Source organism: Anabaena sp. FACHB-1391 (assembly GCF_014696755.1).
GTDB lineage: Bacteria > Cyanobacteriota > Cyanobacteriia > Cyanobacteriales > Nostocaceae > Dolichospermum > Dolichospermum planctonicum.
In genome coordinates, this window is sequence record NZ_JACJQS010000004.1 from 1 (window position 1) to 57,671 (window position 57,671).

Annotated in this window: 51 protein-coding genes and 1 pseudogene (1 of these 52 running past the window's edge); 29 read left to right on the top strand and 23 right to left on the bottom strand. The window is 37.4% G+C overall.

Annotated features, from left to right (window positions below; translation table 11 throughout):
- The first annotated feature begins 106 nt into the window (after window positions 1–106).
- The 3 genes and pseudogenes from H6F62_RS02755 (at window position 107) to dnaG (ending at window position 3,120) form a co-directional block, all read left to right on the top strand.
- Window positions 107–361, top strand: a complete 255-nt coding sequence (locus tag H6F62_RS02755; RefSeq protein ID WP_190371282.1) for a type ISP restriction/modification enzyme — start codon at window positions 107–109, stop codon at window positions 359–361.
- A 68-nt stretch (window positions 362–429) separates the two neighbouring features.
- Window positions 430–1,080 (top strand): annotated as a pseudogene (locus tag H6F62_RS02760) (response regulator transcription factor).
- Between the two features lie 129 nt (window positions 1,081–1,209).
- Window positions 1,210–3,120, top strand: coding sequence for a DNA primase (gene dnaG / locus H6F62_RS02765; protein WP_190371283.1), 1,911 nt, complete (start codon window positions 1,210–1,212; stop codon window positions 3,118–3,120).
- Between the two features lie 135 nt (window positions 3,121–3,255).
- On the opposite strand, the gene H6F62_RS02770 is transcribed toward dnaG, so the two are convergent.
- The gene (locus H6F62_RS02770; RefSeq protein WP_190371284.1) at window positions 3,256–6,000 is read right to left on the bottom strand and encodes an efflux RND transporter permease subunit; all 2,745 of its coding nucleotides are present in this window, start codon (window positions 5,998–6,000) and stop codon (window positions 3,256–3,258) included.
- Window positions 6,001–6,077: 77 nt separating this feature from the next.
- Here H6F62_RS02770 and H6F62_RS02775 point away from each other — a divergent pair, with 77 nt between their 5' ends.
- On the top strand, window positions 6,078–6,746 hold the full coding sequence (locus H6F62_RS02775) for a phosphorylase (protein ID WP_190371285.1): 669 nt from the start codon (window positions 6,078–6,080) through the stop codon (window positions 6,744–6,746).
- Window positions 6,747–6,821: 75 nt separating this feature from the next.
- On the opposite strand, the gene H6F62_RS02780 is transcribed toward H6F62_RS02775, so the two are convergent.
- Together H6F62_RS02780 and H6F62_RS02785 are read right to left on the bottom strand one after the other, a co-directional pair.
- Window positions 6,822–9,686: a DUF4114 domain-containing protein gene (locus tag H6F62_RS02780; protein ID WP_190371286.1), complete on the bottom strand. Its 2,865-nt coding sequence runs from the start codon at window positions 9,684–9,686 to the stop codon at window positions 6,822–6,824.
- A 1,035-nt stretch (window positions 9,687–10,721) separates the two neighbouring features.
- Window positions 10,722–11,894 carry a glycosyltransferase gene (locus H6F62_RS02785; protein WP_137907064.1) on the bottom strand — a complete coding sequence of 391 codons (1,173 nt, stop codon included), beginning with the start codon at window positions 11,892–11,894 and terminating at the stop codon, window positions 10,722–10,724.
- A 136-nt stretch (window positions 11,895–12,030) separates the two neighbouring features.
- Between H6F62_RS02785 and shc the strand changes: the two genes are divergently transcribed.
- The 6 genes from shc to H6F62_RS02815 all read left to right on the top strand — a co-directional run bounded on the left by shc (window position 12,031) and on the right by H6F62_RS02815 (window position 17,645).
- The gene (gene shc, locus H6F62_RS02790) at window positions 12,031–13,938 is read left to right on the top strand and encodes a squalene--hopene cyclase (protein ID WP_190371287.1); all 1,908 of its coding nucleotides are present in this window, start codon (window positions 12,031–12,033) and stop codon (window positions 13,936–13,938) included.
- A gap of 422 nt (window positions 13,939–14,360) precedes the next feature.
- A complete protein-coding gene (locus tag H6F62_RS02795) occupies window positions 14,361–14,762 on the top strand; it encodes a DUF2267 domain-containing protein (RefSeq protein WP_137907062.1) in 402 nt (133 codons plus the stop codon).
- Between the two features lie 153 nt (window positions 14,763–14,915).
- Window positions 14,916–15,356: an urease accessory protein UreE gene (ureE, locus tag H6F62_RS02800; RefSeq protein ID WP_190371288.1), complete on the top strand. Its 441-nt coding sequence runs from the start codon at window positions 14,916–14,918 to the stop codon at window positions 15,354–15,356.
- Window positions 15,334–16,020: an urease accessory protein UreF gene (locus H6F62_RS02805; RefSeq protein WP_190371289.1), complete on the top strand. Its 687-nt coding sequence runs from the start codon at window positions 15,334–15,336 to the stop codon at window positions 16,018–16,020. Before ureE ends, H6F62_RS02805 begins: the two co-directional genes overlap by 23 nt.
- A gap of 5 nt (window positions 16,021–16,025) precedes the next feature.
- Entirely contained in the window at window positions 16,026–16,622 is a 597-nt protein-coding gene (gene ureG, locus H6F62_RS02810; protein WP_190371290.1) for an urease accessory protein UreG, read from the top strand.
- 459 nt (window positions 16,623–17,081) lie between these two features.
- Window positions 17,082–17,645 (top strand): sporulation/spore germination protein, encoded by a 564-nt coding sequence (locus H6F62_RS02815; protein WP_190371291.1) that lies wholly within the window; start codon window positions 17,082–17,084, stop codon window positions 17,643–17,645.
- A 299-nt stretch (window positions 17,646–17,944) separates the two neighbouring features.
- On the opposite strand, the gene H6F62_RS02820 is transcribed toward H6F62_RS02815, so the two are convergent.
- Together H6F62_RS02820 and H6F62_RS02825 are read right to left on the bottom strand one after the other, a co-directional pair.
- On the bottom strand, window positions 17,945–18,175 hold the full coding sequence (locus H6F62_RS02820) for a type II toxin-antitoxin system HicA family toxin (RefSeq protein WP_190371292.1): 231 nt from the start codon (window positions 18,173–18,175) through the stop codon (window positions 17,945–17,947).
- Window positions 18,172–18,411, bottom strand: coding sequence for a type II toxin-antitoxin system HicB family antitoxin (locus H6F62_RS02825; RefSeq protein ID WP_137907053.1), 240 nt, complete (start codon window positions 18,409–18,411; stop codon window positions 18,172–18,174). The genes H6F62_RS02820 and H6F62_RS02825 overlap by 4 nt, the downstream gene beginning before the upstream one ends.
- A gap of 108 nt (window positions 18,412–18,519) precedes the next feature.
- Between H6F62_RS02825 and H6F62_RS02830 the strand changes: the two genes are divergently transcribed.
- Both H6F62_RS02830 and H6F62_RS02835 read left to right on the top strand, forming a co-directional pair.
- The gene (locus H6F62_RS02830; RefSeq protein WP_190371293.1) at window positions 18,520–18,843 is read left to right on the top strand and encodes a DUF4351 domain-containing protein; all 324 of its coding nucleotides are present in this window, start codon (window positions 18,520–18,522) and stop codon (window positions 18,841–18,843) included.
- A 428-nt stretch (window positions 18,844–19,271) separates the two neighbouring features.
- On the top strand, window positions 19,272–20,930 hold the full coding sequence (locus H6F62_RS02835; protein ID WP_137907051.1) for an MBL fold metallo-hydrolase: 1,659 nt from the start codon (window positions 19,272–19,274) through the stop codon (window positions 20,928–20,930).
- 17 nt (window positions 20,931–20,947) lie between these two features.
- On the opposite strand, the gene H6F62_RS02840 is transcribed toward H6F62_RS02835, so the two are convergent.
- From H6F62_RS02840 to H6F62_RS02865, 6 genes are all read right to left on the bottom strand, one after another.
- The gene (locus H6F62_RS02840) at window positions 20,948–21,259 is read right to left on the bottom strand and encodes a DUF6679 family protein (RefSeq protein WP_028084636.1); all 312 of its coding nucleotides are present in this window, start codon (window positions 21,257–21,259) and stop codon (window positions 20,948–20,950) included.
- Between the two features lie 379 nt (window positions 21,260–21,638).
- Window positions 21,639–22,427, bottom strand: coding sequence for a Nif3-like dinuclear metal center hexameric protein (locus tag H6F62_RS02845; RefSeq protein WP_137907050.1), 789 nt, complete (start codon window positions 22,425–22,427; stop codon window positions 21,639–21,641).
- A 39-nt stretch (window positions 22,428–22,466) separates the two neighbouring features.
- Window positions 22,467–23,531 carry an ACR3 family arsenite efflux transporter gene (gene arsB / locus H6F62_RS02850; protein ID WP_347238693.1) on the bottom strand — a complete coding sequence of 355 codons (1,065 nt, stop codon included), beginning with the start codon at window positions 23,529–23,531 and terminating at the stop codon, window positions 22,467–22,469.
- A 238-nt stretch (window positions 23,532–23,769) separates the two neighbouring features.
- Window positions 23,770–25,032, bottom strand: coding sequence for an organoarsenical effux MFS transporter ArsJ (gene arsJ / locus H6F62_RS02855; protein ID WP_137907049.1), 1,263 nt, complete (start codon window positions 25,030–25,032; stop codon window positions 23,770–23,772).
- Window positions 25,033–25,128: 96 nt separating this feature from the next.
- Complete coding sequence (locus H6F62_RS02860) at window positions 25,129–26,139, bottom strand: ArsJ-associated glyceraldehyde-3-phosphate dehydrogenase (protein WP_190371294.1); 1,011 nt, start codon at window positions 26,137–26,139, stop codon at window positions 25,129–25,131.
- A gap of 15 nt (window positions 26,140–26,154) precedes the next feature.
- The gene (locus tag H6F62_RS02865; RefSeq protein WP_190371295.1) at window positions 26,155–27,198 is read right to left on the bottom strand and encodes a phosphate ABC transporter substrate-binding protein PstS family protein; all 1,044 of its coding nucleotides are present in this window, start codon (window positions 27,196–27,198) and stop codon (window positions 26,155–26,157) included.
- A gap of 272 nt (window positions 27,199–27,470) precedes the next feature.
- Between H6F62_RS02865 and H6F62_RS02870 the strand changes: the two genes are divergently transcribed.
- Window positions 27,471–28,901 carry a DUF697 domain-containing protein gene (locus H6F62_RS02870; RefSeq protein ID WP_347238692.1) on the top strand — a complete coding sequence of 477 codons (1,431 nt, stop codon included), beginning with the start codon at window positions 27,471–27,473 and terminating at the stop codon, window positions 28,899–28,901.
- 117 nt (window positions 28,902–29,018) lie between these two features.
- Window positions 29,019–30,536 carry a serine/threonine-protein kinase gene (locus H6F62_RS02875; RefSeq protein ID WP_137907046.1) on the top strand — a complete coding sequence of 506 codons (1,518 nt, stop codon included), beginning with the start codon at window positions 29,019–29,021 and terminating at the stop codon, window positions 30,534–30,536.
- 313 nt (window positions 30,537–30,849) lie between these two features.
- Here the strand turns inward: H6F62_RS02875 and H6F62_RS02880 are convergent, their stop codons facing one another.
- Window positions 30,850–31,485 (bottom strand): Uma2 family endonuclease, encoded by a 636-nt coding sequence (locus tag H6F62_RS02880; protein ID WP_190371345.1) that lies wholly within the window; start codon window positions 31,483–31,485, stop codon window positions 30,850–30,852.
- A gap of 143 nt (window positions 31,486–31,628) precedes the next feature.
- On the opposite strand from H6F62_RS02880, the gene H6F62_RS02885 reads away from it, so the two are divergent.
- From H6F62_RS02885 to H6F62_RS02915, 7 genes are all read left to right on the top strand, one after another.
- Window positions 31,629–32,996 (top strand): serine/threonine-protein kinase, encoded by a 1,368-nt coding sequence (locus H6F62_RS02885; protein WP_190371296.1) that lies wholly within the window; start codon window positions 31,629–31,631, stop codon window positions 32,994–32,996.
- A gap of 419 nt (window positions 32,997–33,415) precedes the next feature.
- A complete protein-coding gene (locus H6F62_RS02890; RefSeq protein ID WP_137907044.1) occupies window positions 33,416–33,832 on the top strand; it encodes a XisH family protein in 417 nt (138 codons plus the stop codon).
- Window positions 33,820–34,155 carry a XisI protein gene (locus H6F62_RS02895; RefSeq protein ID WP_137907043.1) on the top strand — a complete coding sequence of 112 codons (336 nt, stop codon included), beginning with the start codon at window positions 33,820–33,822 and terminating at the stop codon, window positions 34,153–34,155. The genes H6F62_RS02890 and H6F62_RS02895 overlap by 13 nt, the downstream gene beginning before the upstream one ends.
- Before the next feature lie 92 nt (window positions 34,156–34,247).
- Complete coding sequence (locus H6F62_RS02900; protein WP_190371297.1) at window positions 34,248–35,699, top strand: serine/threonine-protein kinase; 1,452 nt, start codon at window positions 34,248–34,250, stop codon at window positions 35,697–35,699.
- 636 nt (window positions 35,700–36,335) lie between these two features.
- The gene (locus H6F62_RS02905; RefSeq protein WP_028082181.1) at window positions 36,336–36,584 is read left to right on the top strand and encodes a DUF2281 domain-containing protein; all 249 of its coding nucleotides are present in this window, start codon (window positions 36,336–36,338) and stop codon (window positions 36,582–36,584) included.
- Between the two features lies 1 nt (window position 36,585).
- Window positions 36,586–36,978, top strand: a complete 393-nt coding sequence (locus H6F62_RS02910) for a type II toxin-antitoxin system VapC family toxin (RefSeq protein WP_137907040.1) — start codon at window positions 36,586–36,588, stop codon at window positions 36,976–36,978.
- Window positions 36,979–37,011: 33 nt separating this feature from the next.
- On the top strand, window positions 37,012–37,242 hold the full coding sequence (locus H6F62_RS02915) for a type II toxin-antitoxin system MqsA family antitoxin (RefSeq protein WP_190371298.1): 231 nt from the start codon (window positions 37,012–37,014) through the stop codon (window positions 37,240–37,242).
- 302 nt (window positions 37,243–37,544) lie between these two features.
- Here H6F62_RS02915 and priA read toward each other — a convergent pair whose 3' ends face one another.
- Window positions 37,545–40,013: a primosomal protein N' gene (gene priA / locus H6F62_RS02920; protein WP_190371299.1), complete on the bottom strand. Its 2,469-nt coding sequence runs from the start codon at window positions 40,011–40,013 to the stop codon at window positions 37,545–37,547.
- Between the two features lie 1,054 nt (window positions 40,014–41,067).
- Between priA and H6F62_RS02925 the strand changes: the two genes are divergently transcribed.
- The 5 genes from H6F62_RS02925 to H6F62_RS02945 all read left to right on the top strand — a co-directional run bounded on the left by H6F62_RS02925 (window position 41,068) and on the right by H6F62_RS02945 (window position 47,224).
- Window positions 41,068–42,237, top strand: coding sequence for an RpoD/SigA family RNA polymerase sigma factor (locus H6F62_RS02925; protein ID WP_137908575.1), 1,170 nt, complete (start codon window positions 41,068–41,070; stop codon window positions 42,235–42,237).
- Window positions 42,238–42,347: 110 nt separating this feature from the next.
- Window positions 42,348–42,842 carry a GNAT family N-acetyltransferase gene (locus H6F62_RS02930; protein ID WP_190371300.1) on the top strand — a complete coding sequence of 165 codons (495 nt, stop codon included), beginning with the start codon at window positions 42,348–42,350 and terminating at the stop codon, window positions 42,840–42,842.
- 205 nt (window positions 42,843–43,047) lie between these two features.
- Entirely contained in the window at window positions 43,048–43,386 is a 339-nt protein-coding gene (gene petJ / locus H6F62_RS02935) for a cytochrome c6 PetJ (protein ID WP_190371301.1), read from the top strand.
- A 241-nt stretch (window positions 43,387–43,627) separates the two neighbouring features.
- Window positions 43,628–44,902 (top strand): energy transducer TonB, encoded by a 1,275-nt coding sequence (locus tag H6F62_RS02940; protein ID WP_190371302.1) that lies wholly within the window; start codon window positions 43,628–43,630, stop codon window positions 44,900–44,902.
- A 231-nt stretch (window positions 44,903–45,133) separates the two neighbouring features.
- A complete protein-coding gene (locus H6F62_RS02945) occupies window positions 45,134–47,224 on the top strand; it encodes a TonB-dependent receptor (protein ID WP_190371303.1) in 2,091 nt (696 codons plus the stop codon).
- Between the two features lie 61 nt (window positions 47,225–47,285).
- Here H6F62_RS02945 and H6F62_RS02950 read toward each other — a convergent pair whose 3' ends face one another.
- The 5 genes from H6F62_RS02950 to H6F62_RS02970 form a co-directional block, all read right to left on the bottom strand.
- A complete protein-coding gene (locus H6F62_RS02950; RefSeq protein WP_190371304.1) occupies window positions 47,286–48,068 on the bottom strand; it encodes a Uma2 family endonuclease in 783 nt (260 codons plus the stop codon).
- 110 nt (window positions 48,069–48,178) lie between these two features.
- Window positions 48,179–48,445, bottom strand: a complete 267-nt coding sequence (locus tag H6F62_RS02955; RefSeq protein WP_190371305.1) for an NIL domain-containing protein — start codon at window positions 48,443–48,445, stop codon at window positions 48,179–48,181.
- A 70-nt stretch (window positions 48,446–48,515) separates the two neighbouring features.
- Window positions 48,516–49,355 (bottom strand): sulfate ABC transporter permease subunit CysW, encoded by an 840-nt coding sequence (gene cysW / locus H6F62_RS02960; RefSeq protein ID WP_190371306.1) that lies wholly within the window; start codon window positions 49,353–49,355, stop codon window positions 48,516–48,518.
- Window positions 49,342–50,205: a sulfate ABC transporter permease subunit CysT gene (gene cysT / locus H6F62_RS02965; RefSeq protein WP_137908583.1), complete on the bottom strand. Its 864-nt coding sequence runs from the start codon at window positions 50,203–50,205 to the stop codon at window positions 49,342–49,344. Before cysT ends, cysW begins: the two co-directional genes overlap by 14 nt.
- Before the next feature lie 10 nt (window positions 50,206–50,215).
- On the bottom strand, window positions 50,216–51,310 hold the full coding sequence (locus tag H6F62_RS02970) for a sulfate ABC transporter substrate-binding protein (RefSeq protein WP_190371307.1): 1,095 nt from the start codon (window positions 51,308–51,310) through the stop codon (window positions 50,216–50,218).
- Between the two features lie 508 nt (window positions 51,311–51,818).
- Here H6F62_RS02970 and H6F62_RS02975 point away from each other — a divergent pair.
- A complete protein-coding gene (locus H6F62_RS02975; protein ID WP_190371308.1) occupies window positions 51,819–52,883 on the top strand; it encodes a sulfate ABC transporter substrate-binding protein in 1,065 nt (354 codons plus the stop codon).
- Between the two features lie 141 nt (window positions 52,884–53,024).
- Here H6F62_RS02975 and H6F62_RS02980 read toward each other — a convergent pair whose 3' ends face one another.
- Genes H6F62_RS02980 through H6F62_RS02990 form a run of 3 tightly spaced genes read right to left on the bottom strand, consistent with a single transcriptional unit; the run spans window position 53,025 to window position 55,308 of the window.
- A complete protein-coding gene (locus H6F62_RS02980; protein ID WP_137908586.1) occupies window positions 53,025–53,798 on the bottom strand; it encodes a class II glutamine amidotransferase in 774 nt (257 codons plus the stop codon).
- Between the two features lie 53 nt (window positions 53,799–53,851).
- Window positions 53,852–55,033, bottom strand: coding sequence for an acyl-CoA dehydrogenase family protein (locus H6F62_RS02985; RefSeq protein ID WP_190371309.1), 1,182 nt, complete (start codon window positions 55,031–55,033; stop codon window positions 53,852–53,854).
- Window positions 55,034–55,062: 29 nt separating this feature from the next.
- Window positions 55,063–55,308, bottom strand: a complete 246-nt coding sequence (locus H6F62_RS02990) for a hypothetical protein (protein WP_028084617.1) — start codon at window positions 55,306–55,308, stop codon at window positions 55,063–55,065.
- 278 nt (window positions 55,309–55,586) lie between these two features.
- Between H6F62_RS02990 and msrB the strand changes: the two genes are divergently transcribed.
- Together msrB and H6F62_RS03000 are read left to right on the top strand one after the other, a co-directional pair.
- Window positions 55,587–56,081 carry a peptide-methionine (R)-S-oxide reductase MsrB gene (msrB, locus tag H6F62_RS02995; RefSeq protein ID WP_137908588.1) on the top strand — a complete coding sequence of 165 codons (495 nt, stop codon included), beginning with the start codon at window positions 55,587–55,589 and terminating at the stop codon, window positions 56,079–56,081.
- Window positions 56,082–56,212: 131 nt separating this feature from the next.
- On the top strand, window positions 56,213–56,551 hold the full coding sequence (locus tag H6F62_RS03000; protein ID WP_028084615.1) for a hypothetical protein: 339 nt from the start codon (window positions 56,213–56,215) through the stop codon (window positions 56,549–56,551).
- 147 nt (window positions 56,552–56,698) lie between these two features.
- Here the strand turns inward: H6F62_RS03000 and H6F62_RS03005 are convergent, their stop codons facing one another.
- Together H6F62_RS03005 and aroC are read right to left on the bottom strand one after the other, a co-directional pair.
- Complete coding sequence (locus tag H6F62_RS03005) at window positions 56,699–56,995, bottom strand: hypothetical protein (RefSeq protein ID WP_137908589.1); 297 nt, start codon at window positions 56,993–56,995, stop codon at window positions 56,699–56,701.
- Between the two features lie 214 nt (window positions 56,996–57,209).
- Window positions 57,210–57,671 carry the final stretch of a chorismate synthase gene (aroC, locus tag H6F62_RS03010; protein ID WP_137908590.1) on the bottom strand. The gene runs 627 nt beyond the window's last position, so only the last 462 of its 1,089 coding nucleotides appear in the window; its start codon lies off the right edge, out of view — the gene reads right to left on this strand; its stop codon occupies window positions 57,210–57,212.

Consider the following 57,671-nt stretch of genomic DNA (forward strand, 5'->3'; position numbering starts at 1 on the left):
TTTTAATGATATGTATTCTCATTAAGCTTATTTCTCTTTAATTGATCGTTAGTTATTATGTACTACTATCTCTGCTTTTTTGATCTGTGACAGTTCAGGGTGCGGAATGTGGGATACAAATAAACAGCAAATTTTGATTAATCAGAACTGTTATTTTTCGGGAGTTTCTCCAATAGTGTGGGAATTTAAAATTGGTGGTTATCAAGTATTAGATAAATGGTTAAAAGACCGAAAAAATGCTAACATAGATTTATCTGATGCGGAAATTACTCATTATCAACAAATCATTATTGTCGTCATAGAAACAATTAAATTAATGACAGAGATAGATGATATAATCCCTCAGTTTCCTATTATATAAATACCCCAAGATTCAGATTCCCGAATTATTAGAAAAGTCGGGAATCCAATTACCAATTACCAATTACCATGATCACAATTTTAATTGTAGATGACCAAGGTTTAATTCGTCAAGGTTTACGAGCGTTATTATAACTAGAATCAGATATAAAAATTGTCAAAGAAGTAGAAAATGGTCAAATTGCCATTAATTTAGTCAGAGAACTGCAACCAAATGTAATTTTAACGGATATCAGAATGCCCATTATAGATGGAGTTGCTGCGACTAAAGAAATTAATCATCAATTCCCTCATAGTAAAGTTTTAATTCTCACAGCTTTTGATGATGATGAATATGTAAAAGCAGGAATAAAAAATGGAGCAATGGGTTATTTACTCAAAGATACACCTTCAGAAGAGTTAGCAGTTGCCATTCGCGCGGTTAATAAGGGATATTCCCAATTATGACCAGGAATAGTCAAAAAAATTTTAACTCAATTTCCTGCAAATTCACCCCAAAACTTAACATCTGTACCAGCAAGTTTAGCAGAACTCACACCTAGAGAAAAAGAAGTTCTGCGATTAATTGCTATTGGTGATAATAATCGAGAAATTGCCGAAAAATTGTACCTTTCCGAAGGAACAGTCAAAAATCATATTACAAATATTTTAAATCGTCTAAATCTCAGAGACCGAACTCAAGCTGCTATTTTAGCTAATAGTTTTTTTACATATTTATAACAGGGTATTATAGTATGCTGTGTTTCAGGGTTTGGTGCGTTACACTGTCGCTAACACACCCTACTAGCCACTAACACAATTAAAATATATTATAGTATAATAAATCTAGATTACGATCGTTGATTCCTCATGCAAATTCCTCGCTTACATCCAGATACTATTGAAGAAGTTAAACTCCGCGCTGATATTGTTGATGTCATATCAGAGTATGTAGTTTTGCGAAAACGGGGTAAAGATTTTGTGGGTTTGTGTCCTTTTCATGATGAAAGAACTCCCAGCTTTACGGTTAGTCCTTATAAACAAATGTATTATTGTTTTGGCTGTCAAGCTGCGGGAAATGCAATTAAGTTTGTTATGGATTTGGGAAAACGTCAATTTGCGGAAGTGGTACTAGATTTAGCAAAACGTTATCAAGTCCCGGTTAAAACTTTAGAACCTGAACAAAGACAAGAATTACAACGTCAAATATCTTTACGTGACCAATTATATACTGTTCTCGCTTCCGCTGCTCAATTTTATCAACACACTTTAAGACAATCTCAAGGACAAAAAGCACGGGAATATTTAACAAAAATTCGTCAATTTAAAGAGGAAACTATTCAACAATTTGGTTTAGGTTATGCTCCTGCTGGTTGGGAAACTCTTTACCGTTATTTGGTGGAAAGTAAACATTATCCCCTACAATTGGTAGAACAAGCAGGATTAATTAAACCCCGAAAAGAAGGAGGAGGATATTATGATGTATTTCGTGATAGGTTAATGATTCCTATTCGTGATCTTCAAGGGAGAGTAATTGCTTTTGGAGGCAGAACTTTAACGGAAGAACAACCAAAATATCTCAATTCTCCGGAAACAGAATTATTTAGTAAAGGGAAAACTTTATTTGCTTTAGATGAAGCAAAAGACGCTATTTCTAAAGTTGATCAAGCGGTAGTTGTAGAGGGATATTTTGATGTGATTTCTCTCCATGCAGCCGGAATTAATAACGCTGTTGCTTCCTTGGGTACAGCATTAAGTATAGAACAAGTACGGCTATTATTACGTTATACAGAATCTAAGCAATTAACTCTCAATTTTGATGCAGATAAAGCTGGAATAAATGCTACGGAAAAAGCAATTGGTGAGATTGCTAATTTAGTTTATACAGGAGAAGTACAATTAAAAATTCTCAATTTACCTCATGGTAAAGATGCTGATGAATATTTACATGATCATACAGCATCCGATTATCAACAATTATTAACAAATGCGCCACTTTGGCTAGATTGGCAAATTCAAAATATTATTAAAAATCGAGATTTAAAACAAGCTACCGACTTTCAACAAGTTACCCAACAAATTATTAAATTATTGCAAAATATCGTTAATAGTGATACACTAAATTATTATGTCTCTTACTGTGCAGAAATTCTCAGTTTAGGAGATAGTAGACTTAAACCTTTAAGAGTTGAAAATCTCCTAACTCAGATTAAACCTAATAGTCTAAAATCTCTAAGTCCGCGTATAAATAAACCGCAACCTCAAAAACCAAAATTATCTTTAGTTAATACAGAACGCACTTTACTAGAACGGGCTGAGGCATTATTATTAATCATTTATCTTCATTCTTGCGAACAAAGACAAATAATTATTGAAGATTTAGAAACCCGCAACTTAGAATTTAGTCTTTCTCATCATCGTTTTTTATGGCAACAAATGTTAGAATTTTCATTAGATGAACTTGATTTAATTTCTAGTGTGCAAAATAGATATTTAGAATTATCAGAAGAATTAGACATAGTTTCCCATATATTTCATCTCAATGAAAAAAATAAAACAGAAATATTACGAACTCCTCACGTTATCCAAGCAGCATTAGCTTGCATGGAAAGAGTATTCCGAGAAAAACGCTATTATTACTTTAGGGAACAATGGGAAAAAATAGATCCTCAAACCGAACCAGAAAAATCTAAATATTATGCTGAAGCCATGTATATAGAAAAAATCCATTTACAAGACTTAGAGAAACAGCGACAATTTTCTATTAACGATTTAATTTAGGAAATTCTGTAGCTTGGGTTTAGTTCCTGACCCAACCTACATGGCTATAAGTCAATATTCAAAAAAAAAATTATCAACAACAAAATCCGCGACTTCTCTGAGAAGTCGCGGATCTAATTCTAGTTTATTAACTTATTAATTTACCTTCCTTCTGGGAAACCAATCATCTAAAATCGCGTAGAATACTGGCACAACAAATAAACTCAGAATAGTAGAACTGACCAAACCACCGGCAATAGATACAGCCATGGGAGACCGCAATTCTGAACCCGCACCCAAACCCAAAGCAATGGGAACCATCCCCAAAATAGTCGCTGCTGTAGTCATCATAATGGGGCGTAAACGTACAGGACCTGCTTTGAGAATTGCCTCAGTTTTTTCTATTCCAGAATCTCGTAATTGGTTAATGTAATCTACAATTAAAATCGCATTTTTGTTAGTGATTCCCAGCAAAAACACAAAACCAATCAGAGATATCATGCCAAAATCACTTTTGGTAAAAAGTAGCGCCAACAACGCTCCCACAATTGCTAAAGGTAAAGAAAGACCAATAACTATGGGGTCTACCCAACTTTTAAACAGCCAAATCAGCACCACAATAATACAAAGTGCTGATAATCCTAAAGTTGTGCCAAAACTGCCAAAAACCTGATTTTGACGGGCAGAATCCCCACCTAAATTTAAAGAAACACCCGCAGGTATGACAGCCTGAGCCTCAGATACCACAACATCCGTTGCATTACCTAAAGTTAGATTTTGTCCCAGGTTAGCGCCAATATAAACCACTCGCTGATGATTTAACCTTTCAATTTGCAAAATTGTATCTTGTTGATGAGATTCACCTGTAATAGTTACATCAGCAAAACCAGATATTTTCTCAATTCGTGCTTTCACCGCTTTAGCTGCTGTAGTCAAAGCCTGGAGGTCTTTACCTTGTAAAGCTACTTGTAGAGGTTTTTGTCCACCGGTGTCTACAAATTGAATATCTTCTACACTTGTGGTGACACCCGCCAATTTTGGCAAAGTAGCACGGAGTTGGTCTTGGACTTGAGCCGTTTTCACTTTTCGTTCTGCTTTTAGCTTAACGTACAGCGTCCCTTTGTTTGGTTCACCTTCACGAGAACCGACAGTAGTAAAAACCGTGGCCACTGCCGGGGAATTTCTCACCACTTTTTCCAGTTTCTTAGCAACATCCAAGGAATCGTTTAAAAGATTAGAAATGGAAATAGGAGATGGGTCAGCAGATAAATCCACAGCAACAGACAAAGACGAACTTCCTAATTTATCTTTTCGTCCCCTTTGTGTTTCCCGTCCTCCTGGTTGTCCTCCTCCTCCTGGCACCTCTTGTCCAAGAGCCGCAGGAAGACTAGGTACTAGGGAAGTATAGACAATATTAAATTCTCCCCGGTCAAGTTTGGGAATAAAGCCTTTGGGAATTAGGGGAATTAGGGCAATGCCAGCAATTAAACTAACTACAGCTAACCCCACAACTATCAAACGGTGCTGTAAAGACCAAGCTAACAAATTGCGGTAAGCTTGCTCAAATCCCAGCCAAATCCTACCTTGCTTCTGGGGAGAACTAGATGATTTAGGCTTGAGCCAGTAAATAGCTAAGACTGGTGATAAAGTCCGGGCTACTAATAAAGATGTCAGCATAGCCGCAGAAACAGTAATCCCAAAGGGTTTAAAAAACTGCCCAATGACTCCACCCATCAAACCGATAGGTAAAAATACCGCCACCGCTGTTAAAGTGGCTGCGGTGACAGTTAAACCGATTTCATTAGTAGCTATCAGGGCGGCTTCCCGTGGGGTTTTTCCGTTTTCAATATGCCGCATGATGTTTTCGACATCAACTATGGCATCATCCACTATTGAGCCAATTACCAAAGCTAATGCTAACAGGGTAATGGTTTCTAAATTAAAGCCATATATCGCCATGACGATAAATGTCCCTAACAAAGATATGGGAATAGCTAAAGCAGAAATCAGGGTAGCTTGCCAATTCCATAAAAAAGGAAAAATTACAACCACCGAGAGAATGATAGCTTCTATCAGGGCATCTATAGTAGAATGGGTAGCATTACGGATATATTCCGCTTGGGTAGCAGCTAAAGTCAAAGTGACATCTTTTAAAGTAGCCTTTAGTTGTTGTACTTCCTTTTCTACTCCACTGACCACTTCTAGGGTATTAGCATCACCTTTTTTAATCACCTGAAAAGCCAAAGCATCTTGACCATTAAACCTAACTAAAGTTCCAGTGGGTGGCTGGAGTCCATTGGTTACTGTAGTCAGTTGGGGTTTTAATGTTCCACCCCCTAACAGAGACACTTTCAGCACCCCTGGTAATTTAGCGATCGCCGGAACAATTTTATCTTTTGCCAGTTGTCGTAAATTATCAATATCCCGGACGGAACTTTCAACGGCATAGCTAACAGTCGCTGATTCGTTCAGATTCAAAGGGATGATTTTTTTATTTGTATCCTTGGGTAGATTTAACTGATTAACTATTTGGGAAATTTTGTTAGTCGCAGTTTCTAAACTTGTACCGACAACAAAAGAGGAAACCACCGCAGTTTGACCCGGATAAGTTGATGAACGAATATCCTCAAGTCCTACCAATGATTTTAGACCTTCCTCTATGGGTTTAGTCAGTTTTTCCTCTGTATCTAGGGTACTGCTTAGGGGCGCTTGGACAGTTACCACCACCACTGGAAAAGTGATATCTGGAAATAAAGCATATTTGAGAGAACTGAATGCCAGAACCCCAGCTACCGTTACACCTATCCAAAAACACACCGTCAACCAAGAAAACTTAATTGCTAATTTGGAAATATTAAAGCTTTCACGGGCGGATGTTTGGGTTGTTTTGGTCTGTACCATCTGATAAAATTATTATCTTAATCATTATTCATTAGTCATTCGCAATCGGGAATAGTTTTTACCCATTACCCCACAAAATGCCAACTCTGATTTTAGTCCCCCAGGGGGCAGAATATCAAGCCGTCTGTCGTGGATTAAGTTGTATCCCCAGTCCTCCACCCCAGGTATTAACCACCCCCATGGGAATCGCACAGATGCAGGAATATTTACAAAAATTAACCCACATCCGTGAAAATTCTATCTTGATGATGGGTTTATGTGGTAGCTTAAGCGGAAAATACCAGGTTGGAGATATTGTTTTATATCAAAACTGCCTTTATCAAGGAAATCTACAAGAATGTAATAATTATTTTACCACAGATATATATACCCGACTGGGTGATCATGTATCTTTAGTCAGGGGGTTCACAAGCGATCGCATTGTATGTACAGCCGCAGAAAAACACCACTTACATCAACAATACGGTGCTGATGTTGTGGATATGGAAGGATATCCCTGCCTAGAATTTTTCCGCCAATTCCCAGACAAACAAGTGGCTATATTGCGAGTAGTCAGCGATGATTCTCACCATGATATCCCCAATATCACATCCGCGATTAGTGAAAACGGTTCTTTGCGACCTTTCCCCTTAGCTTGGGAATTAATCCGTCAACCACAGTCAGCTAGGCGATTAATTACTGGTTCATTGAAAGGACTCAAGGCTTTAACAGCAGTGACTCAATTATTATTTACGCCAGATCCCTGAATTCTCTAAAAAGTCGGGGATCTGAATATCTCAGCCGAATTAAATTAAACAATTTCTGGGGCTGAGAAAATTCCTCTAAACTACGGGTGTCAAATTCACCTTAACAATTATATCATTAAAGTCCTTGTCACCACTATCACTCATATCTTCAAAACCAAAGGTATTATCACCTAACATCCGCACGTGGTCAACACCATCTGAATTAGCACCCAAGAAGGTGAAGTAAATATCTGGATCATTATTAGAATTACTATCAAGTAAGGCATCAGGTGTACCATTAACAATTAAAAATGGCACCACGATAGAACCACTGGGAATAGTTGCGCTAGAAGTGGCTGTACCACCGTTGGTCACGGATAAGTTAATATCGGAAATCCGTTTATTAATGGCTGCTTGAATATAACCAGCTTCTCCTGGTAGGATATCAGCCTGACCATCACCATTAGTGTCAATACCGCCATTCTCACCAGTGACTTGATAGAAACCAACGAAGTTGTTGTAATTTGCTTCTCGGTAAACCGTAAAATCAGCTTTTACGTCACCTCTGATATTCCGCAGATCTAATGATTCCCCTTGTGGTTGGCTTTGCAGATTTGTACCTAGAGCGATCGCTTGATTAGTTACTTGAATATTCACACGCAAATCCTCAAACCCAGTCGGATCACCAGAACCATCTTCCCACTCCAGGGAAAAACTATTAGATCCTAAGTCTGTAATTTTGAGGTTAGAAGAGTTGGCAATGAGAACATTTTCCATGGGAGTGGTTTTATTTAGTACAGAGTCCGTTGAACCATCTTTTACTAAATAAAATCTCAAATTGTCATTAGTGTTAAATAATAATAATCTTTTCAGGCTATTATCATCAAACCCAGAAGGAGAATTAGTCAGGGTAGAGAAAATTACCTGACCTCTGGCCAAGGCTTTTTCTGTATAACCCTGTTCCCCGGTCGCAATACCATCTATTTTACCACTAGCATCATCAACGGTAAATACTCCTATTTCATTGACACCATCAGAATTACTTCCCGTCAATGTGAATTCTAGTGTCGCATTACCATTACTATTATTATCTTCAATCTTAAAGACATCACCACTAATTAGTGTCAGGAAACTGTTTGAATCCGTTTCATTGATATCATTAATATTCACAGTCAAAGCTTTTTCATAAGTCAGCCCAGCCGCGTCTTGTGTCTTGACGCGAATCTTGTAACTGGACTTAGTTTCAAAGTCTGGAGATAAATTAATTTTAAGTTGATCTCCGTCAATAGTAAAAGCAGAATTATCATCATCACCTTCACCAGTAACTAGGCTATATGTAAAACTATCCTCCGTATCTGGATCTGTGGTTATCAATGAACCAACAACTGTATTGTCTGGGACATTTTCATTCACTCTGTCATTACTGAGACTTAAACCTGTAGGTGCTTCGTTCACAGGAGTTCCAAACACGACATAAGCTGCTCCAGCACCAGAATTAGCAAAGGGAGCGCTAATAATGAAATCGTTAACACCGTCACCGTTGACATCTCCTGCACCGCTAACTGAGTGACCTAAGTTACCATTTACAGCAATACCACTAATGATAAAGCCATTTGTACCGTCGAGATTGGAGAGTTCAAAGGTAGAACTAAAGCCGTCCCTATTACCATAGATGACATAGCTTTGTCCATAACTATTATTAGCATTATTCGCCCCAATAATGATGTCATCAATTCCATCATCGTTAATATCCCCTAAATTACTGACAGACCAGCCAGCGTTGTCAAAGGCAGCAATACCGTTGATAGTAAACCCATTACTGCCATTAAGATCGGAAAGGTTAAAATTGTCACTTATGTCGCCTTCTTTACAAAAGACTACATAGGCTCTGCCCGCAAATTCTTTATTGTTGGGATTTCCATCTCTTGCACCGATAATTAGGTCTGCAATCCCATCTCCGTTAATATCTCCGGCTTTACTAACAAAGAAGCCTGATTGATCTTTATCTTGCCCATTGATGGTAAAGCCAGTAAAATCATTATTACTATTATTATTACTATCAAGGAGGGAGACATTGATGGTATTGTCAGTAATCGGATTTTCCGTGTCAATCCTCCGTCCATAAATGACATAACTGCTGCCAGAATTATTACCATTGGGATCTGCATAAGGCGCACCAATAATTAGATCATCTATTCCATCCTTATTGATGTCTCCAGCATCACTGACAGAATAGCCCAGATTATTGAGGTCATCACTAATGATTTTCAAACCGTCATTTAGCCCAATATTAGACAAGTCTATGGTTGAACTGAAACCACCTTCCTTGCCAAAGATGACATAGCTTTCACCGTCAATGCCGTTTTCATTATCACTAGGATTGGTTGCACCAATTAATAAGTCCTTGGTACCATCACCATTAAAATCGCCGGCACTACTAACAGCCCAACCTGCATTATGACCCGAATTACTGCCTTTGATAGTCAGTCCTTTGCTACCAAGGTCGGAAAGTTCAATGGGATTACTAAAATAATCGGATTGTTTGCTACCAAAGATAATATAAGCAGCCCCGGAATTATCCCCATTGATACCAGAAAAAGGTGCGCCAATGGCTAAGTCATCAACACCATCACCGTTAATATCCCCAATGTTACTAACGGAACGGCCTGATTGATCACCGGCTTGAGCCCCGTTAATCACAAAGCCTTTAGTACCGAGAGTAGAAGGATTTAAGGTTAGATCAAATCCTTCTTTGCTACCAAAAAGTAGATAAGTAACCCCTGCATTACTTTTATCATCAGGATCACTCAAAGGTGAGCCAATAACTAGATCCCCAATACCATCACCGTTAATATCACCAGCATCGCTGACTGAATAACCTAAGTTATCGTCTCTTTCAGCTGAGATAATAAAGCCGTTCTTGCCGTCGAGTGTGGAGAGGTCAAAAAATTGCGCGCTCATAGTGGTATTGTTGGTTTTCTGAATGTTTGATAAATTTCGGTTAGGACTTAAGCAAAAACTTTCCTAAACCTTTATTTCTGTCTTCATTGCTATGGGTTACAGATGGCTAAAGTGACTCGTGTTTCGGTCCTATCGGTGACAGCAAAGCAGGTGTAATAGGTAGTCAATCGGGTGGTCAATCGGGTGAGCCACCCTAGTTACACAAATTCATGCGATAAATCTGCATTAACATAAGTCTCTAGGCTTCGGTAGCTAGAGTAAGTATTAATGCTTTAACGCTAATATTACCGAAGTTTTCTGAAACTTACGCATCAGTGTTCCCATAGCGTCTTGAAGAGAAGACTAAAATCCTGACTGTAATGTCAGGTATTATACCAGTTGCATGGGTCTTATTTCACATAAATGGGTTACATAAACGTGACAAGATAGCCTAAGCTGGAGTTAAGTAGCTTGAGTTACTTTTAATGGCAGTAGAGAAATAGTAGTTAATGCCCCGTCTTATGGAAACTTTTCTTGGACAGTTGAGTATCCAGATTTGGTATAGATACTTTTTAGGTTTTGATTCTAGGATTTTCTACCCACTTTCTTATGACCATAATTTTCACCTCTGATCATCAAATTCAGGACTATTTAAGATTTGGGGTTTTACGTAGGACATCCTAAAAAAACAAAGATGCTAAAATTGACGGCTGATTTGATTGAACGGCTTTCGATTTTTCACTAACAATAAAGTTTACTTGAATTGCCCAAAAACAATATATCCCACTTATGGCACTATTAATTATGAAGTTCATGAAGTCTTTGTAAACTTTAGGTAAAGATGAATAATATAGCATTTCCTAGTCCACTGAGGTACAGATTTATCCCTAATTTTGTGAAAATATAGCGGATTACCATAGCGGGCAAAATGCCCGCACCACAAGATTTTGATCATTAATATCCGTACCTCATAATATCGGAAACTGCTGTAATTCCTTTTTTGGTTATCAACCCTTAGACTAAAAATGGGAATTTTTGGCAAAAATATCTGATCTACTACTTTTTGTCCCAGGGGTAAACTCTACCTTTCCATTCACCCCCACGTCCTTGCCAATGACGCAATGCTGAATCTACTGTCATCAGAGTATATAAAAAAGCAATGATTGGTAAACTAAAAGCAAAAATTGCGGGACATTTATAAAAGCGAATAATTGGCAAATAAGCAAAAGTCATGAGTAGATATGCTGTGAAAGATACTAGGGTAATTTGCCAATTTCCTAATAACACTCCTAAAATAATTCCTATTGGTGGTAATAAATAAACTAAAGTCATTCCTAATAAACTACCCACTAGTAGTACAGGGGAATAATTAAGTTGTGTATAAGCACTTCTAGCTACCATATCCCAAATTGTTTTCAGGGAATCATAAGGGCGTAAACTGATTGTTGAAGTGCTTAGTCCTAACCAGATTTTGCCATGATTTGATTTGACGGCCTTTGCTAAGGAACAATCATCAATTAAGGCTTGACGAATTATTTGCAACCCACCAATTCTATTTAGGGCCTCTCTGTGAATTAAAATACAGCCTCCCGCTGCGGCTGCTGTGGTTTTTTTGGGGTTATTTACCCAGGAAAAGGGGTAGAGTTTTTGGAAGAAAAAGACGAAAGCGGGAATTAATAGTTTTTCCCAAAAGCTTTGACACCGCAAGCGCACCATGATAGATACCAGGTCTAAATTCTGGGACTCGGCTTTGGCTACTAAGCGCCGTAAGTTACTAATATCATGTTGTATATCCGCATCTGTTAGTAAAAAATAGTCTGGTGTCAATTCACTCGCTTTTTCTACTCCTTGTGCCATTGCCCACAGTTTACCCGTCCAACCTGTAGGTAATGATGCGCTGGAGACAATCTGCAATTTATCAGTTTTATCAAGGGCGTAAGCTACTCCCTGGGCAAAATTGGCTGTACCATCGCTACTTTGATCGTCTACTAAGAAGATGGTGAAATTACCAGTATAGTCTTGCAAGAGGAGCGATCGCAAACTAATAGGAATAACATTCGCTTCGTTACGTGCTGGTACTATTACACACACCGTCGGTAACGATTTTTCTATAACGCTTTTATTTGTTTCTAATTGGTGATTAACTCGCCAAAATTGTCCCCAAAATAAGAGTAAAAATAACCAAGTTATCAGGGATATAAAGGTTAAGGTTAATACAATTGTTATCATAATTTTCCCTTGACTGCAATTCAAAATTTAATTATTACTGATTTGGATAGAATACAATCTTTGCTGATTTTGGGGAAGAATTTTCTCTGATTTCGGTTATGTTATTAATTATTATTGGCTGTTGAAGAAGTATTTTATGCAAACACAAGATAGAATAAAAGTCAAGCAAGTAGTAGATGCGATTACAGCTAGTCAAAAATATCTGCTTTCGATGCAAAATAGAGATGGTTATTGGTGGGCTGAGTTAGAATCTAATGTTACCATTACTTCTGAGGCTGTTTTGCTGCATAAGATTTGGGGAACGGATAAAAATAGACCTTTAGATAAAGTTGAAAATTATCTCCGTTCTCAACAGCGAGAACATGGAGGTTGGGAATTGTTTTATGGAGATGGTGGGGATTTAAACACAACTGTAGAGGCTTATATGGCTTTGAGGTTGTTGGGTGTACCCGCTACAGACAACGCACTAATAAAAGCGAAATCCCTAATTTTGGCTAAAGGTGGTATTAGCAAAACTCGCATTTTTACCAAGTTACATCTAGCTTTAATTGGCTGTTATAATTGGCGCGGACTTCCTTCTTTACCACCTTGGGTGATGTTGCTACCCGATAATTTTCCTTTCAATATTTATGAACTTTCTAGTTGGGCGCGTTCTAGCACTGTACCATTATTAATTGTCTTTGATCGTAAACCCATCTTTAAAATTGATCAACCCATTAATTTAGATGAATTATATGCTGAAGGTGTAAATAATGTCCGATGGGAATTACCAAAAAATGGTGATTGGTCGGATATATTTAACATCCTCGATGATGGTTTCAAATTAGCAGAAAGTCTGAATTTTGTTCCTTTGAGAGATGAAGGTATTCAAGCCGCAGAAAAGTGGATTTTAGAACGTCAAGAAGTTACCGGAGATTGGGGGGGAATTATTCCCGCGATGTTAAATTCTCTGTTAGCTCTAAAATGTCTAGATTATGATGTGAATGACCCAATTATCCAGCGAGGTTTAAAAGCAGTTGATAATTTTGCTATGGAAACAGAAAATAGTTACTGTGTACAACCTTGTGTTTCTCCTGTATGGGATACAGCTTGGGCGATTCGGGCTTTAATTGATTCAGGTTTTCCCGCAGATCATCCCGCTATTGTTAAAGCAGGAGAATGGTTAATAGAGAAACAAATTCTCAATTATGGTGATTGGAATGTCAAAAATAAGCAAGGGAAACCCGGTGCTTGGGCGTTTGAATTTGACAATCGTTTTTATCCAGATGTGGATGATTCGGCTGTAGTTGTTATGGCTTTACATCAAGCTAAATTACCAAATAAAGAATTGAAAAAACAAGCTATTAATCGGGCTTTAAATTGGATTATAACTATGCAATGTAAACCAGGGGGTTGGGCGGCTTTTGATCTTGATAATGATCAAGAATGGCTTAATTCTATCCCCTATGGTGATTTGAAAGCTATGATTGATCCAAATACGGCTGATGTCACTGCTAGAGTCTTAGAAATGTTGGGGGCTTGTAATTTATCAATTCCAGCAAATAATTTAGAAAAGTCTTTAAATTATCTTTTGGAAGAACAAGAAATAGAGGGTTGTTGGTTTGGTCGTTGGGGTGTGAATTACATTTATGGAACTAGCGGCGTTTTATCGGCTTTAGCTTTAATAAATCCTCTAAAATATGGTGAAAATATCGCCAAAGGTACAGCTTGGTTGGTCAAAGTTCAAAATAATGATGGTGGTTGGGGAGAAACTTGTTTTAGTTACAATGATCCTAGTTTGAAAGGACAAGGAGAAAGCACTGCTTCCCAAACAGCATGGGCTTTAATTGGCTTGATTTCCGCCGGTGAAGCAACTGGTAAATTCGCTATTGATAGTATGGAAAAGGGGATTAATTACCTGTTAACAACACAGAAATTAGATGGTACTTGGGAAGAAAAATACTTCACTGGAACTGGTTTTCCTTGTCATTTTTATTTGAAGTATCACTTCTATCAACAGTATTTTCCTTTAATGGCTTTGGGACGATATCAAGCAATAAGTTAATCACAGAAAGTAGGGATAATTCATCAATTGTCCCTCACCCTAACCTAAAAATATACCCAATCTCTTTAATGAACTTTAATGAAATTTAGAAATATCGCTATAGATATACCTCTATCTACTTCTTTAGGATGAAGTTAAGTCAATAATTAAGATTTAGACTAAAGTGAGTTTACTATTCAATTCAAATTATGAGTTATATCAAATTAAGATGAGGCTACTGAGAATAAGATATCAAGAATAATTGACCGCAGATAAACGCAGATAAATGCAGATAAATTGAGACAAGTTTTTGAGTAGAGATGCAGCATAGTATTCATATCCCCAACTTCTAGCAAGAAATCATAATTTATTCACAGGATTAAATAAAATAAAGAAGTCGGGAATATTACTCAAAATATTGATGAAAATACTGGAGATAAAAAATGAAATATAATGAGTTTATAATCCATGTCCAAAGTCTAGCACAATCAGAATCTCTTGAGGAAGCTGAGGTCGCTACTCGTGCTACTTTGGAAATTATTAAACAAATTGTTCCTAGTGCTGAAAGAGAGGAATTAGCAACACAAATACCCCAGGAATTAGGGGAATATTTACGTGGAGGTGAAGCAGAACCTATTGAAGCTTTTAATTTACAGGAGTTTATTGAACGTATTAGTGAAAAAGAAAATGTGAAACCTACTATCTCAATTATTCATGTCCGCGCTGTTTTTGCTGTTTTACAAAGTGCTATCTCTCCAGATAAATTTCGCAAGTTTTATGACTATTTTTCCCGTGACTATGAGGAATTATTTAGCATTTTATTAATAAATCAAGCCTCCGCTTAATTAGCATTAATTAGCAGAAATTTCTCCGTCGAAAATTATAGTTAACCCTAACCTATTATATACCTGATTTCTTGGAGAAGTTGGGTATATTTTTGTTTATTTTGTCTATTTTGTTTATAATGGCTAAAGTTCAATATCAAGTTGATTTAAATTATGCTGACTTTTACCCAACGTCAACGACTTAATATTCCCACTACAGTTAGTATTACTCTTTCACTGACTGCGGAAGAACGGACTCGCAGCCGTTATAAATTTATATTAGCAGATGGTCAGGAGATTCTTTTGCGTTTACCTAGAGGGACAATATTAAATGATGGTGATATACTTATTGATGAAAACCACAGTATTTATATGAAAATTATTGCTAAACCTGAACCTGTTTTAACTGCTTATGCGGAAATTCCTTTATTATTAAGGGCTGCGTATCATTTAGGAAATCGTCATGTACCTGTGGAAATTACTCCCACTTATTTACGCTTATCTCCAGATCCAGTTTTACAGGCTATGTTGACCCAATTGGGTTTAGAAATTCAAGCGGAAATTGTCCCTTTTCAACCAGAATTAGGTGCTTATGGAAATCACTCTCACTCATAACAATTTTTTGGCGATTTTACAATTAGCTAGTCCCGCTTTACCTGTAGGTGCTTATGGTTATTCGGAAGGTTTGGAAATATTAGTAGAAAATGGTACTATTACTAATATAGAAAATCTCAAACATTGGCTCAAATCTGAGTTAATTTATGGTTCAATTCGTCTAGATGCTGGGGTAATTGTTAGGGCTTTTCAATCTGCAAAAAACGATGATCTAAAGGCTTTAAAACGCTGGAATTTATGGTTATCGGCCGCCAGAGATACGGAGGAATTACGGGCTGCTAATTGGCAAATGGGACGTTCTCTGATGCAATTATTAAGTAAGCTAGAACCGGAAATTTTACCTTTAGTCCATGCTGTGGGTTATCCTAGTAATTATGCGATCGCTTTTGCTATAGCTTGCGCTTATTGGGATATAAATATTCAGGCCTGTTTATTAGCTTATTTACACAGTTGGGCTAATAATTTAATTACGGCTGGGATCAAACTTATTCCTCTGGGACAAACTGCGGGACAAGAATTATTACTGGGTTTACAACCTTTATTAACCACTACTGTGGAGGAAATTTTGCTCATGGAAGATGATGATTTAGGATGTTGTAATTGGGGTTTATCTTTAGCAAGTATGCAGCACGAAATCCAGTATACTAGATTATTTAGGAGTTAAAAACTATGACTGCTTTGAGAATAGGGGTTGCAGGTCCAGTGGGTTCAGGAAAAACAGCTTTAGTAGATGCTTTATGTAAGAATTTACGGGAAAAATATCAGTTAGCAGTAGTGACAAATGATATCTATACTCAAGAAGATGCTCAATTTTTAGTTCGTTCTCAAGCTTTAGAAAGCGATCGCATTTTAGGAGTAGAAACGGGAGGTTGTCCCCATACTGCTATCCGTGAAGATGCTTCTATGAATTTAGCCGCAATTGAACAATTAGAAGAGAAATTTACCAATTTAGATTTAGTCTTTTTAGAAAGTGGTGGAGATAATTTAGCTGCTACTTTTAGTCCTGAATTAGTAGATTTAACCATTTATGTCATTGATGTGGCTGCTGGTGATAAAATCCCCCGTAAAGGTGGTCCAGGTATCACTAAATCTGATTTATTAGTAATTAATAAAACCGATCTTGCTCCCTATGTGGGTGCTGATTTGAATGTTATGGAACGAGATGCAAAAAAAATGCGCGGTGACAAACCTTTTGTTTTTACAAACCTGAAAACTCAAACTGGTTTAGGAGATGTAATTCAGTTTGTGAATGCAGCTATTTGTTAATTGTCAGAAATGGCTAACGCCACGCTTCGCTATCAGGATTTACAGGATTAAAGGATTTTCAGGATGTGATTGATTTGCTTTCAGAAACAAACATAGATTTATTATGATTCTAAATCATTGATTAATTCTTCTATAGCTTGGCTTTTTAGTTCTTTATTAGGGAGAAAATAAAACACTTTTTTAAAGTTTCTATATTTGCATTTTTAATGAACCATTCATCACTGGGATTGTCTATCAAGCTAAAATGAAGCTTTAAACGGTCATTTATAGCATCTTTATCTGCTCTTTCTAATTGTCCTTTTCGTTAGCGTTTAACATTACTTCAATCTTAATTAGTCAAGAAATTAAATAGTGTGACGTAAAATAGAATGGAAAGGTAGTTATAATTGGATATTAAGGTTTTTTCTTTCCCTGTTACCCCTGATAAATTTTCTTGTAAAAATCAACCTGAATGATTATATGTATAATTACAAACAAGCTATTTTATCATTATTTCTAGTAGTGTCCTGCACTATTATTAGCAGTTGTGATACTAATAATACCGCTAATAACCCAACTCCAGAAACCACACCCAATAGCAAAATTAACCCCATTCCTGAAAAAGAACCACAAAAGTCTCCTATTCCCGCAATTGAGCCATTTTCCACCAATTCCCATAGTAAAGCTATTTCCGGGAAAACTACCAACGTTACCTTATACATAAGTGATGATCAATGTCAAGAGCTAATTGCTAAAAAAGCCGAGGTTTCCGCAGCAGAACCCATGAATGAGTCCATAGGTAAAATATTCAAAGAACAAAATACAGCAGACTTTAGCGTATCTGGTTATCGTGTAAATGTGAAAAATGGTGTTGCTACTGTTGATATTCGAGTATCACCAGAATCAAAACGACAATTATCTTCCCTTTCGAGTTGTGAACAGTTTGCATTGTTTAGTAGTGTTCGCAAAACCCTAATGAGCAATTCTGAGTGGAAAATTAAAGATGTCCGCTTTACCGAACGTGGAGAAGATATTACCCTCTAAGGAACGTGAATTAAAGCTAAGTTTCTATCATTTATTGCATTTCGTTTAACTCAACTGGGAAGAGACTGCTTGGATCAACAAATACTCGAAGAGTATATATTAGAGTATATTGAAAATATGCTCTCTACTCACCCAGGGGGTTTTCATTCTCCAAAATTGCGATGTCTACGGCGAGCGAAGCTATCTCCATAACCTTTTGACCATCAATATTTGGGCTTGTTTTTCATATTAATTAATCAAAAATTAGGAATGATAGCCGATCAAGATTTGCTGTGAAATAAAATCTAAGAAGATATCTCTTATTTTCCTAACAAATTGAAGAATGTTTCTTTATCAATACCAACATCTTGAATCATTCCTATTAAAGTACCTTGTTTAATATCTTTTCCTGAATGAATAGGAATAACAACTCTACGCCCATCATTATGCTTGTAAATGGCGTGACTCCCTTTTTGGCGATCAAAATAAAAACCTAATTTTTCAACAACTTTAATAAAGTCTTTAGCTTTGACGCTGGGAAAAATACTCATACTAAAACACTTAATGGCTTAACAATATAATCTTCTTTAGGGATAGGTTGATGATCAGCCATTAGACTTTCAAGATATAATTCTACAGCTTCTGTTATATTGGCGATCGCTTCTTCAAAAGTATCTCCTTGGGAATGACAACCCTTAAGAAGAGGACAAAAAGCGTGATAACCTCCGTCTTCTTCCCTTTCGAGAATGACGGTGTAATTGTAAACTTTTTTATCGTTGTTATTCATATACCGTAAGTTTCTCACCAAAATCTATTTCATTATAAACTGTTTTGATAAATTCGCTAAAGGTTGCAGATTTTAGTGTATCTGGTTATCGTGTAAATGTAAAAAATAATGATGTATAGATTTGAAAAACTCAGTTTAACGGAGGTTCAAGCAATGCTAGGAATTTCATTAGAAAAAAGTCGCGCTTACCAGGAAATTAAACAAGAGGCACGGGAAGAAGGAAGACAAGAAGGAAGACAAGAAGGACTACAACAAGCAACTTTAAATTTAGTAATTCGACTGTTAACTAAACGGTTTGGAGAATTACCAGCAGATGCACATGATTCCATTTCTGTTTTACCATTACCTGTACTAGTAAGTCTCAGCGAGGCATTATTGGATTTTACCAGTCTCCATGATTTGCAGGTTTGGTTAGATCAGGTAAAGCAGTAAAGTATTTCTGATGGCAATTTTTCGGTTATGGTAGGGGTTTAGCAATGCTGAACCCTCATAAAAATGACCACAATCACAATATAGCACCCTGTGTATTTAGGTATCTTCAGAATAAACTCAGCATGGTAAAGATTTTCTGCTGATTTTACCCAAAAGCAAAAACACTCTATTAAGATATAAAGGTCTTGAGTCAACGGTCAAAAATCTATGGATGTCAAGCTGATTTTAGTGGTTTTAACTGTTATATTTACGGTTTCGTGCTTATTCTTTGGTACGAAAAATGGCTTCTATGATTCCAAAAACTATCACGGTAATGGTTCTGCACATTAACAGGAGTAATAATTTACGTTTCCAACTTTCACAACTCTACTGAAGAATATTGCTAACAGCCAATTTTCTCAGCTATTAGTTTGATTGAGGGGAGGATCATGATCAATAATATATCAATTGATGCTGAAGAAACCGCCAATGAGTTAGAATGTTTACCCTACAGCGTTCAGCATCAAAATGAAGGGGTGTGTCTACTAGTCAGAATGGGTCCCCACCGAATTCTGCTGGATTTTGGCCTGGCAAATATTTTACCTGTAACTAAGGACTTGACTAAATCACCACAATGTGCTATTCCATCTACACCAGCGGATTTAGTGATAGTTAGTCATGCTCATCCAGATCATGCTAGAGGTTTATTTGCGCTACATCAAGCTTTCCCAGCGTTACCTATATATGCTAGTGAGGTGACAACGAAGTTATTACCACTAAATTGGAAAGAAGCAGAACTAGGGAACATTCCCTCATTTTGTCAAGCCTTACCATTGCGATCGCCTATAGAAATTAAAGCAGGTTTAATAGTAGAATTATTCCCCGCAGGACATTTACCCGGCGCTGTGGCTATTCTCTTAACCTACCACACCCCCAACAGAGATTATAAATTACTTTATACTGGTGATTTTTTCCTCTCTAATTCCCGATTAGTCGAAGGATTGCGACTCGATGAATTACGAGGTTTAAATTTAGACGTGCTGTTAATTGAAGGTAGTTATGGCACATCTCGTCATCCCCATCGTCGTCACCAAGAAAATCAACTAGCCGAAAGGATTCATCGCGCTATCAGTTCCAGCGGACTAGGGGAGAACTCTTCAGTAATTTTACCAACTCCAGTATTAGGTTTAGGTCAAGAATTACTCATGTTGTTACGTTCCCATCATCACTTTACAGGTAGAGATTTAGACATTTGGGTAGATGGTGAGGTAGGGACTGGTTGCGATGCTTATTTAGAAATTTTAACCCATCTTCCCGCTTCAGTACAAAACTTTGCGCGTCATCAACCTTTATTTTGGGATGAACGGGTAAAACCCCGTGTCAGAAGATTAAAGCCGGAAAATTTAGCAACTTTAGGTACATCTCCCTGTATTGTTATTACAGATTATTCGGCAGATTTACGTAAGTATGCCCAACCAAACAGCGGTAATTGGCTGATTCTTGTCCCGGAAAAGACTAATCTGCTTAATCAGCAATATTTAGCACCAACAAAAATTGAAACCTACCTGTTAGCGCAACATAGTGATGGACCTGGAACAACCCAGCTAATTCATAATTTACGACCTCAGCACGTTATTTTTGTGCATGGTTCTCCTAGTTACCTAGCGGACTTAACTTGTTTAGAAGAATTACAAAACCGCTATCATGTTCATTCACCCGCCGCCGGAACTTTGGTAGAATTACCGATTGGAGAGACGTTTTTACAACCAGATGCTCCAGAAACTAATTATGGGGGGGAATTGACGGAACTGGGAACTGTGATTACTATTACGCTTCCAGATACCTTAACAACCGATCCTCGCTGGCGACAATTTGCTGATACGGGTTTAATAGCAGCCCGTTGGCAAGGTGAAGATTTGGTATTACGGGGGTTATCCCCACGAGAATTATTAAACTCAAATAGCCTTCGTCCTCATGCTGGTGATGTTGACTGCTGCGGTAATTGCATACACCAAAGGGGACAACGGTGTTGGAATTCCGCCGCCCCCTTATATAATTTCAAAGTTACCCTTGACGGATACTGTCCTGCTTTTGAACGCTTGACGTGAATTTAATTTAGAAGCGTTTAATCTGGATTTAGGTCAGTATAAGGGTTATGAATGCGCTCGGCTTCTGGACAGTCATCAGTTGTCAGCGGTTCTATATTACCGCGTTGTACTGAAGATAATTTTTGAGTGACAGATCCGATGCTTTCGAGACGAACCATTTCCTCCCAAGAACAAACTTCATCTTCCTCGTCTGTTTCATAGCGTAAAGTCACTAAATCACCCTCGATATCAATAATGCGGGCCCGCTCTATCCAGCGCTGTTGATCCCGCAAAAAAACACATACCTCCCGCCCGTCGCAACACAGTTGATAAATCTTGCGGTGTAGCATGTAGTGCTTCTGCCTTTTTATACAACGTAGTTAAACCTGTCAGATTTGGGTTTGATGCCGGGAATATCAACCTTTAACAGGTGAAGTTCACGGTCAGAAACCAGGAAACCAGTAAGTTTAGTGACTCAATTTTACCACTTATTTTTAGTCATTAGTGCTAGATGAAAGTTTGGGTCTTAATTTTCAGTTTACCGCATTAGTAAAACGGTTGTACAAACTGTCAACACAGATATTTTTCCTTGATTTGATGTTTCCAGCGAGAAAGTTAGCTATTCCCGACAAAAACATTATTTTTACCCATGATAACATTATTTCCTATTTCTTGGCAGAATTTTAACATTATTTGCGATCAGGTGTGTATAATTTACATTGGTCTAATTTAGGCTAAAAACTGCCGGAAATCTTCATCTTGCTCGCTCAATTGCACCCAATCTAAGTTAAGGGCTTGAAATTTCTCGACTAGGCGATGGCAGGCGGGACGTTCTGTGGCATAATGACCAGCATCAATTAAAATTATACCCAGATCACGGCTTTCTTGGAATTGATGAAATTTACAATCAGAAGTTAAGTAAACTTGGGCATTAGTTTTGACCACTGCTGAAATAAAGCCCGCCCCAGAACCCCCTAAAACCGCTACACGAGAAATTTTCTGTTTTAAATCCGCTGTGGGTGAAAAAATCAAATGGGGTGAATTTAGTTGGATTTGAATATGATGAAGTAACTCTTGTAATGTTAACGTAGATTCTAGCATTCCTACACGCCCATAACCTAAACCCGATTGAGTAGGGATAATGGGTGATACTTGTTGAAGTTGGAGAATTTGCGCTAAAACATCAGCAGTTCCATCTGCTACTTGGTCAAAATTAGTATGCGCGGTGTAAATACCAATATTGTGGGTAAAAGCTAACCGCATGATTTCCGTTAAAGCTTCCCCAGTGCGGAAAGATTTGGGGGGATGAAAAATCAGGGGATGATGGGCGAAAATAAGATTAGCATGGAGAGCGATCGCTTCTTGGATAACTGCTAAAGTTGGAGTTAGACAGACTAAAACCCGTGCTTCTTGGTCTAAAATACCGGGTTCAACTTGCCAACCGCAATTATCCCAACTTTCGCACCAAGAAGGATTTGCCCATGTTTCAAACCAGATAATTAAATCAGCAACTTTCATTAAATTCAAATAAATCAATAGTAGATTAAACGTATTTAATTATAATCCCATTGGGGAAGATAACCTAAAAAACTGCTTTTTGATCCAGAAAGATACACTGACTAAACTAATTAAGACTGGAACTTCTACCAAAGGTCCAATTACAGCAGCAAAAGCCACACCAGATTTAATTCCAAATACAGAAATAGCCACAGCTATCGCTAATTCAAAATTATTACCAGCAGCGGTAAATGCCACACTAGCAGCTTTTGCATAGTCGGCTTTAATTTTCCATGCCAGATAAAAACTACTCAAAAACATGAATAGGAAATAGATAATCAAGGGAATGGCAATGCGGACAACATCTAGAGGAATCTGCACAATTAAATTACCCTTTAAACTAAACATTACCACAATGGTAAATAAGAGAGCAATTAGAGTAATGGGACTAATTTTGGGAATAAACTGATGATGATACCACTGCTTACCTTTAGCTTTTACTAAAATACAGCGAGTCGTAAATCCAGCTAAGAAAGGAATGCCTAAATAGATAAAAACGCTGTTGGCAATTTCTCCAATACTGATATTTATAATACTTCCTTGTAAGCCAAATAAAGGCGGTAAAATAGAAAGAAAAAACCAGGCATAAAGGCTGTAAAATAAAACTTGAAAAATACTGTTAAAAGCAACAAGTGCGGCCGTATATTCAGTATCTCCTTTAGCTAAATCACTCCAGACAATTACCATAGCAATACAAGGGGATAATCCAATTAGGATTAAACCAGTCATATATTCAGGTTGATCGCGTAGGAAAAGAATAGCAAGTATAAACATCACCATTGGGGCAATTATCCAAGTTAGGGATAATGATAGTCCGAGAATTTTCCTATTACGAAATACATCACCTAACTCTTCATATTTTACCTTTGCCAATGGGGGGTACATCATTAAAATTAAACCAATGGCAATCGGGATGTTAGTTGTTCCCAGTTGGAAATGATTGATAAAAACTTCTATAGTGGGGAAAAAATATCCTAAACCAACTCCAATAACCATTGCCAGAAATATCCACAATGTCAAAAAGCGATCAAGAAAAGAAAGGCGTTTGATGGTGTCTTTTTTAATTATATATTCCACTTAATTTACCTGTATAATTTTAGTTTTATATCTCCGACTTATTGGAGAATTTGGGGATCTTATTGTGATGATAAAATGCGTATTTATTGTAAATTAATATTTAGGCAAGAGGCAAAAACTGTCACCAAATTGCCCATTACCAAATTTAAAGTCAAATAAATTTTGGAGTCATCCAACTAGGGTAAGATATACCTGTTTCCATAGCATATCTTTATGCTGAGAAATATCAGTCTCCATCTCCAGCTTTCCAAGCTATAGCTTTACTGGGTTGAGGATTAGGTAACTTCAGAGAAACTAAACCTGCTGCTAATACGAAAAACATTGATGTCCATAGACAACCAACCAGTCCAAATATTTGATAAACCAAACCTGATAACACAGTACCCACAAGACGACCACCGGAGTTTGCCATATAGTAAAAACCGACATTTAAAGCAACTTTATCATCATCAGTAAATGCCAAAACTAGATAGGAGTGAACAGCAGAATTAAAAGCAAATACCACACCAAAAACCAGAAGTCCAGCAATAATAACCAGATTAGCAGGTAAACCTAATTGTAATGCCAGAGCGATCGCACCGGGAACAGCGGTTAATGTAAATGTCCAAAATCGAATAGTTTGAGATTGGGGTGGACGGCCAGAACCAAAACGCTGCATGAGTGTTGGTGCTAAAAACTGAATCATGCCATAACCAATCACCCAACAAGCCAAAAATCCTCCTACCTGATAAAACGACCAGCCTAAAGTCCCCCGTAAAAAAACTGGTAAAGCCACAACAAACCATACATCTCTAGACCCAAACAAAAAGAATCGTGCAGCCGAGAGAATATTGATTTCCGGGCTTTTAGAAAAAAGTTGACTAAATTTGACCTTTTTCTTGATTTTGCCCATGGCTTTAGGCAACATTAACCCAGAAAACATAATTACAGCCAGTCCCCCAGCCATAATCCACAGAGAACTAATAAAGCCAACTGAACTCAGCAGGGCGCTACCAAGAAAGAATCCCACTCCTTTTAAAGCATTTTTAGAACCCGTTAGTACAGCCACCCATTTAAACAAAGATGATTGGGCTTCTTGAGGCACAACCAAGCGAATAGCACTTTTAGAACTCATTTTCGTTAAGTCCTTAGCAATTCCCGAAAATGCCTGTGCTACCATCACATAGAGAACCGCGAACCACTGCACCCAAGCTGGATTGAGAAAAGACAGCATCATCAAAGAAAACACCTGTAACCCAATACCAGTGTAAAGAGTCACCTTTAAACCAAACTGAGAACCAATCCAACCGCCGAGAAAGTTTGTAACAACTCCAAATACCTCATAGAACAGGAATAAAAAAGCAATTTGGATGGGTGTATAACCGATTTGATTAAAATAGAGTAACACCAACATTCGCAAAGCCCCATCGGTCAAAGTGAAGCCCCAATATGCCAGTGTTACCAGAATGTAATTCTTGAAATTAGAATTAGAAGCTGTAGTAGAAGCCATGATTAAAAATTCAAAGTTGTCAATATAGTACGAGTTAAAAGTTAGAGAAATGGGGTAAATTAAATACCCCAAAATCTTGACAAAAAACCATTATTACTACAAACTTAAAGCCACCTTTCGTGCTAATTCCATCATGCGGTTAACATAACCCCATTCATTGTCATACCAAGCCAATATCTTGACTTGAGTTTCATTGACAACCATTGTCGACAGGGCATCAATAATCGCAGAACGAGGATCATCTTTATAATCAATAGACACTAAAGGACGTTCTTCATAACCCAAAATTCCTATTAATGGTTCTTGGGTTGATGCAGTTTTTAATAAACTATTAACTTCCGCAACTGTGGTAGGACGAACTACTTCAAATACACAATCTGTGAGGGAAGCATTTAACAAAGGCACACGCACAGCTAAACCATTTAATTTACCATTCAATTCTGGATAAATTAAACCAATAGCTGTAGCTGAACCGGTGCTAGTGGGAATTAATGACATACTTGTAGCCCTAGCCCGACGCAAATCTTTATGAGGTGCATCTACAATAGTTTGGGTATTAGTATTATCGTGAATTGTGGTAATTACTCCATGTTTAATTCCCAAGCCTTCATGAATTACTTTTACTACTGGGGCTAAACAATTAGTAGTACAAGAAGCTGCTGTTAATAAATGATGTTTTTCAGGTTCATAAAGATGATCATTCACTCCCATGACAATATTTAAAGCCTCTTCTTTAACAGGTGCAGCGACAATTACTTTTTGCACACCTCTTTGAAAATAAGGGTCAAGGGTAGCAGGTGTTCTAAACTTACCAGAACATTCTAAAACTATATCAACACCAAGGTCTTCCCAAGGAACTTCACCCGGTTGGGAATGTTCAGTAAAACGTAGGTATTTACCATCAATAATAACCTGGTTTTCTCCAGATTCTACTTCTGGTGTCCAACGCCCATGTACAGAATCAAATTTGAGTAAATGTGCTGCTGCTTTTGTTCCACCTTTGGTTTCATTAATGTGGACAAATTCTATTTCTGGCCAATTCCAAGCAGCACGAACGGATAACCTTCCCATGCGCCCAAATCCATTAATTCCTACTCTAATTGTCATGATTTTTATTAATCCTTAAAATTGCTTTTGTTTGCGTAATAATTCCCCAAGGGTGAGGTTAAATTCTGACTTACCACCAAATACTGTTCCGACTTTACCTTTGTACAAGTGAACATAATCAAGTTTGTAAGCTTCCTCTGATAAAGGAACATAGCCCACAGAATTAGCTATTTTTGCAGCGTTTTTAATGTAGAAATCGGCAAATTTATAAACCACAGTTTTGTTTTTACTAGACCAAAGATTCACATATATAAATAAAGGTCGAGAAAGTGGTTGATATTTAGCTTTTTCTACTGTTTCTGGTGATGGTAAAATAGCACCTTTGCCACTATTAACTGCTACGACTTTTAACTTATCTTTGTTTTCTGCATAGTAAGCATAACCAAAGTACCCTAAAGCTTCAGGTTCTTTACTGATACCTGCCACTAAAACTTCATCATCTTCAGTAGCTATGTAATCTTTGCGACTGGATCTGGCTTTACCAACAATTGCTGCGGTAAAATAGTCAAAAGTCCCAGACTTATCACCAGCGCCGTATAATTTGATTGGACGGTCTGGCCAAGAAGCGCGTACTTGATTCCATTTTGTAATTTTTCCTTCAGCGCTGGGTTCCCAGATTTTTTTTAATTCGGCTATTGTGATATCTTTTGCCCAGGTGTTCTGGGGGTTAACAGCGATAGTTAAGGCATCAAAAGCTATGGGTAATTCCATGTAGCTTATGCCTTTTTTTTTACAATCTGCCATCTCCGACTGGTTAATTGGCCGCGAAGCATTATTGATGTCTATTTTGCCTTGACAAAATTTTTCAAAACCACCGCTAGTACCGGAAATACTTACTTTAACCTGACTATTGTTTTCGGAATTAGCCTGATATGCTTTGACTACAGCCTGGGTAATAGGATATACTGTACTAGAACCATCTACTTTAATAACCCCCTCTGTGGTGGAGTTAGGCTGAATATTATCAGTAGAATTAGTAGAATTAGACGTAGTTGTACAACTAGTTGTCAATATTAGCATTCCCAGAGCTAAGACTAATTTTTTTGCTGTTTTCTTCACTGATTTAACCTGTATAATTAGTGAGTAGATTATTAAGCCTGTTTGCTTCTCATTTCAAAAAAAATTGATATGTCAAGGTTTACTCTACCATGAAGATGTAAAAATTCATCAAAAAAAATTGATGTACTGTTTATAAGCAGCAGAAAGAATGTTTTTAACCCGTTGCTAGTTTCTAGGACAAAAAGACGTTTGTTCACCAACGGCAATCCGAGTGGTAGATTTTGAACTAAAGTGAAGTAGAAGCCTTTTCCTGGCGTGGAGAATCACAAATTGTGAAGTTACAGCGACCAATATTAGTGGGAGGACTAGGACTATCGTTCTCCCTGTGGATGTTAGACAGTTGGCATGATTCAATAGTTCAAGTAGGAGAGTTGGGAATTTTGACTGCTTTGGCTGTTGGTGGGGGTTTATGGTTATTGCGGAAAAATCAGCCCCCATTAGGTGAACAGCCTTGGGATATACTTGTAGATCCCAGGGCTGTAGTCCAAGCGATCGCCCAAACAAATGTAATAATTAATCAAATTGCTCAAGAATCAGCTGATCATCCTTCTTTAGCAATTCTCCGCGAAAATCTCGCTAAATTGCCTTTAGAATTGGCAAGAAAGGAAATTACCGTGGCGGTTACTGGCGGCAAATCCGTAGGTAAAAGTACGATTATCAAAGTTCTGAAAAATACCTCAATTTCCACAGGAATGTCTTTACATTTTACGGAAACAGTGGCTTTATTTTCGGCACTTGGTGAAAATTCTGATGTCGTTACTTTATCAGAAATTCAGAAATCTGATGTTGTCTTATTTCTGACTAATGGTGATCTGACCGATTCAGAATTTCAGGTTTGGGAACAATTAAAAACCGCAAAACAGCCCACATTGCTGGTTTTCAACAAACAAGATCAATATCAACCTTCAGAACGCGCTACAGTTTTACAATCATTAAAACAGCGCCTGGGTGTAAATGTAGTTGGGACTGCGGCCTGTCCGGTAGCTGTGAAAGTGCGAAAACATCAAGAAGATGGTTCTTTCCAGGAATGGATAGAACAACCAACCCCAGATATCCAGCAGTTAACACAACAGTTAGAACTGATTGGACAACAAGGGGAGCAACTAGTTTGTAATACCACACATCGTCAAGTATTATTGCTGAAGAGTCAAGCTAAAAATTGTTTAAATGTTCTGAGACGCGATCGCTCCGTACCGATTATAGAACAATACCAATGGATTGCAGCGGCAGCGAACTTTGCTAACCCTGTCCCAGGGTTGGATCTTCTCGCCACTGCGGCCATTAATGCTCAAATGGTGATAGACCTGGGTAATATTTATCAGCAGAAAATTTCCTGGGAACAAGGACAACAAATAGCCAGAACCATGGGAAGTTTGATGTGGAAATTAGGTTTGGTGGAACTTTCAACTAAAGCTGTAACGGGTATTCTGAAAACTAATGTTGCTACCTTTGTCGCTGGGGGAATGGTAGAGGGAGTTAGCGCTGCTTACCTAACCAGAGTAGCAGGATTAAGTTTAATAGAATATTTCCAAGAGCAAGAAATTGCTTTAGAATCGGGAGATGCCTTAAATCTGGAGAAATTACGTCAAGTTTTACCAACAGTATTCCAACAAAACCAGAAAATGGCTATTTTGGAAGCCTTTGTCAAGCAAGGTGTGAAACGCTTATTACCGGAAGTAAAACCAGCGGAAGTTGTAGCTTAACCTTTCAGATCCCGAACTTCTTCAAGAACTCCGGGATCTGGGTCATGATATAATCATCAGCATAAATGATGAGAATATACTTAAATTAATCTCTGCTGTATCTACCACCACCCAGCTATGAACCAGATATGCTGTCTCAACCCGGAGTGTCATAACCCACCCCTTCCTGAACAGACCAAATTTTGTACCAACTGCGGAGTTCCCTTAGTAGTGTTGAGAAACCGCTATCAACCAGTTAAACCCTTGGGTGGTGGAGGATTTGCTAAAACTTATTTAGCGGTAGATATTGACAAATTAAACGAAAAGTGCGTAGTTAAACAACTGGCACCCCAAACCCAGGGAACAGCGGGACTAAAAAAAGCTACAGAATTATTTTTACAAGAAGCACAGCAATTACAACAACTCGGTGAACATCCCCAAATTCCCGCCTTACTAGCCTATTTTACAGAAAATAGTCGCCTGTATTTGGTACAACAATTTATTGATGGTGAGAATTTACTCACAGAATTAGAAAATCAGGGAATATTCAACGAGTCAAAAATCCGCACTTTATTACAGGATTTATTGCCAGTTCTCACAGTATTTCATAATCAAGGTATTATTCACCGGGATATTAAACCAGAAAATATCATGAGTCGTCGCAGTGATGGCAAATTTATATTAATTGATTTTGGCGCATCCAAGCAATTACAGGGAACGGTGAAAACAGGCACATCAATTGGTACTTTTGGATACGCGCCTTTAGAGCAGATGCAGGGTGGTAAAGTATATCCTGCTAGTGATTTGTATAGTATTGGTGTAACTTGTTTTCATTTGTTAACAGGAGTTCACCCTTGGCAACTTTGGCAGGAAGATGGTTATAAATGGGTAAAAGAATGGCGTAATCATTTACAATCACCCCTGAGTTCAGAATTAGGGCAAATTTTAGATCAGCTATTACAAAAAGAAGCTCAACAGCGTTATCAGTCTGCTGAAAAAGTTTTACAAGATCTAAACCCCCTCCCCGCAAGGGAAGTAAGAACCCCACCCCCTAACCCCCTCCCCGCAAGGGAAGTAAGAACCCCACCCCCTAACCCCCTCCCCGCAAGCAAGGAGGGGGAACTAAAATCATCCTGTGGAATGGACTACAGGAAACTGCGTGACTACCTCGCACAAGGAAAATGGAAAGAAGCAGACAAGGAAACAGCACGGGTAATGTTAGCAGTTGCGAAGCGGGAAAAGGAAGGTTGGTTAGATGATAAAAGTATTGATAATTTTCCCTGTGCAGACCTCCGTACCATTGACCAGTTGTGGGTAAAATACAGTGGTGGTAAATTTGGGTTTTCAGTGCAGAAACGAATTTATCAAAGTTTCGGTGGAACGAGAAAATATAATTTGGAAATATGGGAGAAGTTCGGGGACAAGGTAGGATGGAGAAAGGGAGGCTACTGGTTGTACTACAAAGATATTACTTATGACAAGAAAGCACCAGAAGGCCACCTCCCGGTGAGACCTGGTAAGGCGCGGAACGTGGGTTGGTTGTGGGGGGTGGGGTGGGAGGTCGTGCTGTCTTCTCTTTGCGGGTCTGGTGCTGTCTTCTCTCGCGTTGAGACTTGTAAGTTGAGATGGTTACTATTACGAATTATAAACAGGTAATTTTCCACAAAGTCTTGCCGGTTCTGGGTTTTCGATACCTGGTACTTGAGAATAGTCAAAAAATCAGAAAAGATGTAGTACAGTTTGTGGGGTGCATTAGGAGCGCGAAAAGATGAGAAAATATACAAATAAATTAACTACGCGACGTAACGCACCATTAATATTGTCACAAATCAGGATACCCCAGGATTTCAGGATTTACAGGATTTTATTTTGTGGTTAAAGTTACCCGATTTCTCAGATAATTAATGTTAGTAAATGATAAGATTAATAAAACAAGTCGGAGATCTGAATCTCTCAATTGTTAGAATCATTATCCAATATTTACCCAACTTCTAAAAGCCTTTAATGTCGCATTTCTGCCTATAGTTCGACTTTTTTCTAAATATTGAGGAATAACTGCAATTAAAGGTAAATTAGGAAAATTTAAACTAGATTTAGATTCCACATAAACACCATCTTGTAAAATATTAATTTGCAAAATTCCGTTTTCAAACCGCCATACTTCAGGAACTTTTAAACCTTGATATATATTCAAATGGGTACGGGAAGTAATATCAATTTCTAAAGCTAAATCTGGAGGAGGGTCAATTGTTAAATCCAATCTTTTTTTCCCCCGAATTACAGCTTCATTTTGAATATAAAAACATTGATCAGGTTCTATACCTTGTGCCATAAATTGATTTTTAAAGGTCGTAGAACCAAGACATCTAAACTCAATATTTAATTCTTCAAGTAAAGCCTTAACTAAATCACTAATAATTTCTTTATCAAATTGATGTTCTGGTAAAGGACTGATAATTTCTAATCTTCCCCTATCATAAGCAATTCGCGCAGCACGGTGTTCTCCCAATTCTTCAATAATTGTTTCTAATTCTTTCCAAGTCACATTTTCTAATATAACTCTTTGTCCTGGTGGTACATGAATGCGCTTTAATTCTAACAACATCATTGCCACTCCTTATAATTTGAATTTTTTAACATTATAACATCGGATATCCCCAACTTCTTGAAGATGTCGGGGATCTAACCAAGGCCATGATATAATTACCATGATATAATTCAATTAATCTTCACCATATCTACAAGGGTATGATTATTTGGCAACCAGGGCAACAAATTAATAACGGTAGATTTATCATTCAAGGTAAACCCTTGGGTAGTGGTGGTTTTGGAACTACCTACAAAGCCTTAGAACCTAGCAGGGGTAAATTATACGCCATTAAAACCCTCAATCAGCAAATGCAATTGCAAGAGGACTTTGCAGAACAACAGGTTAAGTTTATTAACGAAGCCTTGACAATTAAAGGTTTTGATCATCAGCATATTCTCAAAGTCCATGAAGTCATTCAAGCAGGTGAGCTTTTTGGCGTGGTGATGGAATATATTGATGGAGTAACTTTATTTCAATATCTTCGACAAAAGGGACAACTTACCGAAAGCGAAGCACTATTATATATAGATCAAATTGGTCAGGCTTTAGAATATATTCACGCTAAAGGCAGTTTACACCGGGACATTAAACCTGCAAATATTCTCTTACGCCAAAATAAACAAGAAGCGGTTTTAATTGATTTTGGTTTAACTCGCAGTATTGCTACTAAAAGCATGACAGCTTCTTTAACAGAAGGTTATGCACCTATTGAACAATATCGTCGCAAAGGGAGTTTTGGACCCCATACCGATGTTTATGCTTTAGCTGCTACTTTATATTATCTGCTCACGGCTGACGGACTCAACAAAGAGGGTGAGTTTAGTCCCGTACCCGCACAAAACCGGAAATATGATGATGAACCTTTACCAGCGCCAAGACATTATAATTCTCGCATTAGTCAAAGGGTGAATGATGCTATTTTAGCAGGGATGGAAATAGAACCGGAAAACCGGACTCAGACTGTGTTGAAGTTTCGGGAAAATTTGGGTTTGGTAGTTCAACAACCCATTAATTTTGATATTCAACAACCCATTAATGTAGAGACGTTCCATGGAACGTCTCTACAAACATCTAATATGGACTACAGGAAACTGCGTGACTACCTCGCACAAGGGAAATGGAAAGAAGCAGACGTGGAAACAGCACGGGTAATGTTAGCAGTTGCGAAGCGGGAAGAGGAAGGTTGGTTAAATATTAAAGATATTGATAATTTTCCCTGTGAAGACCTCCGCACCATTGACCAGTTGTGGGTAAAATACAGTGGTGGTAAGTTTGGGTTTTCTGTGCAGAAACGAATTTATCAAAGTTTTGGTGGAACGAGACAATATAATAGGGAAATAAATAAGAAGTTCGGGGACAAGGTAGGATGGAGAAAAGGAGAAGACTGGTTGTACTACAAAAATATTACTTTTGACAAGAAAGCACCAGAAGGCCACCTCCCGAATGGTAACATGATTTACGCAAGTAGCGTGTGTTTTAATAAAGGTTGGTGGTTAGGATTTCTTCTCTCGCGTCGAGACTTGTAGACTGTAACATTTAAGGGTTACAGAAAATTATTAAGTCTGAATCAGGATAACCAGGATTAAAAGATTAACAGGATGGTAATTTATAGATGGTTTGTTTGGTGATGAAAGTTGTATTTGTCACAAATCAGGATAACCAGGATTAAAGGATTGACAGGATGGTAATTTATAGATGGTTTGTTTGGTGATGAAAATTGCATTTGTCACAAATCAGGATAACCAGGATTAAAAGATTAACAGGATGGTAATTTATAGATGGTTTAAATTATTCAAAAACAATCATTCAAAAACATCCTGAAAAATCACCAACTCCCCACCAAAAATCATCCAAAAACATCCTGTAAATCCTCAAATCCTGGACATCCTGATATGGCTAACGCCACACTTCGCTATCAGACAAATAAATTAAATCCTAAATAACTATGTCAGCAAGAGATTTATTTCATCAAGCAGTTGTCAACGCATTATTAAAAGAACAATGGTTAATTACTCATGATCCTTTAGAAATTCAGCTTGAGGAAACAAAACTTAAAATTGATTTAGGTGCAGAAAGACTAATAGCAGCAGACAAAGGAGAGGAAAAAATTGCTATAGAAATCAAGAGTTTTGCAAGCAATTCTCCCGTAAGTGATTTTCATACAGCATTAGGACAATTTCTCAATTATCAAATTATTTTAGAAGAAACTCAATCAGAACGAGAATTATATTTAGCAGTTCCCAATGATACTTATATCTCCTTCTTTCAAACTCGACTTGCTAAAATAGCAGTAGAAAAATATAACATTAAAATTATAGTATATGATCCAATAGCGGAGGTAATTGTCAAATGGCAAATTTAGAACATTATCGTCAATGTATTCAAACCATTCTCAAAGAACATGGCAAATACAAACCAAAATATGATGAAATAGATAATGAATTAATTTTTGATACAAATAATGATCATTATCAATTAATGTATGTAGGATGGAATGGATTCCAAAGAATTTATTACAGCATCATTCATTTTGACATTAAGAATAACAAAATCTGGATTCAACAAAATACCACAGAAACAGATTTAGCTCAAGAATTAGTTAATATGGGAGTACCAAAAGAGGATATTGTTTTTGGTTTACAACCACCATACAAACGTCCTTATACTGGTTATGGGGTAGCTTAATTTCTATTTCTCAAGAAGTCGGGAATCTAACCAACGCCATGATATAACTACCATGATATAATTCAATTAATCTTTACCATATCTACAAGGGTATGATTATTTGGCAACCAGGGCAACAAATTAATAACGGTAGATTTATCATTCAAGGTAAACCCTTGGGTAGTGGTGGTTTTGGGACTACTTACAAAGCCTTAGAACCTAGCACGGGTAAATTATACGCCATTAAAACCCTCAATCAGCAAATGCAATTGCAAGAGGACTTTGCAGAACAACAGGTTAAGTTTATTAACGAAGCCTTGACAATTAAAGGTTTTGATCATCAGCATATTCTCAAAGTCCATGAAGTCATTCAATCAGGTGAGCTTTTTGGCGTAGTGATGGAATATATTGATGGAGTAACTTTATTTCAATATATTAGACAAAAGGGACAACTTACCGAAAGCGAAGCACTATTATATATAGATCAAATTGGTCAGGCTTTAGAATATGTTCACGCTAAAGGTAGTTTACACCGGGACATTAAACCTGCAAATATTCTCTTACGTCAAAATAAACAAGAAGCGGTTTTAATTGATTTTGGTTTAACTCGCAGTATTGCTACTAAAAGTATGACAGCTTCTTTAACAGAAGGTTATGCACCTATTGAACAATATCGTCGCAAAGGGAGTTTTGGACCCCATACCGATGTTTATGCTTTAGCTGCTACTTTATATTATCTGCTCACGGCTGACGGACTCAACCAAGAGGGTGAATTTAGTCCCGTACCCGCACAAAACCGGAAATATGATGATGAACCTTTACCAGCGCCAAGACATTATAATTCTCGCATTAGTCAAAGGGTGAATGATGCTATTTTAGCAGGGATGGAAATAGAACCGGAAAACCGGACTCAGACTGTGTTGAAGTTTCGGGAAAATTTGGGTTTGGTAAAAACCCCACCCCCTCACCCCCACCCCGCAAGGGAAGTAAGAACCCCACCCCCTAACCCCCTCCCCGCAAGCGAGGAGGGGGGACTAAAATCATCCTGTGGAATGGACTACAGCAAACTGCGTGACTACCTCGCACAAGGGAAATGGAAAGAAGCAAACGAGGAAACAAAGCGGGTAATGTTAGCAGTTGCGAAACGGGAAAAAGAAGGTTGGTTAAATGAAGGAAATATTGATAATTTTCCCTGTGAAGACCTTCGTACCATTGACCAGTTGTGGGTAAAATACAGTGATGGTAAATTTGGTTTTTCTGTGCAGAAACGAATTTATCAAGGTTTTGGTGGAACGAGAGAATATAACTCAGACATCTGGGAAAAGTTTGGGGATAAGGTAGGATGGAGAAAAGGAGGGAACTGGTTGTACTACAAAGATAAGAATGAGAGATGGTTGTACTACAAAGATATTACTTTTGACAAGAAAGCACCAGAAGGCCACCTCCCAATGTTGTTTAAATGTAGGCGGGAATTCTGGGAAATGAATATTTTGTGTTTGTGGGTGTGGGGATTGTATGGTGGTGGGATTGGGTTCTTCTCTCGCGTCGAGACTTGTAAACTGTAACATTTAAGGGTTACAGAAAATTATTAAGTCTGAATCAGGATAGCCAGGATTAAAGGATTAACAGGATGGTAATTTATAGATGGTTTGTTTGGTGATGAAAGTTGTATTTGTCACAAATCAGGATAACCAGGATTAAAGGATTGACAGGATGGTAATTTATAGATGGTTTGTTTGGTGATGAAAATTGCATTTGTCTGAATCAGGATATCCAGGATTAAAGGATTAACAGGATGGTAATTTATAGATGGTTTGTTTGGTGATGAAAATTGCATTTGTCTGAATCAGGATATCCAGGATTAAAGGATTAACAGGATGGTAATTTATAGATGGTTTAAATTATTCAAAAGCAATCATTCAAAAACATCCTAAAAAATCCCCAACTCCCCACCAAAAATCATCCAACAACATCCTGTACATCCTCAAATCCTGGACATCCTGATATGGCTAACGCCACGCTTCGCTATCAGACAAATTAAAATCATCAACTCCCCACCAAAAATCATCCAATAACATCCTGTAAATCCTCAAATCCTGGACATCCTGATATGGCTAACGCCACGCTTCGCTATCAGACAAATTAAAATATTAGTACATCACAGATAAAATCAATATCCCGAATAACTCAGACAAAAAATTATGACAATAGCTGACCAAATTTACGCACTTGTAAAAACCCTACCCCCAGCACAAGCTGAAGAAATTCTCAACTTTGCAGAATTTATCCGTAATAAACACCTCAACACTAATCAAAATATCAATAACTCTCAAAATCTCTCTTGGGAAGAATTAGTTTATTCACTAGCTGGAACTTGGAAAGATGATTTTCCCAGTTTAGAAGAAATTCGCAGCAGTACAGGAGAAGATGTTTTAAGGGAGAGTTTCTAAAATGTATGTTTTAGATACCAACACTTTAATTTACTATTTTAAAGGTCAGGGACAAGTTGCTGCAAATTTCGCTAAAATACCAAACCAAGAAATTTTAATTCCTACAATTGTTCTCTTTGAATTACAAGTAGGAATTGCTAAATCAAATTCACCCGCAAAACGCACCCAACAACTGCAACAACTTTTAAACCGCATTAATTTAGTTGATTTTGATAGAGATGCTGCTTTTGCTGCTGCTAAAATTCGCGCTGACTTAGAACAAAAAGGAACTCCTATAGGTCCAATGGATGTTTTAATTGCTGGAATAGCTGTCACATTACAAGCAACTCTAGTTACTCACAATGTGAATGAATTTTCCAAAGTTTCAGGAATGACAATTGTGGACTGGTATTAACTATAATCAAGTTTAAAATTAGGTAACAGAAATATGAAATGCGACATTTGTAATAGCGAAGGTGTACATATCCGCAACGTTACCAGAACTTATGGGAAAGGAGAAGAATTACTAATAATTGAAAATCTACCTATTATTAGTTGTCCTCATTGCGGTGAAAGTTATATAAAAGCAGAAACATTACATAAAATTGAAAAAATTAAACTCAATCGCAAAAATCTTGCAGTTGCACGTTTTATAGATGTTGTAAGTTTAAGTGCGTAGAATTTGTTAGGAATGGGTTAATTGTCACAAATCAGGTGGTTATCGAGCGACTTGTACTGAGCTTGTCGAAGTAAGTCGAGATAATATCCAGGATTAAAGGATTAACAGGATGGTAGTTTATAGATCGTTTAAATTATTCAAAAACAATCATTCAAAAACATCCTGAAAAATCCCCAAGTTCCCACCAAAAATCATCCAATCACATCCTGAGACAAAATAAATTAAATCTTATATAACTATACGCTGTCGCTAACACACCCTACAAAAGAGGCACTGAGGACACGGAGGTAAGAGGTTCAAGTTTACATTATATTAATCGGATCTACATCAATTGTTAGACTAACCGAATTTGGACAAAGCGATCGCACTTCTATCCAGTCTGGTAGGTTTGGTAATGTGTCAGCGGCAAACTTAAGTAATATCTGCCAACGATAACGGTTGGCTACTCGTAATATGTTAGCTGGTGCAGGTCCTAATATCTCAAATTCTGCTTTGTCTTGCAAAAATGTGGCGATAATTTGCGCTGTGTTTTGCACTTGAATGGGATCTAAACTGCTTAACCGCAATAAGATTAATCTCCCATAAGGAGGATAATTAAGGGTTTGTCTTTGTTTTAATTCTTCTTCGGCAAAAGATTGATAATCATGTTTTTGCACTGCTGCAATGATAGGATGTTCTGGGGTGTAGGCTTGGATAATTACTCTACCTGGATCTTCTCCTCTTCCTGCTCTTCCCGCAACTTGGGTGAGGGTTTGAAATGTGCGCTCATTGGCGCGATAATCTGATAAATGCAATAGTCCGTCCGCAGCAACCACACCCACTAAGGTAACTTGAGGTAAGTCTAAGCCTTTGGTGAGCATTTGTGTTCCTACTAATAAATGGGCTTCACCATTAGCGAATTTCGTGAGGAGTTGACGGTGTGAACCTTTGGTACTAGTGGTATCACTGTCAAAACGAATTATTTTCAGGTGGGGAAATTGTTTGGTTAATTCCTGCGCTACCCTTTGAGTACCACTTCCGAAAAATTTTAAATAAGGGGAACTGCATTCAGGACAATGGGGAGGATGTAAGCGCCCATAATTACAATAATGACAACGTAATAATTCTGGCGCTCCCTCTTCTACATGATGATAAGCCAAGGATACATCACAGTGGGGACACTCTAACACATATCCACAACTACGACAAGATACAAATGTACTATGTCCCCGCCGATGAATAAATAATATTCCCTGTTGTTGCTTTGCTTCTAATTGTTGTAAAGCATCTTGCAGCTTTCTACTAAAAATAGACCGGTTTCCCTCTTTCAATTCCTGACGCATATCTACGATTTCCACGGGGGGTAATGGCCGGGAGTGAATGCGTTCTGGTAATGATAGATATTGTTGATTTCTGCTTACCCAACTTTCTAAAGAGGGAGTTGCTGAACCTAAAATCAGTGTACAATGTTCTAATTCGGCTCGCCATTGGGCGACGGTGCGAGCGTGATAGGTGGGAATGGGAGCATCTTGTTTAAAGCTGCTGTCGTGTTCTTCGTCCAGGATAATTAAGCCTAAGTTGGGTAAAGGTGCGAAAATGGCGCTGCGAGTCCCAATGATGATTTGTGGTTCTCCTGTGAGCATTTGTCTCCAGGTGTCGTAACGTTCACCGTCGGAAAGGGCGCTATGATAAACGTGGACTTTGTTCCCAAATCTAGCGCGGAATCTGTCTGTGAGTTGGGGTGTGAGTCCAATTTCGGGAACTAAGACGAGGGCGGATTTTCCTTGTTCAAGTAGGGGTGATATGGCTTGTAAGTATACTTCCGTTTTGCCTGAACCTGTTATCCCGTGTAACAATACTTTACTAAATCCAGTTAAGGAAGTAATAGTTTCTAAGGCGTGATTTTGCGCTGGTGTTAAGGATTTCGCCCAATCTCCGGCTATTGCGGGTCCTGTTTCTCTACGTAATATTTCTTTTTCTTCAATTATTATATAACCTTTATCTAATAAGGCTTTGAGTGTGGAAGTGCTGGTACTACAAAGTTGTAATAGCTCATTTTGCCACATTTCTCCCCCCTGTCGTCTTAAAACTTCGACAATTTCTTTTTGACGGGGTGTTAAATCGTGATCATTATTATCTAATAATATGACAGCTTTTTGTAATTTCGGTTGGGTGAGTCGTGGCGGTTCTAAATAGTTTTCTGCTAGTCCTAAACGAATTAATTCCCTAATTCCCCGATACGCGGCTTTAATTTTTTGCTGAATGTAGTGATAGCTATAGTCTGCTGTCGGGGTTTTGTTTAAGAGGGTGATTATTTGCTGGGCTGTAGGGCTTATGTAAACAGGAATATTTTCTTTACCCAAGGGAGTTAAGCGCAGACGACGTTGTGATTTTCCTAACAAGCCTGGTGGTAAAGCGACGCGAATGACTTGAATTAGGGGTGTGTAGTAATAAGATGCAACACGATTGAGTAGTGTCCAATAACCACTAGGAAAAAACCCTTCACTAACAACATCTTCTACTTCACGAATTTTCTCTGGTGGTAAGTCTGCGGGTGTTTGAGTTAATAAGCGAATAGCGACACCACCTACCTGTGTCCCACCGAAGGGAACACTTAAAATATCCCCTGGTTTGATTTGTAAATGTTCTGGTATTTTATAGGTAAATAAATCTGAACATCCTGGACAGTCTACAAGGACTTCAACCCATTGAGATAATGTTGTTTGAGACTGATATGATCCTCCAGGTTCAGCTACAGCGATAACAAATGATTTTGCATTAATAGTATACATAATTTCTGAATTTATAAACAAATATTTTGTTCATGCACTTGGCTCTTTTCGGGCTTGATTGATTATATCCCTTGGTTTGACTACAAGTAAATAGTATTTTACAATACTTAAATTATTGATAATACTTGATAATCTTTAACTTATGTAGTTTACTAGACCAATTATTTGGTAGCATACCTGCAACAGGTATTTGATGTCAAGTATGCAAATAAAGTTATCTACATTAGCTTAGTAACAATTAAGTGTAAGTTGATAATTCTTTTTAAAACCTATCGCTAGATATAGGATTAGATGATAATAAATAGGTAATAGATAAGAGGTAATTAGCTAATTAAACAGTTTAATTTCTTGATAGTCTAGAAAATAGTTAGTAACTGATAAATTCTCTTATTAATTAACCAGAGATGAATTTACCAAATCAGGTATAGGGTTTTTCCATCTGTTGATAGATATTAAATTTTTTTTCGAGATGAGATGCTTTTAGATAGTAAATATTGTCCGGATTTTAAGTTGCCATTTTTGTATTTTGGATCATTTAGTAAATATTCGTAGAGAGAAATAACTCTAGTACCAAAATGGCGATTTATTCAATTACCCTCTTCACTGAAACCGGAAAAAAATGTAAACTTTGCCAAAAAGCCACGAAAATTTAATATATATGATTTCTTCTTGATTTATGAGCTTTACGCAGAGGATATCTACAGGCAACAACCAACAAAATTTTTCACAAATCATTTAGGATGGGTATAGGATCTGATTAATTTACATCCTCGATATTTGTTAAAGTTATAATCAAGGGGGGGCTAACATATTTAATAATTGAGACAAGAAAGGAGTATATGTCTATTGGTATTCACAAAATAGATATTTCTTATGAATGCTAAAGCCATTAATGATTATACGTTGTATCGAGCCACAGATAAAATCATGGACAAATACTGATTTGCATTCCTAATCTGGAATGATCAAAAAGAGATCATTTTGCTAGTGATAAGGTGTATTTTGTCCTAAGGGGAAAACTATCAAGCCTGAAAGAGGTCATTGTCATAAAATTATGTACCAAACTAAGCAACAATCCCTAAAGGAAACTATGAATCTTGCTGAATTGGGAACAATGGAAATATTGGAGAATATTACCGATCATGAAGAACCATCACTGGAGAGTTTAGAGCAAGTAGTATATGAAGATACCTCAATTGTCGAAAACTTGGAATTAGAAGAACGCAATGGTGATGACATGGCCGCGGCCCGTCCTTCGGGATATAATAAAACCGAAAATGATGATGCTGTAGGCGCATTTTTTAAGGAAATGGCGCGTTATCCACTACTTAAACCTGATGAGGAAGTGGAATTGGCGCGACGGGTGAGATTTTTAGAAGAAGTTAAAGAATTACAAGCCGCTTTAGAATTAGAATCAGGAGCGCAGCCCAGTAAAGGTGAATTAGCTTCCCAGCTAGAAATGACGGAAAAACAACTGGAAAGCCGCCTGTATCAGGGGAGAGTGGCTAAACGGAAAATGATTCGTTCTAATCTGAGGTTAGTAGTATCTATTGCGAAACGATATCTAAATCGTGGTGTCCCTTTTCTAGATTTAATTCAGGAGGGAGCAATGGGTTTAAACCGCGCTGCGGAAAAATTTGACCCGGATAAAGGATATAAGTTTTCTACGTATGCTTATTGGTGGATTAGACAAGCGATTACAAGAGCGATCGCAAATGATGCCAGAACTATTCGCTTACCAATCCATATTGTTGAAAAACTTAACAAACTTAAAAAAGCACAACGGGAACTGAAACAAAAGCTCTCTCGTAACCCAACGGAGTCGGAAATGGCTGAAGCTTTGGAAATTACGGTTCACCAACTGCGTCAACTTCAGCAACTACGACGACAGGCGCTTTCCCTTAACCACCGTGTTGGTAAAGAAGAAGACACTGAGTTAATGGATTTGCTGGAAGATGAAGACAACCAGTCTCCCGAAGCAAAAATGAACGAAAACATGATGCGTCAGGAGATTTGGGAAGTTTTAGGGGACGTACTCACCCCCAGGGAAAAAGATGTCATTTCCCTGCGCTATGGACTCACCAGCAGCGAACCCTGTACCTTAGAAGAGGTGGGTAATATGTTTAATCTTTCCCGTGAACGAGTCCGTCAAATCCAAAGTAAGGCCATGCGAAAGTTACGCCGTCCCCACATAGCCAAGCGTTTAAAAGGATGGTTGGTATAAGTTATTAGTCATTAGTCAGTGGTCAGTGGTCAGTGGTCAGTGGTTAAAAAAATTTGTCCATTTGGATATAAACTACGAACTGTGGACTAGAGACTAGAGACTACAGACTAATGACTGCTAATACTAATTTAATTGTTCGATTTGCTCAAGTTAGTGATGTAAAAACGCTTTTTAAATTAATTCAAGGACTTGCAGAATATGAAAAACTATCTCATGCTGTAATTGGTAATGCAGAAGCACTTAAAGATCACTTATTTGGTTCACCAAAATATGTAGATGCGATTATAGCCGAAATTGACGGTCAGGCTGTAGGTTTTGCCATATTTTTTCATAATTATTCAACCTTTCTGACTAAGCCAGGCATTTACTTAGAAGATATCTTTGTTTCCCCAGAATATCGCCGCCAAGGCATTGGTAAAGCACTTTTAACCAAAGTAGCCCAAATAGCTGTAGAAAGGGATTGTGGGCGTTTAGAATGGAGTGTTTTAGATTGGAATGTATCAGCCCAAGAATTTTACCGCAATCTGGGAGCAGATATTTTAGAAGATTGGCGGATTTGTCGGGTGACAGAAACAGGTCTTACCCAATTAGCAAATCAAAAATAAACAGATTCTTTTAGCCAGTCTTCAATTTCCATTCACATAATTTTACATTTTGCCAAAACCCTGAAAATATCAACCAATTAATCTCCAATTCTCAATTATTAGAGCCAAGTTTGACAGTCTGTCGTTTGACTAATGCAATCAAATCAAATGAGAATTATAGAGGATATTAGCACTGACTCAGACATTGTTGTAGAGAGAACACCTGATGAAAAAGATTATCTCCGTATTACTATTAAGCGTAACTATCTTCACCGTTGCTTTTAGTAGTCCCGCTTTAGCGGCAGATGCAGCCAATGGAGCAGAATTATTTAAGGCTAATTGCGCTTCTTGTCACCTTGGTGGCGGAAATATAGTTAATCGTGCTAAAACCTTGAAAAAGGCTGATTTGGAGAAGTACGATATGTACTCTGCTGAAGCAATTATTTCCCAGGTTACTAAGGGCAAAGGAGCTATGCCAGCTTTTGGTAAGAAGTTAAAAGCAGATCAAATAGAAGATGTAGCTGCTTATGTAATAGAACAAGCTGATCAAGACTGGAAGGAGTAAGTTTACATCGGATTTGATGGCTTAACAATATGCGGGGCTTTTTGTCCCGCTAAATATTTGCAGTGAACTGAACTTAATTTAGTATATTCTTTGTTTTCAAAGTAGATAGCAATTATCAATCAATCGCTACTACACAAACAAAGTCTACCTGCGTGGACTATTAATCATATTCATTTCATTTTTTACTGTATTCTCAATCTCAATCAAATAAATAATTAATTATCAAAATTAGTAATAAAATATGGGGTTATCAGGTTTTATCATAGAACAGCGCGAAAAAGAAGCTGAAGCATTGAAAACTTTTCTTTTCTATAGTCTCATTGTTTCAGTAGCATTGCATATTGGGGTACTAGCTTTAAGTATTAATAAGTTTTTTCACAGAGTCAGGGAAATTAGAGAAGAACCAATTGAACTGACAATTTTGGAAACCATACCCCAAAAAGTTGTTCAACCAGCAACAGAAATAAAATCTCCAGTCAAGATCAATTCTGGTAGTAGCGGTAGTGGAAATAACAGCGAAGAAATTTCCATACCAATAGAAAAAGGTAGTAGTCTAATCAATTCATTTGTACCACCTATAGCTAAACAGTACCAACCAAAAATCACCAATCACTTTATCACTAAACCATCCCAAACAGTTACCAATTTTGAACCCAGAATAATAGCAAAACTACCAAAAAGTAACCCAATTAAAAACAGGAATTTTCAACCTGAGACTATAGAAAACCCTGTAAAAATAGACCCAATTAAAAACACGAATTTTCAACCTGAGACTATAGAAAACCCTGTAAAAATAGACCCAATTGAAAACACGAATTTTCAACCTGAGACCATATTGAAATTACCAAAAATCAACCCAATACAGAAATTAGATGAAAACTCAAATAACTTCCCGTCTACTCAACCCCAAGCAGATACAAAACCAATAGATATCCCACCATTAAATTCAGAAACTCCAACCAATATTAGTCCCTACAATATCCCCTCAGCAAACCCTACCGTTTTCACACAGTTACCGCAGAACAGGAATGGTAATGGTAATGGTAACGGTAACGGTACTGGTAATGGTAATGGTAATGGTAATGGTAATGGTAACGGTAATGGTACTGGTAATGGTACTGGTAATGGTAATGGTGCTGAAGCAGAAAATAAACCAATAGCTACCGCACCCAAACCCGAAACAGAAAATAGTTCTAAGTTAAATCCTGCAGCAGAATGTATTTCGTGTCAAATTAAGTACCCAGATAGAGCCAGGAGGCGTGGTGCAGAAGGTACTGCATTGATCGCTATTGATACAGATAATAATGGTGTTATTACGCAGGTGCGGTTAATTCGTTCCAGTGGTGATAGCGAACTAGACGAAGCAGCCGAAAAATATGCACAAGACTGGAAGTTAACGCCTAAAGAGGGAGGAAGAGAAGCAGTCACAACCGAAGTTAATTTTATCATGAAAGGATCGCAACTTTACCGTAAACGTCAAGAACGTCAAAGAGAAAAACCTAGTGTGGGTAACTAGAAGTCGCGGTTACAAAAGCAAGCCGACACTTCAATAATTTCAGTGACCAAATGTGTGCTGTAATTTTCTATTAGTCCGCGTAGGCGGACTTGGTTTGTGTAGCAGTGACTTCTAGTCACCCTCTTATTTGCTAGATTAATTCAACTATGACAGCTTGTCTTTTGACACTGTTGCTATTAATAGGGAAAATTTCAATTAGTGATTGTTATTACCGGGTGTGAGTTGAGAAATATGAATAGAAAATTCTTTGTTTTACCAGTATCTTTGTTGAAATTATTAGTAGCATTTCCTTCTATAGCTGCTGATCATGAGCATAATAAAAATGCAGTCAAGTCAGATATTCCTAATTTAAATGAAATTGAATTACCCAGCACAAATGCTGAATTATTAACTCAACAACCAGGAGAGAATGAAGTTAAGACAGAACCCAATTCACCAAGAGATTTAACACCTACAAATGATCCAGATATATCTCTAGAAACGATTGGAGAAAAAGACATTCTTCCTGAATCTACTCCTACTTATGTAATTGAGAAAGAAGAAATTAAAAAACAGGGTGCAACTAGTGTTGCTGATGTTTTGAAAAAAATGCCCGGTTTTGCAATTAATAATGTGGGACATGGTGCAGATATTCACACAGGAACATATTATCGAGGAGCTTCCATTGAACAATCTGTATTTCTAATTAATGGTAGACCCATTAATACAAATATTAGTACCTATCATGGTGCAACAGATTTAAATAGCATTCCTGTGGAGGCTATTGAAAGAGTAGAGCTATATAGCGGTACTGCTTCTTCTTTATATGGTTCTTCAGCTTTTGGTGGACTTGTGAATATTATTACTAAAGCAGGTTATGGTAAACCTAAATTAACTGGAAGTTTAGAATTTGGCTCATTGAATCTAAATAATCAACAGTTAACTTATGGTGGTTCAACTAATAAGGTAAAATACAATTTTAGTTTTGAAAGGTTCTTTATAGATAACCGTTATCCTGTTCCTGTCGGGGCTGCAAATAGAGATAGTGAAGGAAAGTTATTTAATGCAGATACAGCTACCAGCACTTATTTTGGTAGTGTGGGTATAGATTTAGATCCTAAAAATTCTTTAAATTTAGATGTGACTACCCTCAGTAGCCGTCGGGGTTTAATTTATTTCGGTTTCCCCTTACAAAAAGATAGATTAGATCATGATGGTTTAAATGTTGGTTTATCTTGGAAAACTAAATTGGGTAAAGGGGAAGATTCCAATTTAACAACTACATTGGGTTACAATCGAGATTATTTTAGCACTTATGGACCAACGGGAGCGACATTTTACAGAACTGGAGTTTTAGATACACAACAATTCAAAACCAGGATAGATCATGAATGGAAACTCACTCAAAATAATCAATTGCGCTGGGGTTTAGACCTAAAAAATACCGATTTAATTGGCAATGTTTTGAGTACAGATCCTGCGAGAATTGCTAACAATGAAAGAGAAGATAGAAGCGTTTTAAATACAGCTTTATTCGCTGTTAATACCTGGAAAATTAGTGATACTTTCCAAATAGATTTAGGTGTAAGACAAAGCTTTGATAGTCAATTTGGTAGTTATTTTAATCCCAGTGGAGGTTTACGTTATACTGTTAATCCAACGGTAGCATTTCGTGGTAGTTGGTCTGGGGCGCAGCGCAATCCTGGGTTAGATCAATTATATGTTTTTGATACGGTTCATAATTGGAATCCTAACCCGGATTTAAAACCAGAAACTGGTTCTACTTGGACTGCGGGAGTAGATGTCAAATTCTCGGAAAAACTGTTAGGACAATTTACTTATTTTGGTAGTAGTTTAGATAATCGTTTGGGAGTAAATACTCAAACAAGAACATGGCAAAATATTGGTTTAGTTGATACCAATGGTTTAGAAACAGCATTGCAATTAAAAGTTAGTCGTAATTGGTCAACTTTTCTCAACTACACTTATACAGATGCTCAAATCAAAACTGGTACAGAAACAGGATTACAATTAGGGTTAATTCCCTATTCTTGGCTACAAACTGGCATTGGTTATCAAAAAGATGGATGGGAGGGTAATTTATATGCTACTTATAATAGTGGTTCTCGTCGTTCTATTTTTAATAACAATGATGCAGGACAAAAAAATACAGATTTTGCGCCATCTTTCTTTAATTTAGATTTTAGTGGCCGCATTCCTGTAAATAAAAATTTGGGACTAACTTTTTACCTAGAAAATATATTAGGTGAACAGTACGAACGAGTTAATCGAATTTATAGTCCTGGTTTTACTTTCCGTGTGGGTTTAAGTTCCAATTTATAAGATTTTGTTGATTTTGTTGGGTTGCGCTGTTGCTTAACCCAACCTACGATTTTACAGGGTTCTACGGTTCTGGCTCAATTCCCAATTCCCGCAATTTAGCAGCTAGTCTTTCTGCTCTTTGATGTTCTCTATCTGCTCTTTGTCTTTCCTCCTCCGCTCTTTGTCTTTCCTGTTCTGCTCTTTGGCGTTCTTGTTCTGCTTGTTCTGAACTCCACAGTAGTAAATTACCTGATTTATCCCACCAACGTAGCCAGTTCATGGTTTGTCCCAACCTTTCCCCAGACCAGATTCCCAGGTATAATTCCAATTGTGGAATCCATAGCCGCCCTTGATTATCTACTGGGTGTAAAATATATCTGCCATCTTGCAAATAACGGACTTCTAGACTACTATCATAGGGATCATAAGTCACATAAGTGGGTATTTGGAGAATCTGCTCGTAAAAATGCAGTTTACCATAGGGAGGTGTTGATCTAATGGATAGTTCTCCTCCCTCTGCTTCTGAGAGAAATTCCATCACAATTGTGACTGCTGCACCATCTGTATTAGGGGTATAACTACGACGAATTACCCCCTCTGGTACGGAATGTACTTGAGGAACATAAAACCAGTCTGGAGCTTTGACGACAATTTTTTTATTAACTGTTGCTACCAGCCCCAAATTCGAGCCAATGAGCATTTCTGGCTGGATATATCCTGAAGCTCCCAAAGCATCGGTTAAAGCCGCTGCGAGGGCGGGTTGTTGAATATTTTCCACAGGATCGTCAGGTAATATAAAATTAGCTGGTAGAGGTTCCCAGGTGATGGTTGTTTTAGCTTTGATAGACGGGGCTTCGAGTACCATTGTATTAACCTTCAACCCGAAATGAGAAATGTTTGTGCAAATTAACTACAGTATATCAAAGTTGAGCCATTACTATTAATTCTCATTACTATTACCAGCCTACAATTTTTTCACCAATCACTAATACTATTTTCATCCCAAACTTGTAATTTCAATTCTTGCAAATAATTTAACCCGTTTTCAATTTGTGCTTCTGTTCCTTGTAGGTCTAAATCAAACCAACCGTCACCTACAGCATTTTGTCCAAGAATTGCGGCTTTGATATTGACAGTTAATTTATATTCGGAAACTAGGCGAGAAATTACGGGTTCTTGATGATGATCTTGAGAAATTCTGACTCTAATTCTCTTATTTATCAAGGGATTTTCACTACTCATAACAACTCCTAAGATGTAATTTAATAGTTGAGTTATTACCCATTACCCATTACCCATTACTCATTACCGGTTATTCAACTTCTTTAATACGGGTTTTTCGTTCTATAATTTCCTTGAGTATCAAAGTAACAACCGCCAAAAGTGCCAAAATTACAGCAGCAGAAAAAGCCGCTTCGGTTTCATATTGTTTGTAAGCGTCTTCCACAAATAATGGTAAACTCTGGGTTGTATTAGCAATGTTACCAGAGACTACAGAAACTGCACCAAATTCGCCCATTGCTCTAGCATTTGTTAAGATTAAACCGTAGAGTAAACCCCAACGAATACTGGGTAAAGTGACTCGCCAAAAAATTTGCCAATCATTTGCACCTAATGTTCTGGCGGCTTCTTCTTGGTCTTTACCAAATTCCTCTAAAATAGGAATTACTTCTCTGGCCACAAAAGGCATACTCACAAAAGCCGTAGCCATTGCCATTCCCGGAAAAGCAAAGATGATTTTAATATCTAATGCTTCTAACCAAAGTCCAAACCAACCCTGTTTCCCGTACAATAAAACTATCATTAAACCGGCGACAACTGGGGAGATAGAAAAAGGTAAGTCAATGATACTGAGAACTATAGCACGTCCTGGGAATTTGTGCCGAGCGATCGCCCATGCTGCACATAAACCGAAAACTGCATTTAGAGGAATAGCAATTACAGCTAATAATAAAGTTAACCAAGCTGCGTGGAGAAATTCCGGTTTTGCCAGGTTAGATAAAAATGGTGCAGATCCCTTTTTTAAGGCTTCAAAAAAAACATTAATAGCGGGAATATATTGAACCAGAAATAAGTAGGAAATCGCTACACCAATTAAAATTGTTGGTACCCAACTTTGTTTTTTTCCCCTTTTAACTTTATCTATTGTCATATCTTCTTGCCCAAGCTTGTAAGAAATTAATTGCTAATAACAAAACCAAAGAAATTCCTAATAAAACCACACCAATTACAGTTGCACCAGCATAGTCATACTGTTCCAAACGTTGAAAAATTAACACAGGTGCAATCAAATCTTTATAGGGTGTATTAGAAGAAATAATTACTGTTGAACCGTATTCCCCAACTGCACGGGAAAAACCCAAAGCGACACCAGTTAAAATTGTCGGTAATAAAGGAGGTAAAATCACTTTCCAGAAAGTTTGCCATTGAGAAGCACCTAAGCTCCAAGCCGCTTCTTCAATTTCTGCCTCCATTTCCTGAAGTACAGGTTGTACAGTCCGCACCACAAAGGGTAAGGATATAAATACCATGGCCACTGCTACACCCAAACGGGTAAAGGATACTTTAATGCCCATTGGTGCTAACAGTGAACCCAACCAGCCATTATCACTATAAACTGTTGCCAGTGTTAAACCTGCTACGGATGTTGGTAATGCAAAAGGTAAATCTACTGTAGCATCAATAATCCGTTTAAAAGGAAAATCGTACCGCACTAATACCCAAGCAATCAAAGTTCCAAACACGCCATTAAGTAAAGCAGCTAATAAAGACGTAACAAAAGTTACATTATAGGTAGCCAATGCTAAGTCACTAGTGGCAATTTCCCAAAACTTTGCTGGTGACTCTGTACTGGCTTTGAGAAACATGGCGACAATGGGAATAAATAACATGATAGTTAAATATCCCAAAGTAATTCGCCAAGTCCAGGGAAGATGAATTAAATTATTTAAAAACACCTTCCCAGGTTGAATATTAGTTGTTACACCAGAAGATAGGTTCATAACTCAAAAATTACCGTTTATTCTTAGCTTGAATTTTATCAAAAATAGCTCCTTCAGCAAAGAATTTTTTCTGAATGGCTTCCCAACCACCTAATTCTTGAACTGTACTCAAAGTTTTTATGGGCGGATATTTGTCCGCAAACGCCTTATTTTTAGCCACTGTTTCATTTACAGGACGAAATCCCACTTTTGCAAATTCCTCTTGTGCTTCGGGAGTAAACAAGTATTTAACAAAAGCTTCTGCTACTTCACGATTATCGTGTTTATCAACATTTTTATCAACAATAGCAACGGGATTATCAATGGAAATATTCACATCAGGAAGAATATAATTAGTTTTTTCACCCTTGTCTTGGGCTAAAACAATTTCATTCTCATAATTGATTAAAGCATCACCTTGGCCTTGTTTAAAAAATGCGTCTGTAGCTTCACGAGCATCTTTAGTTAAGACAGGGACATTTTTATAAACTTTAGTCACAAACTCCGTTGCTTTTGCTTCGTCTCCACCTGTTTTAATTACTGAATTCCAAAGTGCTAAAAAATTCCACCGCGCTACTCCAGAAGTTTTAGGATCTGCGGTAATTAATTTAACATCATTTCTCGCTAAATCAGCCCAGTTATTGATAGCTTTGGGATTACCTTCACGAGTTACTAAAGCTGCAACAGATTTAGTCACAATACTGTCATTAGGAAATTCTTTTTCCCACCCAGGCTGAATTAATCCCGCTTTTTCAATTTTTTGCGTATCTAAAGCTAGTGCTAGATGAACAATATCGGCTTCTAACCCATCAACTACAGCCCTAGTTTGCGAACCTGAACCACCGTAGCTTTGCTTAAAAACCACAGTTTGGTTATGTTCCTGTTGCCATTTTTTCACAAATTTGGGAATAATCGCTGCGTGAGCAGTTTTTGTGACTGCAAATGATACAATAGTTAGTTCTACATTGCCTTTTTTATCTGGTGAATTACTGCTTTTTGTCCCAGAGCAAGCAGCGAGAGATATACTCAATAGAGTTCCTACTAAAAAAAGTGATACAAAGCTTTTGAGGGAATTTGCTCTCCAGGTCTGTTGCTGTATTTTTAGTAATTTATACCACAAATTCATCTTTTCTCCTTTAATTAATCTCTTTGAATTTTGCTAAAGCGCAAGATTTTAATTACAAGCCCTTTGCAGGTATTTAGTAATCAATACCAGGTAAAACTGCATATTGACGATAGGGAATAGGGAGATTTTAGCAGTATGTGGGACAAATGACAACATCTTTAATTGTCAGGTATCAATTTCTGATCATCTTGATTCTGATTTATCAATCAGAATTGCTTAATAAGTTTTTATTTTAAACACTTATGACTAATAAATACTCGAAAATATATTTAGAGTTTAAATTGCTTAGAAATATTTAAGCAATTTAATTATTATTATAACTTATTAAAATTATTTGCAATATATAATACATACAATACCCGATAGGAAAATGATTATTTTTAAGTGTAAAAACTATTGATTTTATTTATTGTATCTGATATGCTCTTTCCTGAGAAACAAATACGATATTCCGACAGGGATATCGCAGATTATATTAATACCCAGTTAACACTCAGTTAAGGACACCATGACAAATAATTCTGTAACAACAAAGCCATTATTTCCCGCTTTATTCTTAGCAACTGGTTTAAGTATCAGGACAATTTTACCTGTATTCGCAAATACAACCCAGAAAACGCAAATAATCAGTCAAAGTGGTAAAAAAGTAGAAATTACCTTAGTCACCTATGCTGTTACCAAGGCTGCTTACTCGAAAATTATTCCCGATTTTGTAGCAAAATGGAAAAGAGAAAAAGGCCAAGATGTGATCATTCGTGAAAGTTACGGTGGTTCGGGTTCTCAAACCCGCGCTGTCATTGATGGTTTAGGTGCAGATGTGGTAGCATTGGCATTGGCTGGGGACATTAAAAAAATTGAACAAGCCGGTTTAATTCAACCAGGTTGGGAGAAGGAAGCTCCAAATAATGCCATTGTTACCCGCTCAGTAGTTGCTTTAGAAACTCGCGCAGGTAATCCGAAAAATATCAAGACTTGGGCTGATTTAACTAAACCTAATGTTAAAATTGTCACTGCAAACCCAAAAACATCTGGTGGTGCTAAATGGAACTTTCTAGCTTTGTGGGGTGCTGTGGTGAAAAATGGCGGAAATGAAAGCCAGGCTTTGAAATTCGTGACTAATGTGTTTAAAAATGTGATTGTATTACCCAAAGATGCACGAGAATCTAGTGATGCTTTTTACAAAAAAGGGCAGGGTGATGTATTATTAAACTATGAAAACGAAGTCATTTTAGCCGCACAACAGGGAAAAACAGATACTTCTTACATAGTTCCTCCAGTAAATATTTCTATAGATGCACCTGTGGCAGTTGTGGATAAAAATGTGGATAAACATGGAAATCGTGAAGTTGCTGAAGCTTTTGTTAAGTTCTTATTTACTCCTCAAGCACAGAGGGAATTTACTAAGGTTGGTTTTCGTCCAGTTGATTCTACTGTGTCCAAAGAAGTACAGAATAAATTCCCTAAGATTGTCAAACTATATACTGTAGATAGTCTAGGGGGTTGGAATGGTGTCCAGAAGAAGTTCTTTGCAGATAGTGCTATCTTTGACAAAATTCAAAGTGGACGACGCTAAATATACCAGATTGTAATTTAATGCCGGAATCAAAAAGAGGGGTTGCTGTTTTCGTTTATCCCTCTTCTTGTCCATGTTCTCAAAATGAAAATCACATATATAGGGGATAAATCAGCATTATTGAGAAATATCGAGTTAAATCTAGATATTTCGTAGTGGTAAACCATCCTCAAATACTAGTAATTCTCCCGGTTGAATGGGTGTCCAAACTTCATTATCCGTAAGTGGTGTAGTGACAATCACAGCAACGCGATCGCTTGGTGTAGTCAATTCACTAAAATCTACAGTCATTTCTTCATCAATTAAGTGAGCGGCCGCAAAGGGTGCTTGTCTAATAATGTAACAAAGTTTAGTTGAACAATGGGTAAAAAAGTGATCCCCATCTGAGAGTATATAGTTAAAAGATCCACAAGCTGCTATTTCCTTGGTAATTGTCTGTAATGTGTGGTAAAGTTCTCCTAAGGGTGGTTTTCCTTGGGGGTAATGCGATCGCAAAGTATTAAGGATTAAGCAAAACGCTCTTTCACTGTCAGTAGTACCCACAGGTTGAAAAATACCGTTGTTTTCTGGGTAAAAATCTGGTAAATTACCATTATGAGCAAATACCCAATATCTTCCCCAAAGTTCTCGACGGAAAGGGTGACAGTTTTCTAGGGCTATTTCCCCTTGAGTAGCTTTACGAATATGGGCGATAACATGAGTAGAATGAATGGGATACTGACGGATAAACTCAGCAATTGGTGAGGCTATAGAAGCTTCAGCATCTAGAAAAATCCGACATCCTTTCCCTTCAAAAAAAGCAATTCCCCAACCGTCGCTATGTTCATCTGTTTTTCCCCCCCGTGCGGAGAATCCTTCAAAGGAAAAGCAAATGTCTGTGGGTACGTTGCAGTTCATTCCTAGAAGTTGGCACATTAGCGTTGTACTTCTGATTGTAAACTCAAGAATAACATTAAAAAAAATTAAAATTAATAAGCACCAGTTTGGGGAAATTCATCATTCAAAGCCCATTTACCAATTTCCCGCAGTCTATAATCAACCGGATCATGAAGTGTAAAAGTACGCATATTTCGCCAATAACGATCAAAGCCATATTTTTGACCCGTAGAGGATGCGCCCATAACTTCAAAAATGCGGTTGGTAATGTCTAAACCTACTTTGGTTGCTGCAACTTTAGCAGTATTCACAGCTATCATACATTCTCCCCTTTGTGTTGGGGTGAGGTTGTGTTCTTTTTCCCAAGCTGCTTGTAGTAATTCTATGGCTTGGTTAACTAAGGCCTTTACTCCTTGTAAGTCTACCCACATAGTACCATAGTGGTGAAGAATAAAAGGATCTTTAGTAACACATTCCACCTCTGATGTCAACCAAGGTTTTTTACGATTTTGAGTATAATTTTTAGCTGATGCAAAAGCACCCTCAGCAATACCTAAGTAAATATTAGCCAGGTTGAGTTGAGTTATACAAGAACGAATAGTAGTAAAAATAGAATTTTGGTTGTATCTAGCACCAATTATTTCCTGGGGATAAACAATCACATTGTCAAAGTTGATATTACCGCTATCAGTTTGGCGTTGTCCCATGCTATCCCAATCAGTATGAATTTTTACTCCTTGTCTCCGACTGGGAATGACTAAAATAATTAATTCTCCCGTTGTTTGATCAATAGCTGAAAGTGGTAAAATATCAGAATCTACGGAACCGGAACAAAAGCTTTTACTACCATTAAGTAAAAAATGATTTTCCTGTGCTGTAATAACTGCTCTTTTGTCTCTAGGGTTAAGAGCATTACACCAAAACCAATTATGATTAACGGTTTCGCTATAGTAATATTGTTTCTGCTCAATTGTACCAAAGATATGGGGAATAACTACCCCAATTTGGTGATATGAGAAAACATGAGCTAAGGAGCTATCAACTTTAGCAAATTCCCGAATTATTTTGAATGTAGTTATCCAGTTTGCGCCAATTCCTCCATATTCTTTAGGGATAATCAGCTTGAGTAGGTTACTTTGTCGCAAACTATCCCGTTCTTGTTTTGGTGTACCTCCTTGAGCATCTCTTTCTATGGCAGTTTGGGCAAATTCCGCTGCTAAAGACTGAGCTAAAACAATGTAATCTTTGACTTCTAATTCAAAATCATTTCCCATTAATCTCAAAACCTACTTATGAAAAATCTTTATTCAATTTCTAACTGTTTTTTAGCCTGTTTTAATTGTTTCCACAAACTATGAATTTGTTTGTAAGCCTCCTGTGGAGATATTTTACCACCTGTTTGTAAATTACAAATATAATTTACCCGTTGAGCAAATTCTTGGAGATTAGCATTAAAAACTAAATATTCCGGTTTAAACTGACCGTAATAGGAACTGCGAGGGTAAAGAAAATCACATATCTCAGATAGTAAATCAGATTCTTGTCTCATGGTAATTTCTTGATTTGTAATCAATATTCGATTATCAGTAGTCGTGATTAGGTAGAGATACAAACTTGACATTTTACGGACTTTGGGTTGTAAAGCCCGATAATCCGATAGAGATAGAGTAGTTTGAAAATTTATTTTACGAGCATTACATATTTTTCTGAATTAGGCAAGACATTTTTAGGGAATATTTGGCAATTTATCGGGGAGAATTAAGAAACTTGCTAGAGTTGGTTAGGGTAGGAAAAGAAAAATAGCAAATAATAGCAAATAATAGGTTTATGGACAAACGTTATTTTTTGCAAATGGGTGCCGTATTAGTCGGTACAGCCTTTTTTTCCCGTTATATCAATTGGAGTTCAGAAACAATGGCACTTTCTAATACAGAGTTTGCAGTTACTAAGACTGAGGAAGAGTGGAAGAGTATCCTGACACCAGAACAGTTTCGGGTGTTGCGGAAACATGGTACAGAACCTCCCCATACCAGTCCCTTGGATAAGCAATATGAACCTGGTACTTATGTCTGTGCTGGTTGTGGACAAGCTTTGTTTACTTCAGAGACTAAATTTAATAGTGGTACTGGTTGGCCGAGCTTTTTTAAGCCAATTGAGGGAGCAATTGCTACGACTACAGACAGGTCATTTTTTATGACCAGAACTGAGGTGCATTGCAGTAATTGTGGTGGACATTTAGGCCATGTATTCAATGATGGTCCTAAACCAACCGGCTTGCGCTACTGTATGAATGGTGTATCATTACAGTTTACACCTGCGTAGGTTAGGAATTTTCGCAAGGGGTAATTCCATAGATAAAACCCCTTGTGTGATTCTATCAAAAGCAGGAAATTATAATATAGCAGGTAGTATTTAGATGAAATTCTTGAACCGAAATCAGTAAGGATTAAATAATGCAAGTTCTCAAAAGATCAATCAAGCCAGAAAGCTATATATCATTTCTGTACACCTACCAAACTACTTGGGGAACTGCTGGTGATATTTGTTTAGTTCGTGAAACCGTAGCTAAATCCAGCGGGGCGAAATTTGTAGGCCGGAGAATCCAATTAGCTATTCCCAAGGGAATGGAACGTGATTACGTAGTGAATATCCCGGTCATAAAAATTGCAGGTCATGTGGGTGAGGGACATCCTAAAGACCCGCATTCGGAATGGGAGGCTTATGATGGTATAGATCCAGAATTAGCAACTACTGTTTTGAAAATTTGGGGTTTTAAATTGGTTGAATTGTAGGGGGTTTTAGCTTAAACATTGTCATGTTTGAGCTTAACTTACTGGATTTCCGTGTATTATCTGAATTTTCCTGTGAGAATAAAATCCAATCAAAATATGATTTAAAGTTTCTCCCTTTTAAAACATCCTTGAAAGGATGAAAATGGATTATTCCCAGGTAGCTACATTTCGCAGCAAATTAGGAATTTCACCCTGTGATAAAGGAAACTCTAAAATTGTTTCTCGATAACCCAAATATCCTGATTCAGTAAAAGATAAAAGCATTCTTTCTAGTGCCAGCCAAACTTCTGATTCGTATTCCCAATCATGATAACGTTTAGCACGACCAGCAATGGAACGTAACGCCCAAAAGTAGGAATTTCTAACTACCGAACCGCCTTTTTTAAATTCTGGTACATCTTCCTTGTGAATAAATAAAATGTTATTTTCAATTCTCGATCTCATAGATACAATATAGGAATATAGATAAAGCCACAGAATATAGATAAAGCCACACTGTGATATTATCATAAACTAAAATCCACCTAATTTACATATTGGGGCGGGCAGGGATGCCCACCCCACAAGAATGTTATTTTTTATTGTTCTGTTTTTTCAGATAATTTTTAGCCCAAGCATAACGGTATGAATCTTTTTCAAAAGAAATTCTTATGATCTATTACAATACTTTACATTGTCCATAATGACGTAAGAGATGATCACATAAAACTAAGGCCACCATAGCATCAACCATAGGTACAGCGCGAGGTAAAACACAAGGATCATGTCTACCTTTTCCTGCTAAAACTGTTTCTTCACCTTCTTTTGTGACGGTTTTTTGTTCTTTTCTAATAGTGGCTGTTGGTTTAAAAGCCACTCTGATAATGATATTTTCGCCGTTAGAAATTCCCCCTTGAATCCCTCCAGAACGATTAGTTACTGTTCTAATTTCCCCATTTTCATCAATATAAAATTCGTCGTTATGTTCAAAACCTGTTAACAAAGTTCCGTCAAAACCTGAACCGATTTCAAAACCTTTACTAGCAGGAAGTGACATGACTGCTTTTGCTAAATCTGCTTCTAATTTATCAAAAACTGGTTCTCCTAAACCTTTGGGAACATTTCGCACTACACATTCAAC

What these genes read in the sequence shown, in the direction of transcription:
- H6F62_RS02755 (WP_190371282.1), top strand. Translation starts at nt 107, where the DNA reads ATGTGGGATACAAATAAACAGCAAATTTTGATTAATCAGAACTGTTAT.
- dnaG (WP_190371283.1), top strand. Translation starts at nt 1,210, where the DNA reads ATGCAAATTCCTCGCTTACATCCAGATACTATTGAAGAAGTTAAACTC.
- H6F62_RS02770 (WP_190371284.1), bottom strand. Translation starts at nt 6,000, where the DNA reads ATGGTACAGACCAAAACAACCCAAACATCCGCCCGTGAAAGCTTTAAT.
- H6F62_RS02775 (WP_190371285.1), top strand. Translation starts at nt 6,078, where the DNA reads ATGCCAACTCTGATTTTAGTCCCCCAGGGGGCAGAATATCAAGCCGTC.
- H6F62_RS02780 (WP_190371286.1), bottom strand. Translation starts at nt 9,686, where the DNA reads ATGAGCGCGCAATTTTTTGACCTCTCCACACTCGACGGCAAGAACGGC.
- H6F62_RS02785 (WP_137907064.1), bottom strand. Translation starts at nt 11,894, where the DNA reads ATGATAACAATTGTATTAACCTTAACCTTTATATCCCTGATAACTTGG.
- shc (WP_190371287.1), top strand. Translation starts at nt 12,031, where the DNA reads ATGCAAACACAAGATAGAATAAAAGTCAAGCAAGTAGTAGATGCGATT.
- H6F62_RS02795 (WP_137907062.1), top strand. Translation starts at nt 14,361, where the DNA reads ATGAAATATAATGAGTTTATAATCCATGTCCAAAGTCTAGCACAATCA.
- ureE (WP_190371288.1), top strand. Translation starts at nt 14,916, where the DNA reads ATGCTGACTTTTACCCAACGTCAACGACTTAATATTCCCACTACAGTT.
- H6F62_RS02805 (WP_190371289.1), top strand. Translation starts at nt 15,334, where the DNA reads ATGGAAATCACTCTCACTCATAACAATTTTTTGGCGATTTTACAATTA.
- ureG (WP_190371290.1), top strand. Translation starts at nt 16,026, where the DNA reads ATGACTGCTTTGAGAATAGGGGTTGCAGGTCCAGTGGGTTCAGGAAAA.
- H6F62_RS02815 (WP_190371291.1), top strand. Translation starts at nt 17,082, where the DNA reads ATGTATAATTACAAACAAGCTATTTTATCATTATTTCTAGTAGTGTCC.
- H6F62_RS02820 (WP_190371292.1), bottom strand. Translation starts at nt 18,175, where the DNA reads ATGAGTATTTTTCCCAGCGTCAAAGCTAAAGACTTTATTAAAGTTGTT.
- H6F62_RS02825 (WP_137907053.1), bottom strand. Translation starts at nt 18,411, where the DNA reads ATGAATAACAACGATAAAAAAGTTTACAATTACACCGTCATTCTCGAA.
- H6F62_RS02830 (WP_190371293.1), top strand. Translation starts at nt 18,520, where the DNA reads ATGATGTATAGATTTGAAAAACTCAGTTTAACGGAGGTTCAAGCAATG.
- H6F62_RS02835 (WP_137907051.1), top strand. Translation starts at nt 19,272, where the DNA reads ATGATCAATAATATATCAATTGATGCTGAAGAAACCGCCAATGAGTTA.
- H6F62_RS02840 (WP_028084636.1), bottom strand. Translation starts at nt 21,259, where the DNA reads ATGCTACACCGCAAGATTTATCAACTGTGTTGCGACGGGCGGGAGGTA.
- H6F62_RS02845 (WP_137907050.1), bottom strand. Translation starts at nt 22,427, where the DNA reads ATGAAAGTTGCTGATTTAATTATCTGGTTTGAAACATGGGCAAATCCT.
- arsJ (WP_137907049.1), bottom strand. Translation starts at nt 25,032, where the DNA reads ATGGCTTCTACTACAGCTTCTAATTCTAATTTCAAGAATTACATTCTG.
- H6F62_RS02860 (WP_190371294.1), bottom strand. Translation starts at nt 26,139, where the DNA reads ATGACAATTAGAGTAGGAATTAATGGATTTGGGCGCATGGGAAGGTTA.
- H6F62_RS02875 (WP_137907046.1), top strand. Translation starts at nt 29,019, where the DNA reads ATGAACCAGATATGCTGTCTCAACCCGGAGTGTCATAACCCACCCCTT.
- H6F62_RS02880 (WP_190371345.1), bottom strand. Translation starts at nt 31,485, where the DNA reads ATGTTGTTAGAATTAAAGCGCATTCATGTACCACCAGGACAAAGAGTT.
- H6F62_RS02885 (WP_190371296.1), top strand. Translation starts at nt 31,629, where the DNA reads ATGATTATTTGGCAACCAGGGCAACAAATTAATAACGGTAGATTTATC.
- H6F62_RS02890 (WP_137907044.1), top strand. Translation starts at nt 33,416, where the DNA reads ATGTCAGCAAGAGATTTATTTCATCAAGCAGTTGTCAACGCATTATTA.
- H6F62_RS02895 (WP_137907043.1), top strand. Translation starts at nt 33,820, where the DNA reads ATGGCAAATTTAGAACATTATCGTCAATGTATTCAAACCATTCTCAAA.
- H6F62_RS02900 (WP_190371297.1), top strand. Translation starts at nt 34,248, where the DNA reads ATGATTATTTGGCAACCAGGGCAACAAATTAATAACGGTAGATTTATC.
- H6F62_RS02905 (WP_028082181.1), top strand. Translation starts at nt 36,336, where the DNA reads ATGACAATAGCTGACCAAATTTACGCACTTGTAAAAACCCTACCCCCA.
- H6F62_RS02910 (WP_137907040.1), top strand. Translation starts at nt 36,586, where the DNA reads ATGTATGTTTTAGATACCAACACTTTAATTTACTATTTTAAAGGTCAG.
- H6F62_RS02915 (WP_190371298.1), top strand. Translation starts at nt 37,012, where the DNA reads ATGAAATGCGACATTTGTAATAGCGAAGGTGTACATATCCGCAACGTT.
- priA (WP_190371299.1), bottom strand. Translation starts at nt 40,013, where the DNA reads ATGTATACTATTAATGCAAAATCATTTGTTATCGCTGTAGCTGAACCT.
- H6F62_RS02925 (WP_137908575.1), top strand. Translation starts at nt 41,068, where the DNA reads ATGTACCAAACTAAGCAACAATCCCTAAAGGAAACTATGAATCTTGCT.
- H6F62_RS02930 (WP_190371300.1), top strand. Translation starts at nt 42,348, where the DNA reads ATGACTGCTAATACTAATTTAATTGTTCGATTTGCTCAAGTTAGTGAT.
- petJ (WP_190371301.1), top strand. Translation starts at nt 43,048, where the DNA reads ATGAAAAAGATTATCTCCGTATTACTATTAAGCGTAACTATCTTCACC.
- H6F62_RS02940 (WP_190371302.1), top strand. Translation starts at nt 43,628, where the DNA reads ATGGGGTTATCAGGTTTTATCATAGAACAGCGCGAAAAAGAAGCTGAA.
- H6F62_RS02945 (WP_190371303.1), top strand. Translation starts at nt 45,134, where the DNA reads ATGAATAGAAAATTCTTTGTTTTACCAGTATCTTTGTTGAAATTATTA.
- H6F62_RS02950 (WP_190371304.1), bottom strand. Translation starts at nt 48,068, where the DNA reads ATGGTACTCGAAGCCCCGTCTATCAAAGCTAAAACAACCATCACCTGG.
- H6F62_RS02955 (WP_190371305.1), bottom strand. Translation starts at nt 48,445, where the DNA reads ATGAGTAGTGAAAATCCCTTGATAAATAAGAGAATTAGAGTCAGAATT.
- cysW (WP_190371306.1), bottom strand. Translation starts at nt 49,355, where the DNA reads ATGACAATAGATAAAGTTAAAAGGGGAAAAAAACAAAGTTGGGTACCA.
- cysT (WP_137908583.1), bottom strand. Translation starts at nt 50,205, where the DNA reads ATGAACCTATCTTCTGGTGTAACAACTAATATTCAACCTGGGAAGGTG.
- H6F62_RS02970 (WP_190371307.1), bottom strand. Translation starts at nt 51,310, where the DNA reads ATGAATTTGTGGTATAAATTACTAAAAATACAGCAACAGACCTGGAGA.
- H6F62_RS02975 (WP_190371308.1), top strand. Translation starts at nt 51,819, where the DNA reads ATGACAAATAATTCTGTAACAACAAAGCCATTATTTCCCGCTTTATTC.
- H6F62_RS02980 (WP_137908586.1), bottom strand. Translation starts at nt 53,798, where the DNA reads ATGTGCCAACTTCTAGGAATGAACTGCAACGTACCCACAGACATTTGC.
- H6F62_RS02985 (WP_190371309.1), bottom strand. Translation starts at nt 55,033, where the DNA reads ATGGGAAATGATTTTGAATTAGAAGTCAAAGATTACATTGTTTTAGCT.
- H6F62_RS02990 (WP_028084617.1), bottom strand. Translation starts at nt 55,308, where the DNA reads ATGAGACAAGAATCTGATTTACTATCTGAGATATGTGATTTTCTTTAC.
- msrB (WP_137908588.1), top strand. Translation starts at nt 55,587, where the DNA reads ATGGACAAACGTTATTTTTTGCAAATGGGTGCCGTATTAGTCGGTACA.
- H6F62_RS03000 (WP_028084615.1), top strand. Translation starts at nt 56,213, where the DNA reads ATGCAAGTTCTCAAAAGATCAATCAAGCCAGAAAGCTATATATCATTT.
- H6F62_RS03005 (WP_137908589.1), bottom strand. Translation starts at nt 56,995, where the DNA reads ATGAGATCGAGAATTGAAAATAACATTTTATTTATTCACAAGGAAGAT.